The sequence below is a fragment of the Dyella terrae genome, assembly GCF_022394535.1.
GTDB lineage: Bacteria > Pseudomonadota > Gammaproteobacteria > Xanthomonadales > Rhodanobacteraceae > Dyella.
Map to the genome: position 1 here is coordinate 2,530,984 of NZ_CP089414.1, position 57,671 is coordinate 2,588,654.

A 57,671-nucleotide genomic window follows, 5' to 3' on the forward strand; every position below is an offset into this window, starting at 1 on the left:
GCGCCCGGCAGGGCGATCAGGGTGAACGGCGTATAGGTGCCCGCGATAAGCAGGAAAATGGCGATGTGGTCCAGCGTGCGCAATACACGCTTGGCCATCACACCAGGAATGGAGTGATAGAGCGTGGAGGCCGTGTAGCAGAGGATCAACGTGGTGCCGAACACCGCACTCGCCACCACGGCGCGCGCATCGCCATAAAGCGATGCATCAGGACACCAGCGTGACGAGACCGGCGATGCTCAGCAGGATGCCGATGCCGTGAATGACGCTACTGGCGACCTCGTCGCCGAAGGCATAGCGGGGGAGAGCCGTGCCAGAGCTGGCGGACATGGGGAAGATCCTTGAACCGAACGTACCGGGGGTACGGCTCCGCCACCTTAGCGACCCCGCGTCCGAATGCAAGGCCGCGCGGCGTATGAAACGCCGCGCCCGCCTGCGTCACTCGATGATGAAAGCACCGAACGCGACGCCCAGGTCCCAGCCCTTGCCCGTGCCGCTGAGCGCCAGGGACACATTGCCCTTGGTCATCACGCGTGCACCGGCGGATTTCGACGCGCCAGCGTGTACGCCGGCATCGGCGTAGTGCCCCTTGATCTCGCTCATGCTGCCGACGCCAGAGAACTTGCCGACGCCGTTATCGATCTGGCTTTTGCCGAAGGTCAGCCCACCGCCTTTGACGCGGATGTGCACGCTCATGCTCTGGCCGTTACTGCAACGGACGGTGCCGCTGCCGGTAGCCGTTTGATAGAACACCGACCAGCCCGCAAGACGAAAACTCATCTTGCACTCCAGGTCACCGGCATGTGCCGGCGCCGAGCCCACCCAGCCGGCCAAGACCAGCGTTGCCGCCACTACCCACTTCCCCATACCCATGGCATGTCTCCCTTGAAAACGTATCCGCCATCGCGGCAAGCCAGCGATTCTGGCGAGCGCTCACCTTCTACGGCGTGAATACAGCATTCACTCCAGATGTACGCCAAAACAAGCCGCACCGCGAAAAAATGGCACAACCGGGCGTCCCCTCTCTCTCCCCCGACGCCTGGCCTTGCCGCCCCGCCATCCTGTGCGGGGCTTTTTTTGTCCCGCGTTCGCCGCCGCGACAACACGCGCTACACGCTCACTGATGGCAGGCTCTATGCTGGGTACGGACCGGGAATCGGGAGAGCCGCCATGTCAGCGATCGATCTGCTGTTGCATCTGGACCATCTAGACCTCGACGTTGCCGCCCCTCGTGCCGCCCTGGCCCTGGCGCAACGACTGGGTGCACGACTCGATGCACTCTACGTTGCCGACCTTCCCGCCACTGCCTTCAGCCTACCGGAAGCGGTGCCCGTACAACTGGAAGAAACCCAGCGCCGGGTTGCCGAAGCCCGGACCCATGCCGACCAGTGGCAACAGGCACTCAGCCCTCGTTCGCTGACGGGTCGCTGGCGAGTCACCCAAGGCGACACGGTTCAGACACTAAGCCTGGCCGCGTCCGGCTACGACATGCTGGTGATGGAACGCAGCCAGCGGCGCAGCGATGCCCCGGTGGGCTTCGGCTCGGTCTCCCGCTGCGTGTTCGCCAGCGGCCGGCCGGTGCTAGTGGTACCCGACACCGCCCCGGTTCCCAGCCTGGGCGCCAAGGTGCTGGTGGCCTGGAACGGCAGTCGGGAATCCGCCCTCGCCCTCGCCGCCGCCATACCGCTGCTGCAGAAGGCAGATGAGGTGCGCGTGCTCGACGGCAGCGAAATGAACTCGGACATGTTGCCGGTGCTGCCCCCACCCGGCCTGGGCGACTGGCTGCAGCGCCACGGCATTGAGGCCCGGATCGACACGCTGGATATCGGCCCCAGTCACGCGGCGGGCCCCGCCGTGCTGGACGCGGCGCATGCCCAAGGTGCCGACCTGATTGTCATGGGCGCCTGGAGCCGTTCGCGCCTTGCGCAGATGGTGCTGGGTGGCACCACGCGCCACCTGTTCATGCGCGGCGACGTGCCCATGCTGGTGGCGCACTGAAAAATCCCTTTCCGGGAGTTTCGGGGCAATCACCCTAGAATAGCCTTCCATACGGCTACTTGTGCAAGTCCCATCAGTGGGCCTAGGGTGAAATTGCACCCGCGCGATCCCCACTGCGTCCCCTGCAGCGTGTCGGGTGCGACAACCCAACATCGATACGTCAGGAGGTCGCTTATGTCGTCCGCAAGCCTGGCTTTACCCCGTCACGCCCATCCGGACAGCGTCCGCATCGCCGCGCTGAGTGCTGCCATCGCTCTAAACCTGGCCGCGCTCATGGTCGTCATGCGGCCGATGGCTCCGCAGTGGGCCGCGCAGGTGCAACGCATCACCACCACGCCGATCAGCTGGATCACCCCGGAGAAAGAGCTTCCACCGCCACCGCCCGTCGACATACAAAAGCTGGTGCAGCCGAAAGCCGTGCCGCGTACCCAGGTCGTACCGCAGCCATTACCGGTCAACCCACCCGTGACCACGACGGACGAGGGCAGCATCCCCGCACCACCGGTGGTGCCGACACTGGCGCCGTCGACCGACGCTCCGACGACAGGCGCGCCCATGGAAGCCACGCTCGCCTACCGGGCGACGCCGCTGAAATATCCGCCGCAAGCCCTGCGTTCGCACATGGAAGGACAGGTGATCCTCAAAGTACTGGTCGACGAGAACGGCGTGCCACAGGACGTAACGGTCGAGAAGAGCAGCGGCCAGCAGGTACTCGATCGCAGCGCAAGCGAGCAGGTATTGAAGGGCTGGCGATTCGAGCCCGCCACCGTGAACGGCCACGCCGTACGCGCATGGGCGCGCGTGCCCGTGACATTCAGCCTGAACGAGCTGTAGGCGCGCCCGTCGCCCACCGGCGCGACACAAAAAGGAAGGCCCGGCCTGCGTCCAGTGGCAGGTCGGGCCCTTCCTCGGCAAACGAAAACATCAGCGGGCGCTGGCAGTCACCGGCTGCGCGTGACCGCGTGACCCGCGCACGATGGCCCATACCACGGCCGCCACCACGATCACGGGCAGGCACACGGGCAACAGGGCAAGCGCCACGATGGGCGCCACGATCAACAGCGCGATACCACCGAAAAAAGCACCGAGTAGCGCGCCGACCACGCTGAAAAGACCGCCGATCAAGGTGAAGATGAGCTTGAACACCAGGCCTATCGCCACCGCACCCAGCCAGATTCCCAACACCACCATCAAGAGCACGCTCATTGCAATCATGACGCTTCTCCTCCCGGCATCGCCGGCGACCATGCGCATCGACGTTTTGAGGCGATCGATGCCGTTTTCAAGGCCTTCTTGAGTAGCATCGTGCGCTTTTGCGGTGCCTCGCGCATGTCGCGAAAGTCATGCCGGCCCGCTCCTATTCCGCCCCCTCGGGTTACGGGACTTTAACGACCCACATGCTCCACTGCGCGCCGGTTTCCATCGAGTAACATCGCATGGCCAAACACATGCAACACCTCAAGGCGCTGCGTGAGATCGCGTTTGACTATGGTGTGGGTGAGCATCCCGATCTAGCCACGATGTCCCGGGAGCTGAGCCGCGCGGTTTATCAGAACAGGCACGCGCTGGACGCGGATCTCGCCGATCTGCGCTTGCGCGACAAGGGCTTCGAGCGCTGGATCGTCGCGCAGCGCAGCAAGCCGGACATCAGCGTCCTGGTGATGGCATGGCCGGCAAACTACAGCTCGCCCATCCATGACCACGACGGGCTGTGGGGCCTGGAGATGGCCCTGCATGGTGCCCTGGAAGTGGAGTCATGGGACCGCGATGAAAACGGCAAGGTCCTGCGAATGACCGGCCGCGACTGGCTGGGCCCCGGGGACGTCAGCTGGTTCGACGCCGACGACCGCTACGCACACCGCTGCCGCAACCTCTCCCGGCAGGAAACGGCGCTGACGCTTCACGTCTACGGTGGCGATCTGGCACAGTACTTCACATACCAAGAAGCCGGCGAAGCCGGCCAGTGGACCAAGAGCCCGCAGCGCAGCAGCATCGCTGGTCGCCTGTACGCCTGAGCCACGCAGGTTCCAAACGCTTTGATTTAAGGGAGTGGCATGTATCGACGGGTCGCCATCATCGGCGGCGGTGCTGCAGCGGCAGCGCTGCTGAGCGAGCTGCTGGAACGCCAGCTGCCGCAGCCGTTGCATCTGGACTGGTACACCGGTGGCGCTAGTTCGCCACGCGGTGTCGCGTATGGCACGCGGTCCGACAAGCATCTGCTGAATGTTCGTGCCGCCTCGATGAGCATGTTTGCCGCCAGGCCGCACGGGTTCCTTGATTTCGCCCAGCGCGGCGACGGCACCATCGCCGGCACGGATTTCCTGCCGCGTCGCCTCTATGGCGACTATCTGGAGGCGGAAGTCGAACGCGCGCTCGAACGCGCCCGCGCGGCCGGCCACGACGTACGCGTACTGCCGTTCGCGGTGGACGCCATCGTGCCAGAGAGCGCCGGCGTCACCGTCGTCCACGGTGAGGAAAACACACGCGTCGATGCCGCCGTGCTGGCCATCGGCTCGCTACCTCCCCTGCCCTTGGGCGGCGTCGCCGATGCGGCTCTCGCCAGCGGCGGGTACGTCACCGAACCCTGGGGTTTCCTCGCCCAGGCCAAGCCGGATACGCGCCCGCTCAAAGTGGTGCTGATCGGATTGGGTCTGACTGCGGTCGACGTACTGCTGGAATTGTCGGCGCTATGGCCCAACGCCAGCTTCGAAGCCATTTCACGCCACGGCCTGTTGCCGGAACCGCATCTGCACCAAGCCTCCGCGCCGGCCGATGACGGCAGCGAGCTGATCGAATCCATGCGCGAGGCGCCTTACATCCGCAACTGGATTCGCCTGCTGCGCGAATCCGTCGCACAGAGCGCCGACTGGCGCACGGTGATCGACAGCCTGCGCCCGCATACACCGTCGCTCTGGGCGATGCTTCCCGAAGTGGAACGCTCGCGCTTCCTGCGACATGCACGCTGGGCGTGGGAACGCGTGCGCCACCGCATGCCGCCGCAAGTGATGGCATCCATGGCAGCACTCGAAGATGCCGGCCGTCTGCACCGTCGCCGTGGCCGCCTGCAGGCCGTGGACGTGGCGGGCGACAAGCTGCATCTGGACATCCGCTTGCCACACGGCAAGGGCGTGGAGACGATGGACGCTGACCTGGTGATCCAGACGGTGGGCCTGAATACCGACGTGCGCCGCACACAGCACGCCTTGGTTCGCCAGCTATCGACCAACGGCCATGTAACGGCCGACCCGCTGGGTCTCGGCGTGGTCGCCACTACCGAAGGCCGCGTAAAGCACGGCACGCAAACGTGGCAGCACTTCTACGCCATCGGCACCCTACTCCGAGGCGCATTGTGGGAATCGACGGCCATGCCGGAAATCCGGCAACAGGCACGCAACCTCGCGGATCGCCTGATGAAGAGCGAGTAAGGAAAAGGGAGCGCCAGGCGCTCCCTTTTTCATGTAGGCCATTCATCACCAAGCCGAACGTCGTTGCCGAGGGTTCTGTCATCGCCACCCTCTACGTCTGCATGACTTGAAAGTTCGGGACGCCTCGGCGAATTCAGCCTCCACGCAACCGTAGAACCAGATGTAACGTGGACTCTTTCTGGATGTTGTAATCACTCACCGCCCTACCATCTTCAAGCTGCTTACCGGCGAAGATAAGTCGCTGTTGATCAGGGGGAATGCCTTCTTTGTCTTGAATCATAGCCTTGAGGTTTTCGATCGAATCGGACGGCTGGGCATCGAGGGTAATCGTCTTACCCGTGAGGGTTTTGATGAACAACTGCATCGCCATGACAGACGGCGCAAAGGTCATGAAACCGCAGGCAAGAAAAACGAGAAGTCCCACGCTTAAACGGCTTTTTCGTGTAGAAGTGTTCATGGATATTTTCCCTATGTGTTGGTGCACCTCATCGCCGATCGATCGTGATCGGCAACGTGTGCGCATGGCGCTTAGGTCATCCGCGTATTCATTGATGGCGTGCGCGTCCAGCTACTGGGCTAGCGTCAGTCCGCTCGGATCGCTACCCAGCGCGCCTTGATTGGCATTACCAAAATCGCTGAGCGTTTGAACCTGGTACGTCGACGGATTCACTGTCAGCAAAGCGCCATTTCCTTCGGGCCCGCCATCCGCATCAGTTACACCAAGCAACCCCGACGACGACAACCAAGTAATGCCGTTCGGTGCGATGGCGGTTTGCGCAGTCGAGCCCGTGCCAAAATCAGTGAGCAGGGTTCGAAAACCGTTCGTTGGATTCACCTGCACCACGGCGCCACCACCGCCCGAACTCAGTTCCTGCACCAGCACATAGATGGCGCCTGACGGACTGATCGTCACGCTCATCGGCGTGGACTCAGGGTTCGTGTCGACCCAACCTTGAGCGCTGTTGCCAAAATCGCTCAATACATTGCGTGCGCCCGTGCCCGGGTCGACGGTAAACAGTTCACCTTGGCCATTCGTGCCAGCGCTGCCATCGGCCACCAGAATGGTGCTGCCCAATAATCCGAGGAGCCCAGGCCAATACACCATGCTATCGGGATAGACGCCTTGATTCGTGCCAACGCCAAAATCCGTCAGCAGCGCACGACTGCCTGAACTGCTCACCGAAAAGATTGCACCCTGGCCATTCGTTCCGGCCATCGGATCGACCACCAGGATCTGCGCAGTCAATCCCAACAAACCCGGCACGACCAATACGCCGGATGGATCCTGCCCCACATCACCCTGCACGCTGTTGCCGAAATCACTAAGTTGGGCTCGATAGCCCGTCACCGGATCGACTTCGAAAAGTGCACCTTGTCCGTTCGTTCCCGCGCTGCTGTCGGTGACGATGGCCTCGGCCGAACCGAGCAGCCCAAGCAAGCCCGCTGGCATCCAACCCACGCCACTAGGATCGACACCCGTATCCCCTTGTGTGCTACTCCCGAAATCGCTGAACAACGTTCGGTTACCGCTGCTTTGATCAACGATGAATAGCGCACCTTGTTGATTGGTGCCTGCGCTTTGATCGACCGCGAGTAGATTGCCCGTGGCAATCGACGACGCAGCCGCAACACCCATGCATCCGACTGATAACGCCAAAACCATTAGCTTACGTTTCATGATTGTCCCCCGCTTGTGGATGGGCCATACATGTGCGTTTGAATGGCACATGCGTACCTGACGAAGGCGCGGTGGCGCCTGCGTACCTCGCTTTTCAACAAGAGAAAACCACCAACAAAACCGCCGTTACCCCAGCAGACGCCGGGCTACGGTGCCTTCCTTGCATGCCACGACGCTGCATTCCAGCATTCGCTGGAAAGATGATTTGAGCTTGCCCCAGATGTTGTTAGCGACTCTAAATCGCTCAATGCGGCCGTCATGCACAGCAAGGCGCACCGATCCATCGAATTGCCGATACCTCTTCTGCTTATCCGCGTACTACAACGCTGCAGAACGATGACTATGCCAAAGACGGTACCAACTGTCGGCACCCAGAAATGCCAGATCGCTTTCGTCGCTGAACCCGGATTTCCGGGTCGCGAAGCTAGCGCATGCACAGTTATCGCCTTGTGATCGACGCATGCATCGCCATTCACGGGCACGATGCACGCACAGCGACTGCACATAGACGTCACCACTTCTGCTGCGCCACGCAGCAAGCGATGCTTGCCAATGGAACGGTGTTGTTGTTGCGCAAGATCGAGGGAAACAGCCATTTGCGGACGGTTGGCAAACTGCGCGACATCCCCCGCTCACACCACGAAATAGTTGGCATGAAGATGTCCTGCGTGGCCTGTTCTTTGGTGTCGCTTCTTTTTCTCGTAGGCAACGCGCCGGCGCTGGGCAGTGACAATCACCAACTGCCATAGGGGATGCCGTGCTCTTGCACATATTGGCGCGCGGGCTCGTGCATGGGTCGATATTTCCCACCCGACTTGCCCTCGTACGGCCCCAACGGCTCCACCTCCGCCTGCCCGCGCATCACTTCCACCGCAGGCATCCCGATGCCGTTGATCCACACCACGGTGCGCCCCCCCTTGGCGCTACGCCGATGCTGATCATGTGACGGCAACTGGTTTCGGTATGGCCCTGCCACGTGATCGCTTCTTGCTTGACCAACGCCTGCCGCATGCTGTTCGGCACAGTGAATTGCCATCGGTAGGTTTGCGGCTCGGCCAGCGACTGCCAGCGCACGAACACTTCCATGGGTGCTCCCGCACTGTCGATGGAAGCGCCACCCGTACCACCTCGGCCACTCCAGCCCTCGGTTTGTCCAAATTCCGTCGCCATGCCCTGTGGTATCTCGACGGTTCGCCCTCGGTCATCCGTCACTTGCAGTGCTTCAACCCATGCTTCCATGTAGCTAGGCGTGTAGACACCCAACGACCAATGGTGGCAATTCTGGCGTGCCTCGCGCCGGATACGCGCGTCGCTGTACTCCTCGCTGGCACAGGCCGGCAGCAATAGCGCGCTGAGCAGTACCAGCCACAAGCATGAAGCTGCCTTATGTCGTTTGTTCATCCGTGCCCCCCGCGTTTGGACGTCCGCGAGATGCCCGCGAGGATCGACGGGGCTCACCAGCTTCCATAGGGAATTCCGTGCTCTTGGATGTACTGCTTGGCCGGGCCCGATAACGGATAGGCGTATTCCTTACCCCGCCCCTGCCATGGCCCCAACGGCTCCACCTCCGCCTGCCCGCGCATCACTTCCACCGCAGGCATCCCGATGCCGTTGATCCACACTACGGTGCGCCCTCCTGGAGCGACGCCGATGCTGATGTTCTGTCGGCAACTGGTCTCGGCACGACCCCGCCACGTAATCGCCTCTTGCTTGACCAACGCCTGCCGCACGCTGGCCGGCACAGTGAATTGCCAGCGGTAGGTTTGCGGCTCGGCCAGTGACTGCCAGCGCACGAACACTTGCATTGGTGCACCCGCGCTGTCGATCGTGGTTCCCCCCCGCGCCACCCAAACCATCCCAACCCACGGTCTGCCCCAAACTGCCAGCCATACCTTGCGGTATCACAACCGTTCGTCCCCGATCATCCGTGACTTCCAACGTTTCGACCCATGCCTCCATGAAACGGGGAGCGCCCACCATCATCGACCAATGCCGACAGTTTTGCGTTGCCTCTCGCCGGATACGCGCGTCGCTGTATTCCTCGCCGGCGCATGCCGGCAGCAATAGGGTGCCAAGCAGCATCAGCAACAGGCATGAAATAGCCTTGTGTTGCTTGCTCATTCGTGCCCCTGCTTTTGGATGTCGGTGGGATGCCTGCGAGGGTCGACGGGGCTCACCAACTGCCATAGGGAATGCCGTGCTCTTCCACATACTGCTTAGCTTGGTCCGAAAAGCGTACGTAACGCCCGCCATGTTGCCCTTGGTCCGGCCCCAACGGTTCCACCTCCTCTTGCCCGCGCATCACCTCCACCGCCGGCATCCCGATGCCGTTGATCCACACTACGGTGCGCCCTCCTGGAGCGACGCCGATGCTGATGTTCTGTCGGCAACTGGTCTCGGCACGACCCCGCCACGTAATCGCCTCTTGCTTGACCAACGCCTGCCGCACGCTGGCCGGCACAGTGAATTGCCAGCGGTAGGTTTGCGGCTCAGCCAGTGACTGCCAGCGCACGAACACTTGCATTGGTGCACCCGCGCTGTCGATCGTGGTTCCTCCCGCGCCACCCAAACCATCCCAACCCACGGTCTGCCCCAAACTGCCAGCCATACCTTGCGGTATCACAACCGTTCGTCCCCGATCATCCGTGACTTCCAACGTTTCGACCCATGCCTCCATGAAACGGGGAGCGCCCACCATCATCGACCAATGCCGACAGTTTTGCGTCGCCTCTCGCCGGATACGCGCGTCGCTGTATTCCTCGCTGGCGCATGCAGGCAGCAACAAAGCGCTGAGCAACACCAACAGCAGGCGTGAAATTGCCTTGTGCCACCTGTTCATTAGTGTCCCTTCTTCTGCAAGTAAGTAAGACGATCGCGCTCATCGGCAGGACGCATAGGAAACAACACACCGAGGTCCGCGCCCCACGCTGTCGGCAATGTGGCGACCACCGTGTTCGGTTTGGTCTTGTCGTCGTAGGTCGGCGGCCAATCACCTGGGTTCCAGTTTGCCGACTGGTGCAGGTAGCGGCGGCTAAGCCACTGCTCTTCCTGGCGGATCAGCGGGATCTCGCCCTTACCGTCATTGAGCGCGTAGGCAAGCAATTTGTCCTTGATGGAAATCAGTTCATCGGGCAGCGTCAACGCCGGCACGTCATCGGGGGACTGCGCGAATGGCACCCCTGCCCGCACCGCCAACGCATGCATGATGCGCAAGGTGATCAACTGATAGTCGCCACGCACCTGCCGCAGCGCGACCAGCGCGGCGGCCACTTGCAGCTTGACCTCACTGACGGGCCCCCTGAAGGTTTGCCGGCGGCCCGCGACCACCTTGGTCCAGGTCTGGATCTTCCAGGTGTGAGAATTCGGCGGTGGATTCAGCTCCGGATCGATCAGCCAGTCCTTGTCCAGCTTGTCCGCCTCGCGAAGCTGGTCCAGGGTGCGTTTGACGGCGGTGCTCTCCGTGGCCACCTTATCGAGATAGACCTTCAGCATCTCTTTCAACTCGCGAGACGTAGCGAAGTCGTATTTCTCTTGATCCAAGTTCTCCAAGCTGATCTCCGGCCGCGTCAGTACGCTTTGTTCCCACCCGAGCATGGAATAGCCGCCACCGAGATCCGAGTGCACGCCCGGCAGGGAAATTTCGATATACCGGCTCAGCTTGACGCGATTGAGGCAGAAGTTTTCGCGGCATTCGTCCCTTGCTGTCAGGTGCACCACCTGGTCGGCGCAATCGTCGGACAGGTGGAGTTTGACCGGGTCGTTGTTGCCGTTGTCGGGGATGCCGATGGCTGCGACGCTTTCGTACAGGCCCACGAAGCGGATACGTAGATCGCTTTTGTTGCCGCCGCTCCAACCGTCTTTGAGGGGCAGGCCCGCCTCTCGCAGTTGGCGCGCCATGACGCCTTGATCCCCGCCGTGCAGAATCAGCGAAACCACATGGCGCGATGACGCCGCGCCGCGACTGAAGCCGAACAGGTCGAACTCGATGGCGTCGATAATGATGTTGGTGTTTCCAAGGAAGAACGCCTTGATCTCCGCCACGGCCGCTTCCACGGCTTTCTCGGCACAGGCAATCACCCCGGTGGGACCAAAGCCCGTGCCAAAGGTAAAGATGCTGTCCTTGTGATCGGCCCGCGTGCCGATGCCTTCGATATAGGCGCGACGGTAGACATAGAGTCGGCCATCCTCGCCGGTTTCTGCATCGACGAGTCGGTGCGTTTCGCGGTACAGGGTGTACAGCCGATGCACATTCGTCTCACCCCCCGCATAGCTCACATCATTCATGTTGTTCTGCTTGCGGCACGCCGCCATCAATTGATCGATGATCGCGGGATGCTTGTCGAGGCCGGCAGCCTGAGGCGAGCATTTTTCGATGGCCGCCTTGCTGTTGGGGTAGTTGTTGCCGGTGCCGTCGTCGCATAGGGCAATGCGTATCACCACGTGCACCGGATCCTCGGCGGGCGGGCGAGTAACCGCGAACGCGGCGGAGGAAACGCCGGTACCGGCGGGTGGCGCTGATATCGGCGCGGTGTTGGTGGATTCACTCAGTGCCGGTGCGCTCCGTTGGTTAGTGGCGGCATCGGCTTCGTCGTCCAAGGTTTCGCGGTTTTGCGAGGCTATCAAACGCGCGCCGCAGGTGGTGCGCATGCCTTCCACTGCCGGGGCGTAGCCAAACAGCGACGGCACACCGCCCTCAATGGGGAAAATGCCGTTGCATTGCGGGCAGAACACCATGTGTCCCTTGCCGGCCACGCGATGCCCGTTATCAAGTCGCATCAGTGCGTAACCTTCCAGCACACGACCACCATGATCGGTGGTATCGCAACAGCCAATGATGTTTTTCTCGGCCATGGAATCGCTCTTCTTGATAGACAAGAAGACGATCGGCTAACGAGCATCACGTTGTCAGTGGCACAACGCCGCTGTTTCTTGTCAGGGGACTGCACCAACCGTTAGCCCGCGCAGGCAGCGTTTGCACGTCATGCATGCATGCATGTTTACTGTGTGCTTGCTGGGCGTTGTTGTGGATGTAGTCCTTCGTGCCGTAACACCGTACAGACGCGCTGTAGGCGTTCACCTTGTTTACGTCGAGCCATCGCCCGACATGCGTTTTTTTCGGTGCTGGCGTGAGCGGGTATGTCACTCGCACCGTCTGTTCTGGTCTTTTTCGTGGCTACGCGAGTGACCACGGCAGTTGATGCCGTGACCCGCGAGGCGCCGGTGTAACGAGCACCGATGACTCGCTAACCATAACCAACTGTTGAAGAGTTGATGATGGCCAACAGCGATCATAAGACAGGGCGACGCCCGTCTTCACCCCCGAACGGCAACCAAGCCGTTTCACCGCACGCCCTGGGTATCCCCAGCTCTGCCCCTGCGGTTATTCCCGAGTTCGATCCCGATGCCGTTGCGAGATGGCTCATGCGGCTGCATGAGCCCCTTCAGAAACGGGACTGGGTCGTTATCCCGTGGAATGCGCGGGATCCGCAGAGTGCCCGCGTGCTCACCGGTGAAGTGAGGATGATTCTTGAGGCAGCCGTGCTCTGCCTCGGGCAAATCAACCATCGGCGAATGCGGTCGCCGACTGCCGACGCTTAAACCCCGTCCGATGATCGGCCCCGTGGCGCATCGGCTCACGCGTCGATGCGCCACACCTTCGGGCGATCACGGACGGGGCACACGGCATTCCCTGACACGGATCACACGCTGATCCATGGTGCTGCAAACGGAATTTGATATGGAGCGCGAGCAACGCAAGCACGAACCCCGCGGGCTCGGTGTGCTGTGAACCCACGAACCAGCGCGATCAACACGACGGCGCCTTAGCGCGCCGCCGGTCGATGTGCCTTCTGCATGTTGTCGGTGCTATGAAAAGACCTGGCGATTCACCATCCACTCAACACGACTTTCCCAATCGTGCTTGCGCTCTCCACTTGCGCATGCGCGCGGCGCAGGTTCGCCGCGCCGATGGTGCCGAGGTTGTCACGCAGCGTCGTACGTAGCACGCCCGCATCGACCAAATCAGCCGCCTCGTTGAGCAGCTGGTGCTGGGCTTGCATGTCCTCGGTGTGAAACAGCGAACGGGTATACATGAACTCCCAGTGCAGCGACAGGCTCTTTTGCTTGAGCAGACGGATATCCAGCGGTGTCGCCGGGTCGTCGATCAAGGCAAGTTTGCCCTGGGGCTTGAGCAGTTCAACCAGCGAGGCATAGTGCTGTTCGGTGTGCGTGAGGCTGAGTACGTAATCCACGCCCTGCGGTGCTACTGCCTTCACCGCAGCCACCAGATCGCCGTGATGATTGACCACGTGATGCGCGCCCATATCCGTCGCCCAAGTTTGCGTGTCCGGCCGCGAGGCCGTGGCGACGACAGTGAAATTGGTCAGGCGGCGAATCAATTGGATGGCCATCGATCCCACACCGCCGGCACCGCCAACAACGAGAATCACGCCACTACGTGGCGTGCTGCCGCGCGGCACACCCAGGCGATCGAACAGCATTTCCCACGCGGTGATGGTGGTGAGCGGCAAGGCGGCGGCCTGCGCAAAGTCGAGCGTGGAGGGCTTGCGCCCCACGATGCGTTCGTCGACCAATTGAAATTGGGCGTTGCTGCCGGAGCGGTCGATGGCGCCCGCGTAGTACACGTCGTCACCGGGCTTGAACAACGTGACGTCGGCGCCCACAGCCACCACGGTACCCGCTGCGTCCCACCCCAACACTTTGTCGGCGCCTGCGGGATCGACGCGCTGCCGTATCTTGGTATCCACGGGATTGACCGACACGGCCTCAACCCGCACCAACAGGTCGCGTCCTTGCGGCGCGGGCTGCGGAAGCTCGACGTCGATAAGGCTCTGCGCATCGGTAATGGGCAGCATCTGCTGGTAGGCAACGGCTTTCATGCAAGGTTCCTCAAGCAAAAGGGGATAACTTAGGGATGCTCTGATCTATTCAACGCGGGTGGCATGATGCCCAGAACGCTCGCAGGCTGTGGGGCGTGACGCGGCCCAGGCTGGTTGCCTGGGCAAGTTGCGCACCGCAGCCTGCGAGCGTTCTGGACATCACCCGCAGGGCCGGCCCTGTTTGCCTGCCACTGCGCGCCGCACTGTCTCGACAGGCCACCAGCCTGCCTTCACCAGTGCGGCGCGCAGTGGCAGGCAAACAGAACCGGTGACACCCACGTCGAATAGATCAGAGCATCCCTGAGATGATTCTGCGCCGACGAAAGTCGTCAAACAGTCGCGTAAACATCGCCTTGGTTTCGACATGTTCGTGGAAGCCGAAGCGACGCGCCTTGGAGCCGTCGCCGAACATGTCGTAATCCCACGAGAACACGAAGTCCGCGAAACGCCAGGACGATACCTCGGACCAGTCGTGCGACGCCAAGCCTTGGCGTTCGCCCATGGCTCGCCACAGGGGCGCTTTGTCCGCCATCACGGTGTCCAGCGATAGCGGCAGGGACGGCGCTACTTCTAGACCAAAATAGTCCGCGATGAAGGGCCACATCTCGTTCCAGCGAAACAGGTCGCCATTGGTGATGTTGAACGCCTGGTTGGCGCAACGCGGCTCGGTGGCTGCCCACACGGTGGCACGCGCGAGCAGGCCGGCGTCGGTCATTTCGAGCAGACGGTCGTAAGCGCCCGGCTTGCCGGGGAAGCGCAGCGGCAAGCCGAGTTCTTTGCTGATCGACGCGTAGACGGCGATCGCCAGCGCCAGGTTCATCGGATTGCCTGAGCGCGAATCCTCCAACCACGGCAGGGCGGATGGCCGACCAGTTCCACGCCCTGCCCTGCTGGCGCGCTTCGAGAAAGCGCTGCTGGTCGTGCATGAATTCCGGCGGCATAAAGGCCGCGTCGGTTTCTCGCGCGGGCGTCTTGAACGGTCCAAGGTGACCGCCGTAGACCTTGTAGCCCTGCATCAGGCTGATGTGTTGCAGGCTCTTGGCCACGGGCTCGATAGCGTCGACCACGTTCACCAGCATCGCGAGATTTGGCGGCACCAGTTCCGCCCAGGTGGGGCGATCCTGATAGGCGGTGTAGAACACGTGCGTCACGTCGGAAAGCGCGCCGAGTTTCTTTCGCGTGTCGTCGGCATCGAGAAGATCGACGGCGATGTGGCGCACGCGGCCCTGACTTGTACCGTCGCGGCGCGAGAGGCCGATCACCTGCCAATCGTCCAATGTCGACAGATGATCGATAAGGTTGCGACCAATCACGCCCTGCGCGCCGACGACGAGGGCTACCTTGTGCTGCGATGTCATGACGTTCCTTCGTTCAATGGAGCAAGTGCAGGAATCAGGCGCACGCGACTACGGTGGCGCCGCGGCGACGTTCGAGTGCGGCGCTGATCAGCGTGACCAACAGGCCGAGCAAAGCCACCACCGCACCCGCGATGCTCACCGAAGGTAGGCCAAGGTTCATACCGATCATCGAGCCACCGATGAAGGCACCGATGGCGTTGCCCAGATTGAACGCGGCGATATTGAGCGTGGAGGCAAGGTGCGGGCCTTCACTCGCTTGCTGCACCACACGCATCTGCAACGGCGGTACCGTGGCGAAAGCCGCAATGCCCCACACGAATACGGTGACGATGGCGGCGATGGTGTTGTGCATGGTCCAGGCGAAGGCAAACATGATCACTGCCAGCAGTACCAGCACGCTGGCCAATGACGGCATCAAGCGCCAGTCCGCCAGGCGGCCGCCCAGCATGTTGCCGATGGTGGTACCCACGCCGAACAGGATCAGCACCCAACCGGTAGCGCCCACGCTGACATGCGATACCTGCTGCAGGATCGGCGCGATGTAAGTGAACACGGTGAACACACCACCGAAACCCAGCACCGTCATCAGCAGCGCCAGCAGCACCTGCGGCTGTCGCAGCACGCGGAGCTCGCGCTTCATGTGTGGCGACGGCAGATCCGGCAAGGCCGGCACCAAACGCCATACCGCAATGGCTGCCACGATGCCCAGGCCGGTCACGGCGGCAAAGGTGGAGCGCCAGCCAGCCCACTGACCAAGGAAGGTGCCGAACGGCACGCCCAGTACGTTGGCCAGGGTCAGGCCGGTGAACATCAGCGCGATGGCGCGGGCTGCCTGCCCACGCGGCACGACGTGCGAGGCCACCACCGCACCGATACCGAAGAACGAGCCATGACAGAACGCGGCCACCACGCGAGCCACCATCAGCACGCCGTAGTTAGGCGCCACGGCGCACAGGGCGTTGCCCAGGATAAACAGGCCGAGCAGCAGCAACAGCGCGTTGCGCCGTTCCATGCGCGCGGTGAGGGCCGCCAGCAGCGGCGCACCCGCGGCCACGCCCAGCGCGTAGCCGGAGACCAGCAGGCCCGCGGAGGGAATGCTGACGTGCAGGTCCGATGCCACCTCGGGCAACAGGCCCATGATCACGAATTCGGTGGTACCGATGGCAAAAGCCGCCACGGACAGGGCCAGCAAGGCCAGCCGGGACGGGTCAGACGCCGAGGCGCCGGACGTTGGAAGGGAATCTTGTGCGTTCATGGGAGGGATCCCTGACGGAAACGGCCACCACTTTGCGCCTTGTCGTTTCCTGTGAGAATCGAGCAAACTAGAGAGGCATCTTTTCCCATAAGTTAAAGATCTCCTCTTTTCAGGGTCTGGGGTTCCATGGTCGATTTCGACGACATGCGCCTGTTTGTCCGCGCCGTCACCGAAGGCAGCCTGTCGGCGGCCGGCCGGGAGCTGGGCCTATCGCCAGCGGCCGCCAGCAAGCGGCTGACCCGCTTGGAGACCACGCTGGGCGTGCGGCTGCTGCAGCGCAGTTCGCGCCGACTGGTGCTTACTGAAGAGGGCACCATCTATTTCGAGCGGTGCCAGGCCATCATCGCTGACGTGGACGATGCCAATTCGGCGGTCGGGTTGCGCCAGTTGGAGGTGCGGGGGCAGCTGCACATCTCCGCGTCGGTGGATATGGGTCGGCAATACATCGGCCCCATTGCAGCGGATTTCGCCGGGCAGCACCCGCAGCTTCACCTGCGCCTGACCAATTCCGACACCATGCTCGACCTGTTCGAGTACGGGGTGGATGTGGCCGTGCGCGGCGGCAGCATGGCCGACTCGCGGCTGGTGTCGCGCTTGCTGACTAGCAACTTCCGCGTGCTCTGCGCCTCACCGGACTATCTGGAACGCCACGGACACCCCGACAGCGTGGAGGCCCTGCGGCACCACCGCTGCCTGATGCTGCACCGCCCCGGCCACAGCGTGTTGCCCTGGATCATGCAGACACCCGAGGGGCCACGCCCCCTGCGCGTGGATGCGGCGATCACCTGCGACAACGGCGACCTGATGCGCACGCTGGCGCTCGCCGGCCACGGCATCGCCTTCAAATCCGCCTGGGATATCGCCGAGGACGTGCGCGCAGGCCGACTGGTACCGCTCAAGAGCGAGGTAATCTTGCCGGACGCCCACATCTACGCCATCTACCCAAGCCGCGCCTACCTGCCTGCACGCATCCGCCTGTTCGTGGATCATCTGCAACAGGAACTCAAAGCGCGCGAGCAAGATGTGCTCGATACCGTACGCGCAGCCATGCGTTGAGGACATAGACCTTGCTGACCACCATTGTCGGTGCCCTGCTGCTTACCCTGCACATCGCCGGCGTGCTGGCCGCGATGCATGCAGTGATGAATACGCGCACGCCACAAGGCGCGTTTGCCTGGGCGCTGGGCCTGGTGCTTCTGCCCTACATCACGTTGGTGCCATACCTATATCTCGGGCGCAGCCGTTTCCACGGCTACGTGGACCTGCACCGTGCGCGACGCGGCCAGATCCAGGCCCTCGCCGACGAGCAGCTCGCGAACGAGGACGCTCCGCCCGTGGTCACCGAGCGCTACGGCGAAATCGCGCGCATGCTCGGCGCACGCTTCCACGAGGGCCAGCGCCTGCGCCTACTGGTGAATGGCGACGCCACGTTTGAGGCCATCCTCAGCGCTATCAGCGGGGCGCAGCGGTGTGTGCTGGTGCAGTTCTTCATCATCCACGACGACATGCTCGGCAAGCGCATGCAGCAGGTGTTGATCGATCGCGTGCGCGCCGGTGTAGACGTTTGTGTGCTGTACGACGGCATCGGCAGCCACGCGCTGCCTCATGCGTACGTGGAAACGCTGCGCGAAGCGGGCGTGAGTATTCATCCGTTCGCTACTCAGCGGCGCAGCAATCGCTTCCAGTTGAATTTCCGTAACCATCGCAAGATTGTCGTAGTCGACGGCATGCGCGGTTACGTCGGCGGGCTCAACGTGGGCGATGAGTATCTCGGCCTCAAGCCGCCGCTCGCTCCGTGGCGCGATACGCATCTGGAAATCGAAGGCCCTGCGGTGGCGGATCTGCAACGCAGTTTTGCGGAAGACTGGCACTGGGTAACGGGCGCCCTGCCCCCGCTGCTCAAGCCGCTGCTGGGCGAAGGCACGGCGCATACGCTGATTGCCGCCACGGGGCCGGCAGATCGCCAGGAAACATGCTCGCTGTTCTTTGTTGCGCTGATCCACGCGGCACGTCGCCGCCTGTGGATTACCACGCCCTATTTCGTGCCTGACCAGGCCGTGATGTCGGCGCTGCGGCTGGCCGTGTTCCGTGGCGTGGATGTCCGCGTGCTCATTCCGTCACGACCAGACCATCACACAGTATTCCTCGCCTCGACGTTGTACGCGCACGACGCCATCCGTGCGGGTATCCGCGTGTTCCGCTATCAGCCCGGTTTCATCCACGAAAAGGTACTGCTGGTGGACGACGATACGGCCTCGGTCGGCAGCATGAATCTCGACAACCGTTCGTTCCGTCTGAACTTTGAGATCGGCGCACTCAACGTGGACCGCGATTTCGCCACCCAGGTGGAAGCGATGCTGGGCAACGATTTTGCGCATGCCCATGAAGTCACCGAAGCGGAGTACGAGAAGGCGCCGTATCTGCGGCGGCTAGCGATGCATGTCGCCCGCTTGTTCGATCCGGTGCTCTGACGCCTGCCAGTTTCCTTGATCAGCCCTCGGCCTTGGTGCCGTAGACCACGAACAGGCCGCCCGTCAGCAACGCCGCGGCCAGCGACATGGCCGCCGCCACCACGAACATCGGTGCATAGCGCCCGCCGGAAGCAATCCAGCCGCCCAGCGGGCCAGTGACACCCAGCGCTACGTCGATGAACACGGAATACGCGGCGAGCGCTGCGCCGCGATTGCTCGCACTCACGCGCTCCACCGCCACCACGCCCAACGCGGGAAAGATCAGCGAGAAGCCGACGCCGCTCAACGCGGCACCCAGCATCGCCACACCGGCATGGTTGGCCGTGGCCAGCACGACCAGGCCGACACACTCCACCAGCAGAGAGACCAGCGCGGTGCGATAACCGCCGAAGTGCGCGATGGTCCAGCCCAGCACCAGACGCACACCGACGAAACACACACCGAAAATGCTGAGCGTCGGCGCGGCGCCGGACCAGCCCTCGCTCGCGTAGTACAAGGTGATGAAGGTGGCGATGACGCCAAAGCCGACCGAGCCCAGCGCAAGCCCCATGCCGTAGGGCGCGACGCGGCCGAACACGTGGTGCATCGGCATGCGCTCGCCGGCTTCGCTCCGCACCGCGGGGCGGCGCCATGCCAGCAACAGGCCAACCACCATCAGCAACAGACTCGCGACGCCGATGCTGGCGAAACCCAGCGCACCGGTCAGCACTACGCCCAGCGGCGCGCCCACCGCCAGCGCACCGTAGGTGGCAATGCCATTCCAGGAGATCACCTTGGCCGTGTGCTGGGCGCCGACGCTGCGAATGCCCCACATGATGCAACCCGTGGCCACGCAGCTTTCACCCATGCCGAGTGCAAGACGGGCCACCAGCATCACGGCGACCGACGCCATCGGCCAGCCGCGCAACAGGGCCGCGACAATCATCAGCACGCCGCTGGCGGCGCATGCCGTCAGGCCGATCAACGCGGCACGCTTGGGACCGGCCGTATCCGAGGTGCGCCCGGCGAAGCCACGGCTGAGCAACGTGGCTACGTACTGGGTGCTGATGACCAACCCCGCCAGCACCGCGCCAAAACCAAGATCGTTATGCACGAACGGCGGCAGCACCGCCAGTTGCATGCCGATCACCAGGTACGCCAGGAACGTGAAAAGGACGATCTGGACAATGCGCAGGGTCAGCGGCGATCCGCTTGCGCCCGGTTCAACGTGAGCATTCATGGGTACTACTTTGGGACAAGAAAAAAATAGCCTCGATGAGCGTCGACCGCGTCAGTCGGACTGGCGCCGCCGGCGGCTGGCCACCAGCCAGCCCAGATAGACGCCGATGCACACCCCGATGAACTCGGCCACCACACGGCCGCCAAGGTTGTCCGGGTCGTGTACTTCGGCCAGGCGCACGCGGAGCAGTTGCAGCGACTGCACGCGCCCGTAATTGAAATAGACGAGGTTCCACAGATCGTTGCCGCTAGCCAGCACCATGGCGATCAGGGTGGCCCAGCCGATCTCGACGGCTTGGCTCCATCCCTGGGTACGCCCAAAGAGGTGCAGCACGGTGTAGACCAGCAAGGCGATGACCAGCGCGATGGCGCCAGCCTCCAGCGAGCCGACGTACCCGTACCCCATCCAGGATTGATCGAAGAACATGCCCCTGTTTCCCATCGGCTGCCGTGGGATCAATTATGCCTGCGACAGCCGCCTGACCGCGCAATTGGCGAGGTCACTTTAGAAGGTTTTCGACCCTGAACGTTTTGCATCGACGCGGAATCCCGCGTCGAGCGCATCACACCTCACCAGCGCCAGGCTCGCTAGACTTTCCAACGCAACCTTTTGCGAGACCTGACGCGACCATGAAACCGCCCATCAGCAGCCGCGCCGCCCTTATCCTGGTCGACGTACAACCGGACTTCATGCCCGGTGGCGCGCTCGCCTGCCACGAGGGTGACACCATCGTGCCGGGCATCGATCAGCTGTTGAAACGCGACATTTTCAGGCACGTCGTGGCCACCCAGGACTGGCACCCGCCCGGCCACGTGTCGTTTGCCACGTCACACCCTGGGCGCGAGCCCTTCGACCGCATTCCGCTCTACGGCCACGCCCAGACGCTTTGGCCGCCGCACTGCGTGCAGCACACGCCCGGTGCGGAGCTGCACCCCTCCATCGACTGGTCGCACCTGGATACGGTGATCCGTAAGGGCGACGACCCTCGTGTGGATTCGTACAGCGGTTTCCGCGAGAACCACGGGCCGCATGGCAAGCGCCCCTCCACGCCGCTGCATGGCTGGCTACGCGAACAAGGCGTGGACGAGGTTTATCTATGTGGACTGGCGCGCGATGTCTGCGTGCTGTGGACGGCGCAGGACGCAGTGGAACTGGGCTACCGCACGCACGTGCTATGGGACCTTACGCGCCCCGTATCGCCAGACACCGATCTCTCCACGCGCGTGCGCTTCGACAACATGGGCGTGGGCGTGGTCGATTCGTCCGAGCTGGCCTGAGGCCAGTCCCTCAGGCGTCATCCTCGGAGCCGACGCTGACCTGCGGCTCACCGTCCTCGTCGATGCTTACGCTGACATCGATGGGTCGGCAGCAGACCTGGCAATCCTCGAAGTAGCGCTGGCTGCTGGCGGAGCCATCGACGAGGATCTCGATGGCTTCGCCGCAGTAAGGACAATGGATGAGGACGGCTTCGAGCATGTCGCTCACGTTACTTGTCCGGGTCGACGCGTCGTTCAGCGCTTGGCGAGCGACAGCGATGAGCCCCACTTGTTGACCTCGATGGTCGCGCTCTCGCCCGCCGCCAGCGTGGTATCCACGTGTGCATCGCTGCTCACCTTGTGGCATGCGCCGGAGTTGCGCAGCGACACGGTGTGCGCGCCACTGGGCACATAAAGCGTCGCCTGCTCGCCCGTCTCCAGCTGCGCGGCGAACTTATCGTCAATCACCACCTGGCTGGAGCAGCCGCCGCCAAAATAGCCATTGGCGCGCACGATCTGCAGCGTGGCGTTGCCATCGCCCGGCGCCTGGTAGAGGAACTGGCGATTGGACACCACGTCCTTGATGACCTTGTCGTGGTCGTTGGTCACGCCGCAACCGGTCAGCGCCACCATGGCCACCAACACCGCCGCACCTACCGCGCTCTGCATGATCTTCATCACCACACTCCACTTGATCCGAAAGTTAGCTGTCCGAGCATCGCGAAGACGCGATCAACCTGTTGTGAATCGTACGCTTACGGTGGGGGGCTGGTTCCCATGCCGAAGGGCACAGGATGCGGAACCAGCCCTCACGCGCCGTCCGGCGGGCCAACTGCAGCAAGGCTTTGTCCTTGCTGAGCAGGCATTGCGCGCCCGCCCCCAGTGCCAGTTCGAGGAATTTCTGGTCGTCCGGGTCCGCGCAGCGCGGCAATTTCACCGCCGGTGGCGGCACCAGGGCGGACGCGGGCAGCAGGACCACCCAGCGGTCGAATGCCGCTACGGCGTCGCCGCGCGCGGCGTCCGTTAGCCCGAAGGCGGGATATTCCAGCACCGCCAGCCATTCCTCGCGGCACGGTTCGTCCACCACAGCGACCACGGTGCCCTCCCGCAACGCATCCATCAGGCGGTCGCAGGCGGGGTCGCGGAACACGAACAGGTCGAGGGCAACGTTGGTGTCGAGGACGAGCCGGGGAACGGAAACAGGCATGGCGCGCATGGTGGCACACCCGGCCGGTTAAAATGATCGCCCCACCCCTGCGGACTACCGACATGACCGAACGCTTTTTCGACCACTATGCGGTTCGCGCCACGGCCATCGCCGAGGGCTCGCGCTACAGCGCCTGCGTGGTGGTGTCGCCGCTCGGATGTGCTGGCTTCCCCGTGTATTTCGCGGTCTGCGAGAACCGTAGTTTCCGCGACAGGGACCTTGCTGAAGCAGCGGCGGCCAAGGCGCTGGACGCCATCGAGTCACTGGAAGACGACGGTACGCCGGTGTTCCCCGAGGGCTACACCGGCTTTGATGACGAGCCACCGGCACCGTGACCGCATTGAAGTACCTGGGCGGTTACCCGCCGGCCTTGCTCGATAAGGTGCGCCAGCAGATCGACCGCGGTGAGCTGGGCGAGTACCTGCAGAAACGCCACCCCGGCCGCCACGAAGTGCAGAGCGACAAGGCGCTCTATGCCTACACCAATGCGCTACGCCAGGAGCACCTGCGCAACGCACCCGGCATCGACCGCGTGTGGTACGACAGCAAGCTCGACGTGATCAACAAGGCGCTGGGCATGCACACGGCTATCTCCCATGTGCACGGCAGCCGCATGAAGGCGCGCAAGGAGATCCGTATTGCCGCCCTGTTCCGGGATACGCCGCCGGAGTTCCTCAAGATGATCGTGGTGCACGAGCTGGCGCACCTGAAGGAAGCCGAGCACAACAAGGCGTTCTATCAGCTGTGCGAGTACATGCAGCCGGATTACCACCAGCAGGAATTCGACCTTCGTCTGTACCTCACCTGGCGTGATGTGCAGGCCGCCGCCCTGCTTGAGGCCAAGGCGCCGCGATAGAATGGGGGTGCCCCTCCCGATCGGTATCGCCCATGCCCGCTTGGTTCCATCAGTGGCTTAATCGTCCCCGCACCATCCAGATCGGCGGACGACCGTTCGTCAGCGAAGGGCTGACGCAACGCATTTGGGACGACATCTACCATTCTGCGCTCACCATCCGCTGGCCGACGTTCTTCGGGCTGGCCGCGGCCGTGTTCCTGGTGCTGAATGCGTTGTTCGGCCTGCTTTACCAGCTGGGCGACCACGCCATCGCCAACCAGTTTCCCTCCAACTTCGCCGGCGCATTCTTCTTCAGCGTGGAAACGCTGGCGACCGTCGGCTATGGCGACATGCACCCGCAGACGCTGTACGGCCATCTGGTGGCGACGGTAGAGATCTTTTTCGGCATGCTGAGCATCGCCCTGGTGACCGGCCTGGTGTTCGCCCGCTTCTCGCGGCCGCGGGCCAAGATGATGTTTGCCGATCATCCGGTGATCCGCCTCGTGCACGGCAAGCGCACGCTGATGATCCGCGCGGCCAACGCGCGCCAGAACGTGATCGCCGCAGCCTCTGCGAAGCTGCATCTGCTGCTGCGCGAAACCTCACCAGAAGGTTTTCGCCTGCGCCGCATCCACGACCTCACGCTGTTGCGCGACCGCCACCCGGTGTTCACGCTGAGCTGGAGCCTGATGCACGTCATCGACGAAGGCAGCCCACTGCATGGCATGAGCGCGGAGGATCTGGCGGCCTCCGAAGCCACCTTGATGCTAAGCATCGAAGGCATCGACGAAACCACTTCGCAGTCGATGCTCGCCCGCCGCCAGTGGAGTTATCGCGAGTGGCGCTGGAACCATCGCTACGTCGATCTGGTGCACGACGACGAACTGGGCATCAGCCACATCGACTACGGCGTCTTCCACCAGGTGCTGCCGGTGGAACAGGATGAGGACAGCGATCGCTTCTGAGCGCGCTACAGCGTCAACAGTACTTTCCCGATGGCGGCACGGCTTTCCAGATACTCGTGCGCACGAGCGCCATCCCGCAGCAGAAAACGCGCGGCAATGTGCGGCTTCACTGCACCCTGCCGAATCTGCTCGAACAGCATCGCCGCCCGTTCGCGCCGCACTTCCGGCCCGGTCAGCACGTTCCACAGGTCGCCGCCCGTCAGGGTGAGCGAGCGGTCCATCAGCAGGCGCGGATCGACTGGATCGGGATCGCCCGCCGCCATGCCATAGAACACCACGGTGCCACCAATACGTGCCGCCGCCAGGCTGTCCGCGAGCGTGCGCCCCACCGAGTCGTATACAACATTGGCGCCATGACCGCCGGTCAACGAACGCGCGGCCTGTACCCACTCCCCGTACCCCACGGCCGCATCGGCGCCCGCAGTGATGACCGCGTCGCGCTTGGCTTCATTTGAGGCGATGCCCAGCACCACCGCCCCCAACGACTTGAGCATCTGCACCAGCAGCAGGCCCACGCCGCCTGCGGCGGCATGCACTACAGCGACGTCGCCCGCCCGCGCAGCGAAGCTGTCGGTGACGAGGTACTGCGCCGTCAGCCCCTGCAGCAGAACGGCAGCCGCTGTGTCGTCGTCGATGTCATCAGGCAGGGGAATCAGGCGGTCGCGGTCCACCACAACCAGTTCCGCGTTGGCGTGCGGCATGTCGGCAAAGCCGACGCGAGTACCGACAGGAAAGCGCGCGTCCCCATCCACCGCTATCTCCACCACGCCCGCCCCTTCGTAGCCCAGCACCCAAGGTGCCGCTCCACTGAGGTGATAGTTGCCATTACGCCGGTAAACATCGGCAAAGTTGAGCCCAACGCTCTTCATCCGCACCAGAACTTGGCCGGGGCCGGGCACCGGGTCTGGACGCTCGGTCCAGCGCAGCACGCCGGCAGGGCCAAAGTGGTCAAACGTCAGTGCGTGCATCGGGTCATCCGAACGGGACTAAGGACGACAGGTTAATCAGGGAGCTCACTGCCGCCAACAGATCAGGATCAAAAGTGACAGCGGCGTCGTCTTTTCCTTACGGGAACCTGTACTCTGCGTCAACGTAACGCAAAATCGCGCGTTATTGAGGTCCATTGACCGCACGGGTGCGGTCATCGTTCAGGAGACAGCGCCATGCGGCGTACCTTTGTCGTGGGTTGCCCGCGTTCCGGTACCACTATTGTCCAGGCGCTGCTGGCGCGACACCCTGCGGTCTATACGCTGCCGGAAACCGCGTTCTTCGAACAATTGCATGGGGACCTGACGATGCGTTGGGGCGATGCGCGCATGCATATCCGCCGCCTGCGTCGCTGGCGCCAGACCCTCGGGCTTACTCGCCGCCATGCGCGCGAAACCTATGCCGCGCTACATGTGCAACTGACCGGTAAGCGGCCGGCCATGCTGCCGACCTATCACCACCAGAGTCTTTCCCAGCGTTTCCTCGCCGTGCTGGACCGCTCCGCCGCCTCAGCCGAACGCTCCATGTGGCTGGAGAAGACCCCGAACCATCTCCTCTACATCCCCGAGATCGAAGCTGCTGCGCCTGATGCCCGCTTCGTCCACGTGGTGCGGCGGGGCATGGACGTGCTGGCATCGCTGGCCGACGTCTACCTGCGCTTTGAGAACGACGATGCCTTCGGCGGCGGTACCGTGCACTGGGCGCGCCGCTGGAATCGCGCGATGGAGATCCATGGTCAGCACGTCGGGCGTACCCAGCATCACTTCGTCTTTCTGGAGGATCTGGTGCGCCAGCCGGACAACGAATGGGCGCGTCTTTGCGCCTTCCTCGAGCTGCCGCCGGATGCACCACTGGAAAATGCCAACCACCAGCCCATCGCCAATCTGAAAGACGAACCCTGGAAGCTCTCGGCCATTGGCGGCCAGGTGCGCGAGGCCGACCGAAAGGTCGACAGCCTGTTCGGTCCCAAGCTGCAGCGTTGGCTGCACGGCCGCCTAGTCTCCTACGAGGATCTGCACGCGCAATGCCAAGCCACTCGCGCGACTCTCGTATCCCGGACGCCCAAAACCGCCGGGATACTCGTAGCCAACGTCGGCTGAGCTACCTCACCCGGTTCAGCCGCTCGGAACCGGGACTTCGCTGGCGCGATTGAAGTCACCGATGGCCTCGACCAGATCGGTGACAGCGAGACGCTCGGCCTCGGTAAGGTCGGGGTTCCAGCTATCCAGGATCACCACCACGCGGGTGCGATCGCTACGGTTCCAGGCCTCGTGCTCGAAAGTGTCGTCGAAGCTGACGCACCGGCCTTCTTTCCACTCGTGCAGCTCACCACCAACGTTGATCGCGCACTCGGGCGGTACGATCAAGGGCAGGTGCGTCACCAGACGCGTGTTGGTCACGCCACGGTGCGGCAGGATGTGGGTTCCCGGGCGCAGCACCGAGAACAACGTTTCGGGCGCGTGGTCGCGGATGCGCACCAACGGAACCTGATCCAGCAGGGCCGAGGTGCGCGGGCACCGCACATGGTGCTCGTCAAACCGATCGCCATGGCGATAGAAGAAGTAGGCATCCCATTGCGCCGGTTGCGCGCCCGATGAACGCAAGTGCCCCTTGAGCTCGTCCGCGCTCTGGTTACCCAGGAACGGCAGCAACGGCTGCTGCTCAGCCAGTACGGCGAGCAGTTCTTCGCGGATGACCTCGGTGGCTGCCTCCAAATCGGCCTGCCAGGGGAAACGCTCGCGGCCGTAGTAGGGCTGGCTCGGAATATCAGGGAAGTAGAGGAATTTGGGCTTCTGGCGGGCGTCCGGGATGTTGGCCGGCTTTTCGCCCAGATAGATGGCTAGGCAATGCTCCACGCGTGCCAGTTCGCCCTGACCGTAACGCTGCCGCAGGGGCTCGAGCACGGCATCGAACGTGCTGCGCCGTCCGACGTCGATCATGCGCATGGCATGGTGCACGGAATCGCGCAGCCCCGGTGCCGTCGTCGCATCGCTCATCCATCGACCGTGTGCCTGCGCGCCGTTGACGGCACCGAAATAGGCGAGCACTGCGCCGTGCTGGTCACCCACTTGCTCGAGCGCCATGCCCAGGCGCAGGCGGGCCACAAACAGTCCCGGCGCCACGTCCAGGCATCGGCGCAGTGTGTCGATCGCCCCACTGAAATGGCCGGCCGCCATTTCCGCCGCACCCATCTGATGAAGAATGTCCGGGTTCTGCGGCTGCACCTTCACCGCCCGCTGGAGCAAAGCCACGGCGCCCAGCGCATCCCCCCTCATCAGGCGGTTGGCGGCCAGGAACTGCAGCGCCTCGACATCATCCGGCACCCGCTCCAACAACCGCGCAAACGACTGTTCGGCAGCTGCCACATCCCCCGTGCGCAGACCGTGCAACGCCGACTCGCGCAGCGCGGCTACTCCCCCTTCAACACCGTTGCTCATTGTTACCCCGCGCTCAAAGGCATTGCTGCCATCCATCCCCGAAACGCTGCAGTCTTTGCTGCCGTGCGTACATGCATAATAAGCATGTTTTGACGAGCCGCATGCACCTTTGGCGTCGCAGGAAGATGCGCGGCGTAGACATCATTCTCGACCGGGCTATTGATGAATCCGCGACTGCAGGGGCTGGGACCCAACGCGACCCAACAAGTGATGATCGCCGCCCAGGCACTGGATGCCGGCCGCGTGGACGATGCCGAGAGGCAATTGGCACGCGTGATCGCGGCCTACCCCGATCACCCCGAAGTTCTGCGTATGCAGGCCGGCATCCACAGCATGCGTGGAAAGCACGAGCTGGCCGTCGGCACGATGCGGCGCGCGATCGCTCTGCGCCCGCAAGACCCGATGTATCACAACACCCTGGGCTCCCTACTGGGCAACGCCGGGGAGTACGAGGCGGCCATCGCCGCTTTGCGCCACACCTGCCAGCTTCAGCCCGACCTCGCCATGGCGTGGTTCAACCTGGGCGTGATGCTGACTAAGAGCGTGCGCAACGAAGAGGCCGCCGAGGCCCTCCAGCGAGCGATATCGCTCGCTCCAGGCCATCTTTCCGCTCGGGCACTGCTGGCCGACATCCTGCGCACCCGCGGGCGGGTGGACGAGGCTGCCACGGAGTACCGCCGGATCATCGCCGCACAGCCGACCGCCGGCTTGGCCTGGTGGGGATTGGCCGATCTGCGCACGCAGCACTTCAGCGATGACGACATTGCACAGATGCGCGCGGCCCAGGCCAGGCCTGAGGCCAGTGAGCAGGATCGCGTGACCATCGGTTTTGCCTTGGCGAAGGCCCTGGATGAGCATGGCCGTTACGCAGAATCACTCGACGCGCTCGCCACGGCGAATGCGGTGGCGCAGCGTAGCCATCCATGGAATGCCGCGGCGTTCTCCGCCAGCGTGGCATCGATCACCGATGCATTCGACCCGCCGCGCGCGACCTCAGCCGAACCGCTGGGACACGAAGTCATCTTCATCGCGAGTCTGCCTCGCTCGGGCTCCACCTTGGTGGAACAGATCCTTGCCACGCACTCGTCGGTGGAAGGCGCTGGCGAGCTGCCGGACCTGCCCTATGTGCTGGGCGAAGAGTCGCGCCGTCGCGGCAAGCCCTTCCCGCTCTGGGTCAGCGACATGCAGCCGGAAGACTGGCAGCGTCTGGGCCGCCACTACCTGGAACGCACGGCTCACTGGCGCCGCGAGCGACCGGTGTTTACCGACAAGTTGCCCAACAATTGGATCTACATCGGCGCCATCCGCGCGATGCTGCCGGAAGCGCGTGTGGTGGTGTGTCGCCGCGATCCGCTGGAAACCTGCTTCTCCTGCTATCGCCAGCCGCTGGATGCCAACAACGGTTACACGCGCACCTTCGACGATCTGGCGATGTTCTGGCGCGATTTCGATCGCAGCGTCACGCGCAGCACAAGCCTGCATCCAGATGCCGTGCGAGAACACCACTACGAAGCGATGATCGACGATCCGGAAACGCAGATTCGCGAGCTGCTCGCCTTCAGTCGACTGCCGTTCGAAGAAGCCTGCCTTCGATTCCACGAAAACCGCCGCGACGTCCGCTCGCCTAGCGCCACGCAGGTGCGCCAGCCGTTGCGCCGCGACACAGCGCGCAGCGCGCAGTACGGCGCCCTGCTCGACCCGCTGCGCAAGGCACTTGGCTTGCCGATCCTCGGTGCATGAACGCGTCGATGCCTCCGGCGGATGCACCGGAAGCGGAGTGGCTGGCGAGGGGACGCGCCCTGACCTTGCAGGGCCATGTGCAAACCGCGCTCGCGATCTATGAGCAGGCGAGCGAACACTTTCCGGCATCTTCCGATATTCGCATCGGGCTCGCTGGATTGTGCTGGCAGGCGGGCCAGCAGGAACGCGCGGAGTCACTCCTGCGTGCGTGGCTGACGGATCATCACAACGACGACGCGTCGACCTTCCTGCTGGTGGATTTGTTGCGTGAACAAGGGCGTCTCGGCGATGCCGCCGACGCGATGCGCACCCTCTTCACCCATGGGCCGCAGAGCGTGGATACCGTTATTCGTGCCATCGAGACGTTGGACGACTATGGTCGCCAGCAGGACGCCGCAGCGATTGGCGAGGCCGCCATCGCCAACGGCGCGAATGATCCACGCTTGCATGCCTACGCGGGCATGCTCGCCATCCAGCTCAGGACAGTTCGAGCGTACGCGGCAGCACTACGACATCGCCATGGCGATGACTCCGGATGCCGTCGAGTGGAATATTCCGCTTGGGCTCGCTGGCCTGCAGCGTTACCGCGACGCGCAACATCCCGATTTCGCCTTCTTCCGAGAACTACTGCGGCGTTCCACGCTCAGTGATGCGGCGCGCAGCGGCACGTTGTTTGCGCCAGGCAAGGCCTACGACGATGTGGACGACGTCGAGCAAGCGGTACAGGTGCTACGGCAAGCCAACGCGCTGATGCAAAGCAGTCACCCCTGGTCGCGCAAGCTGTGGAAGCGCAGCATTGAGGCACGCCTAGGCGCGCCCTCGTATGGGCCCCCGCTAGCGCCCGTCGACGACTGGATACCTGTCTTCATTGTCGGCGTTCCGCGTTCCGGCACGACGCTACTCGCTGAACGATTGGCTCGCCACCCGCAGGTGTGCACGCGTGGCGAGCTGGGCTGGCTGCAGGTCGCGGCGCAGCGCGTTGCGCAGGCGGCTACCGTCCAGCGGTCAGTACTGGAAGATGCTGCTGCACTTTATGCGACGCACGCGCGACAGGGTGAGCACAACGCGCGCTGGATCATCGACAAGCAGCCACTCAACCTGCTGCACGTCGATCTCATCCTTTCGCTGTGGCCGCACGCGCGCATCATCCATTGCGAGCGCAACGCGCGCGACACCGCGCTGTCTTTGTGGATGCAGTCCTTCCACGATCGCGCGCACGACTATGCCTACGATTTCGATGACATCGGCGCGGTGATCCATGGCTGCCGGCGACTGATGGCGCACTGGACGAAACGCTACGGTGACTCCATCCGCACGGTGCACTACGAAACATTTGTCGCCGCACCGGACGAAGAATTCGCTGCGCTCGAAGCGTGGCTGCAGCTGCCCTCAGTCCCGCCGGTGCCAGCTGCACCGACGCCCTCGCCTATCAGCACGGCGAGTGCATGGCAGGCACGCCAGCCGGTGTACACACGCTCGGTGGGACGCTGGCAGCGCTATGCGGCCTACCTGCCCGAGTTGCGGACGTTGCCTGAGCACTGACGCAGGCAACAGCAACGCCGTCACTCGTCGACTGAGTAACCCCAGTGGCGCAGCATGGGTTCAAGCGTAGGCAACACCGGCTCCAGGTACTGACGGTACTTCTGCCAACGCCCCATGCCCTTGCGATTCACCGGCTCGATCACCTGCGAATAGCTGGGCGTACCGATGAAGCTCTTGTTGCGCGCGTGTTGGTCGAAAGCCAACATCGGCGACGCGTCCTCAAGCCCAATGAAGGAAGCGAGGCGTTCAACCTGCCGCGGGAAATCCGTCACCAGATCTTCATAGCGAGAAACCATCACGTTAGGCCGGAGGACTTCCACCTGCTCCAGCCATGTGGTCATAGCTTCAACGTAAGCGTGAGCCAGACGATCCAGAGTGCTGCACGCCGCCGCCAGGACGCTGGCACGGAAGTTCTGCATGTAGCAACTGAGCACAACATCGCATGGGTGGCGCACGGCCAAGATGAGCTTGGCCTCCGGAAACAGCCGGTGGATCATCGGCAGCCACTGCATGTTCAACGGATTCTTGTCGACCAGTTGAGCATCCCAACGACGGTTGATGCGCTCCATCACCATCGTGTTGTACCGCTTGCGCAACTCATCGCAGTCGTACTGTCGAAGCACGCTCAGATCGTCGAGTATCCGCTGGTCGTGCTGTCGAAGTATCAACGACAAGCGGCTAAAGAACGGGTTTTCGTCCATGGACTGCAGGGCGCTATGGGCGTCCAGCATCTGTTCCAGCAACGTGGTCCCCGAACGCGGAAAACCCACGACAAACAGGGGTGAATCGTGTGCGTCAGGTGCGATATGTTGCGGCCATTGCGCATACTGTTCGGCCGTCACGCTCGGTGCGTCGCTGGGCAATGCCTTCGCACCAGGCGCGTAATGTTCGGGTGACTCGTGCTGCCTGATGCGGGTGTTGACGCTGTGCGCTTCCTTGAGCGCACGCATCGCAGCGTCGACGTCACCTAGCTTGTCGCACGAGGCTGCCAGCTGGAAATAGTGCTGGTCATCCTCGGGCCCGTTCGGACCGCACTTCTCCAGCAACTGCCGCGCGCTGGCATGGTCACCGCGACGCTGAGCGAGTGTGGCGAGTATGTATTCGGCCTCAATGAGGAGTTCGCCCCCGGTCCGGTTGGCGAGATCAAGCACCGGACGTACTGCCGCTTCCGCATCGTCCAGTCGATTGAGGCGTTCGTACAAGCTCGCCAACAGCAGACGCACTTCGGGCGCCATCGGCTGTCGCGTCAACAGATCCTCGAGCAATGCAGCCGCATCCAGCAGGTCATTACGCAGCGTCAGCACCTGTGCAAGATCCATCTGAAGAGCGTCGTCTTGCAATGGGATCCAGCTACGCCATGGCTTGAGCAGGTCACCTGCGCCGTCGAAATCCTGGCATCCACAGCAGGCGCGTGCCGCGCGTATGCGAATCCAAGGCGATTCCCGATCAAGCGCGTATGCGTCGAGCAGTATCTCGCGTGCGGCCGGGTATTGGTGGCGCTCCACCAGCATCAGGCCAAGCTGAGCCTTGGGAACCGCGTTGTTTGGATCAAGCTCCACGGCCTTCTGATACGCCACGAAAGCCTCGTCGCGGCGCCCCACCTCCGCCAGCTGCGTGGCGTAGTTGTTCCAGTGCAGGCTGGACAACGGATAGTACCGAACCAGGTCTGCGTAGACAGCCAATGCCTCGCCAGGACGACCCTGATATTGCAGGCTCAAAGCCAAAAGTATCAGGACGTTTTCTTCTCGCGGATTCAACTGCACGGCATCGCGGCCAAGCTTTTCCGCCAGCGCGAACTGACCGGCCTGCAGCGCACCCATGATGGATGGAATGGTTTCGGAATTCATGGCCCACACAAAAAAAGAGGCCGCGTGAAATATTCACGCGGCCCATCAAGGTTAACGCTTAAGTCGAGCGCTTAGAACTTGACCGTGACGCGAGCCCAGTAGTAGCGGCCCATCAGGTCGAAGTCGCTCGGGTCGGTGTTGGCGTTGAGCACGTTGTTCGCGTACAGCATAGGCGGCTGCTTGTCGAACAGGTTGTTCACGCCGAAGTCGAGACGGGTGTTGATCGGAGCGATGTTGTAGCCGATCGACACGTCGTTGTAGACCGTTGCACCGTACTTGAGCACCAGACCCGAGGTGAGCGGACCGCCCGGCGAGGTGTCTTCCGGCGAACCGGCGGCACCACCGTTCTGGAAGCGACCGATGTAGCGCATACGCCACTCGGCACTCCAACCACCGGCCATCCAATCCACGAAGCCCTGTGCGCGCCAGCGCGGGAACAAGCACACGCCCGAACCGCCCGGGCATGCCGACTCGGCAGCAGAGCCGTACGGCAGGAAGTGACCTGCGTTGCTGTACGTGATGTTGCCCGGCAGGCCCGGAGCCGTCTCGAGGTTGTAGTACTTCAGGTACGTGGCGTTCAGGCCGACGTTGAACTGGCCGATGGTGTCGAACTTGGGCAGCTTGTAGTTAGCCGACCAGTCGATACCGCTGGTGTTCAACGAACCCAGGTTGCCGATCGGTTCAATCGAGCTCGGCAGCAGCTGGCCCGCATTGGCGGAACCCGCCGGTGCACGCTGGATGAACTGGCAGAAATTCGTCACACCCGAAGCGCAGAGGTCCATCACGCCCTGCAGACTTACCGCAGTGATGGTGTCGTTGAGGTTCACGCGCCAGAAGTCGACGGTGGTGGACAGACCCGGCACATAGGACGGGCTGTACACGAAGCCGAAGTCATACGACTTGCCATGTTCCGGCTTCACCGAGAGGCCAGCCACGCGAGAACCCTGGATGACCGCGTTGGTCTGGGTCTGCGACTGCGCCGCCGAGTTCACGAACGTGCCATTGGTCGGCACGTTCTGGCAGGCCAGGGCCAGCGGCGAACCCGCCGGGGCACCGGTGTAGCCGTTACACGGGTCGGTCTTCACGTACGGAGCGTCGGTAGCACCGGTGTACAGCTCGCCCAGGTTCGGCGTACGGAACACGTCTTCCATGGTGCCGCGGAGCAGCAGGTCATCGAAGGGCTTGTATTCCAGCGCGAACTTGAAGTTGTTCGTGCTGCCGAAGCTGGAGATGCGCGAATAACGGTCGCCGATGGTCAGGTTCAGCGACTGCACGCCCGGCAGGCCAGCCAGGACCGGGATAAACGCTTCCGCGTAAAGGTCCTTGGTGGTGTAACCACCCTGCGCCTGCACCAAGCACTGGCTACCCAGGTTACAGGTACCGGTGGTCGGGTTGATGATGAGCTGGGTCGCGGGGACCTGATGCTCATAATCCTTGCGGTCTTCATAGCCGACAGCCAGCTGCACGGCACCCGCCGGCAAGCTGAACAGCTCGCCGCTCAGACCTGCGTGCCAGGTCTTCTGGATTTCATAGAAGTTGCTCGGCACGGTCACTTCGGCCGCCTTAATGGCAGCCGCGGAACCCGGCGAGTTGATATCGAACGGGTTGAACTGGCAGGCGGCAACGCTCGGGCAGCCGGAAGCCGGACCGGTGTACAGCTGGGTCTGGTCGACCAGGCCGGAGGTCGTCGTCACGATGCTCTCGTGGCCGTAGTTGTAGCCGACGTCCCAGTTCCAGTTCTTGTCAAAAACGGTGAAGTCACCCTTGAAGCCCGTGTTGATCTGGGCGTCTTCGCGACCGACGAACGCTTCACGCACGCCAACCGAAGTCAGGCGCGACTTGAAGGAGTTACCGGTGGTGGCGTTGTAGGTCACGCCGAACTGGTTGTTCGGGTTGGTAGACGACACCGTGGCGCCGGTATCGGTGCCATACACGCCCGGGGCCAGCTGGAAGTTCGACGAGGTCTTCTGGTAGATCGCGTCTACATAGGCGGTGACATGGTCGGTGAGGTGATATTCACCATTCAAGAACGCGCCCGTGTGCTCCTGAGGCGTCATGTCCAGGTTGATCGCGGCGTAGTTGTACTTATCCGCGGAGGTGTAGCAGTGATAGTTGGCCGGGTTAACAGCCTGGCTATTGCCACCCGCGTTCAGCGAGACAAAGCCGCCATTGCCGGCGCAACCGCCCGGGAACGCGCCCGCGGTGCTCGGCGAAAGCTGGATACGACCCACCGGGGTGTACGACGAACCACCAATGATGACCTTGCCATTGGTGAGCGTCAGCGCGTTCTTGGAGAACGCACGGTTGGCAGCCAACACGCCATCCTGCTGGCTGTAGTTGATGCCGGCCATGATGCTGCCCTTATCGGACGTCTGGCCAAAGGTGAACGTGTAGCCGCTCGAGTCACCGTCGTTGCGGTCGGACTCGCCGACGTTCGCAGTGAAGGTGGCACCCTGGTAGTTCTTACGCAGGATGAAGTTCACAACGCCGCCGATGGCGTCCGAACCGTAGGTAGCCGATGCGCCGCTCGGCAGCACTTCGATGCGCTCGATGGCATCAGCCGGGATCGCGTTCGGATCCTTGCTGAGCAGGCGCTGGCCGTCGACCAGGATCAGGGTACGCTGCGAGCCAAGGCCGCGCAGGTTGATGGACGAGGTACCGGTACCGCCACCGTTGTTGGTCTGCGGGTTGACGTTACCGCCGGTCATGGCCGGCAGCTGCTGCACCAGGTCGCCTAGGGTCAGCTTACCGGTCGCCTGAATGGCGGCGCGGTCAATGGTCACGACCGGACTGGCCGTCTCGACGTCCACACGACGAATCAGCGAACCGGTCACGGTGACCGTTTCGAGCGTCTTGCTCTTGGACTGATCAGCCGGTGCCGGCGTGTTGGACTGCGACTGCGCGTCCTGCGCGAAAGCGGTAGTGCCGTAGGCGCTCGCTGCGAGCATACCCAGCGACAGAGCCAGGCGAACCGACGTGCACAGTTTATTTTCCCCGAACTTCATGAGAACACCCTCCCGTTATTTATATTGACTGGGTTTGAAAGATTTCCCCGCCTCAAACCCGCGCCCGATTCACCCAAACAATTTAGGTGTGGACCGACCGAATGGCAGCCCACAGCGCTTGGCATTTATCACGCTTTACTTACAGATAGTCAATAAAATCTATACAGCAAGAAGTTACTATGTCGCGACAGATATCGTATTAACTTGCGAATTATCTGGCTCGGAAATAAGAACCCCTCTGGCGTCCCCGCGTCCGCTGCGGCGCAGCGACCTTCGTTGGAATGGGGTGAAGCCACGGTGAAAGCGGCCTGACGCGATATTTCGTATCACGCCAGACCACTGATTTCCGTGAGATTCAGTCGGCGATGCCGTCGTTCTCGAAACGCAGGTGTTTTACGCTGCGTCCCCGGCGCCGAACCAGCTTCAAGGCTTCAATACCAATGCGTATGTGGCGTTCAACAAATTGCGTCGTCACGCTCCGGTCGCTTAATTCCGTCTTAACGCCCTCGGGGATCATGGGCTGATCGGAGACCAGGAGCAGCGCTCCACACGGAATCTTGTTGGCGAAGCCCGCCGCGAAGATGGTGGCGGTTTCCATGTCGATAGCCATGCAGCGGGTGCGCCGCAGATATTCCTTGAAGGTTTCGTCGTGCTCCCAGACACGGCGGTTGGTGGTGTACACCGTGCCCGTCCAGTAGTCGTAGCCCAGGTCGCGGATCATGGTGGATACGCCGCGCTGCAACTGGAAGGCCGGCAGCGCCGGAACCTCCGGGGGTAGATAGTCGTTGGAGGTGCCTTCGCCGCGGATGGCGGCGATCGGCAACACCAGGTCGCCGATGGCGTTCTTCTTCTTGAGCCCCCCCCGCATTTACCCAGGAAGACTGCAGCCTTGGGATGGATGGCGCTCAGCAGATCCATCACGGTCGCCGCATTGGGGCTGCCCATGCCGAAATTGATCAGGGTGATGCCGTCGGCGGTGGCGTTGGGCATGGGACGGTCCCGCCCCTGCACTTCCACCCCATGCCATTCGGCGAAGAGGTCCACGTAGTGTCCGAAATTCGTCAGCAGAATATGCTGGCCGAACTGCTCCACAGGCGTGCCGGTATAGCGCGGCAGCCAGTTGGAGACGATCTCCTGCTTGTCCTTCATTGAGACCCCATGAGGTCAGCGCAACAAAAGGCTTTGTTGCGCGTTACCGGCGACGCCACGCCGGCACGATGCCAGATATGTCTTCCCATAATAGCGGGTGAGCGACTTGTTCTGGATGGGTTTGACGACAAATTCCGGATCGGGACCGGTCATGCACCACCGTGACCCACGTCTACCGCCATCCCTTCGGGCCGGTGCGCCAACGACATGGACAACAACGAAGTCATCCGCGAGTACGAGCCACACCTTACTTATATGTCTATCCATATGGACTGCTGTTTGCGAGGTCATTGGTTGCATCGGTAACTGCCTGGGGGGTCTCGCATCAAGCGCAAAGCCACCCCGTCGAACCAACCAACGTTTGCCGGAGAGAGCCAAGGTGCCCAATAAGATCCGTCGACCCGCGCGAGGCGGTGCCCCTTCTAAACCACGGAAGCACATCTCTGGCGGCACCTCCCCAGCCCAATCGCGATTTCCATGGCGCGGCGAAACCCATGGCATCATGAGCCAAGGGGTGGGGTCGGCACGTGCAGGGGTGCGTGTTATGTTGCCCTTGCTCGTTACCGGACTGGGGAGTCTTCAATATGCGGATGGGTCTGGCCATCGATGCAGCCTGTGATTTGCCACAGGCATTCCTGCAAGAACACAACATCGCGGTGATGCCCATCACCATCCATGTCGACGACGAAGTCTTCATGGACAACCGCAACCAGGTCGAGCTGCACCGCTTCCTGGATCGCAACCTTGGTAACCGGAGCCATTCGGCCGAGACCATCCCCTGCTCCGTCGAAGACGTGCAAAAGCTATTCCTTGAGAAACTGGTGCTCGAGCAGGATTGTGTGTTCTGCCTCACCATCACCGCCACGCGCAGCGCCATCAATGAGCATGTGATCAAGGCGAGCTTTGCGGTACTCAAGCACTACCGAGAAGTGCGCGAGAAGAACAACCTCTCGGGTCCGTTCCTGATGCGCGTCATCGATACCCGCACACTCTTTGCGGGTTCAGGGCCGGCTATCGTCGAAGCCACGCGCCTGATCCAGGCGGGCGAACAACCCGCAGCCATCCGCGAACGCCTCACCTATGTAGCCAACAACTCGTACGGCTACATGCTGCCGCGTGACCTCTACTACCTGCGTGCCCGCGCCAAGAAGAAAGGCGACCGCAGCGTGGGCCTGCTCAGCGCCATGCTTGGCTCAGCGCTGGACATCAAGCCGTTGCTGCGCGGCTATCGCGGCGAAACAGGCCCGGTCGGTAAGGTGCGTGGCTTCGAGCACGGTGCGGAAACACTCTTCAACTACGCCGCGCAACGCGTCCACGCCGGCCTGTTGGTGCCCGCGGTATGCGTGAGCTACGGCGGCGATCTGGCTGAACTGGCCAAGCTGCCCGGTTATGCAGAATTGCGCACGGCGTGCGAAGAGTGCGGCGTGGATTTGATGGAAGCGCCGATGAGTATCACCGGCATGGTCAATGTGGGCGAAGGTGCGGTGACGCTCGGCTTCGCCGCTGAAGAACACGTCGCCGAGTTCTGAGACTGCCGGGAGGATAGGCATGATCCGCCTGTGCTTTCTCGCTTCGCTCCTGCTGCTGAGCCTGCCCGCGGTCGCGGGCACGGCCTACCAATGCACTGACGCCAGCGGCAAGGTGTCGTTCCAGGACAAGCCCTGCCAAAGTCAGCAGCGCCAACAAGTGCTGCAACTAAACGACACCCCAGCCTACACGCCCGCCCGGCCCGAGACCGTCCCTGCGCCCGAAACCGACATGGCACCTCCGCCACCACTACCGCCACCGCCGATCGAGTCGTCGTTGCCCGTTCTATATGCATGTGTACGCGCAACCGACGGCAAGACGTATACCAGCGAGAATGGTGATCCCCAGCCCTATCAGGTGCCCTACGGCATTCTCGGCGCCGCGCAACTGCCTCTTTCGCAGGCCTATGGTGGACCAGGCGCCGCCGGCGCATCCGCTCCCGAGCTCAACCGCGGACGCGTTACGCCCGGACTCATCGCCAACTACTACGTCTGGGTACAGGACCAGTGCCGCCCATTGACGCGAGCCGAAACCTGCCGCTCCCTACGTGATGCGTACGACGACATCGAGAGCAAGCTCAGGCGCGCATTCAAGAGTGATCAGCCTCCGTTGGAGCAGCGCGAGCAGGAGTTGCGCGGGCAACTTCGCGGCTGTTGATTCACGACTGCTCACTTTTTGCGCAATGTCATGCAAGTCTATGCTGCACAAGGCCAATGACGGCTTGTCCACAGGCTTGCCACCAGGGTTTCCCCAAACGCTGTGGAAAACGCAGTCACACGAGCTGCTGCAGATCTGCGCATGATGATGAAAGCTTTGCTACGACATGGACTTGCATCGCCTATCCACAGGCTTACCCAGGTCCCATCCACATTTACTGTGGAAAAGGCCGCGCCAAGCCTGGCGCAAAAATGCGCACGAAGATGAAAATCTCGTACCGGCGCGCACTTACGTCAACTGTCCACAGGCTTGCCCATAGGCCATCCACACAAGCTGTGGAAATCCACGCGTCAGCACTGCTGCAAAAGTACGCACGATGGTAAAAATCTCGCGCTGTCACGCACTTGCGTCGACTATCCACAGGCTTGCCAAGAGGCCATCCACATTCGTTGTGGAAAACCATCGGCCGCTGTCGATCTTTTGCGCATGATGATGAAACTTCAACCGTGGCGTGCACTTGCGCGGTCTATCCACAGGCTCGCCATGAGCCCATCCACATTCGCTGTGGAAAACGCGCGATCAGCGCCAGATTGTCTCGCCTTTTCGCCGCGTGACTAAGCCCACGCGGACGGCGAGTCAGAACCCGTAGTTGAGAAAACCCCCATCCACCGCCAGCACCTGGCCGGTGACATAGCTCGCCGCGGGCAGACAGAGAAAAGCGATGGCTGCGGCTACTTCCTCCGGCTCGCCAATGCGGCGCAGCGGCGTGCGGTCGAGTACTTCATCGAGGTACTCGTCGTCGGCAAGCGCCGGCTCGGAACGCTGCGTGCGGATATACCAGGGCGCTACCGCGTTGACACGGATGCCATCGGCCGCCCATTCCACCGCCAGATTGCGGGTGAGCTGATGGAGGGCGGCCTTGGTCATGCCATAGGGCGATCCCGTGCGCACATGCGTCACGCCTGAGACGGAACCCACATTCACGATGGCTGCGTTGGCGTGCTGCACGAGCTGCGGGTGCGCCAACCGGCACATCTCGAAGGCCGAGAACAGATTCTGCTCGAAGATCGCCCGGTACTCGTCCTCGTGATACGCCAGCGTCGGCGCGGGACGGTTGCCACCAGCGTTGTTCACCAGCAGGGAAAGCGGCGCACCGAGATCGGCGACCCAGTCGAACACGGCGAGGCGATCTTCCTGTTGTCCCAGGTCTGCACCGAACGCCAACACCTCGATGCCGGGGAAGTCGTCCAGCAACTCCACACGCACCTGTTCCAGGTAATCAGCATCGCGTGCCACCAGCAGCAGGTTGGCGCCGAGGCCGGCCAGCTCACGGGCAGTGGCGTAACCGATGCCCTTGCTGGCACCGGTGATCAGGGCGGTGTGTCCTTGCAGCTGCCAGGCATCGATGCGTGCGTTCATGCGTCGAGCTTAGAGCCTGTACACGTTCTGCGCCAAGCATGGCCCGCTACCATGCAGGTGTGACCTTCCACCGGAGAGGCCTTTCATGAAACGACTAGTCCCCCCTGCTTTGCCTGCTCTCCCTGACCGCCTGCTCCGGCAAAGCGCCCGCACCGGAGTCCGCTCCTGCCGCCGCCAGTACCGCGCGCGTCGCGACGCCGTGGGACGACATGAAGAAGGACGAGCAACGCGCGGCGGATGTGCAGAAGACCGTGGACGAACAGGCGAAGAAGCAGCAGCAACAGATAGAGGCAGCACAGCAGTAAATGTTCGGCACTTGGCAAATGGACGTCTGGACGTGCATCGTGTCCGGCATGAACGCCCATCACGACGAACTTGCCAACGCGCCACTGCTTGACATCGACGATGCCAGCGTGATGCGCGGTGACCGATTGATCCTCGATCGCTTCAGCCTACGCATTGGCGCTGGCCAGCACACCGCCATCCTCGGTGCCAACGGCGCGGGGAAGTCCACGCTGGTGCGCTTGATCACGCGCGAGCTGTACCCGCTCGCGCGGGAAGACGGCCGCGCTCCGGTGCGTGTATTCGGCCGCGATCGTTGGCATGTTTCCGATCTACGCGGGCTGCTCGGTATTGTGTCGCCCTCCCTGCAACACGACTGCACCACCGACGCGACGCTCGAAGTCTCCGAAGCCGTGCTGTCCAGCTTCTTCGCCGCGCAACGGCTGGGGCTCGACCATTACGTCACGCGGACCATGCGCGAGCGAGCGAACGAAGCACTGCATCAAGCCGGCGCCACGCATCTACTTGGGCGCACCATGGCCAGCCTGTCCACCGGTGAGGCGAGGCGTGTGCTCATTGCTCGCGCACTGGTGCATCAACCACGCGCCTTGCTGCTCGACGAACCCTGCGCGGGCCTGGACATGGCGAGCCGCCGGCGTTTCCTGGAGAACCTGCGCGGCCTTGCGCGTCAGGGCACCACGCTGCTGCTGGTGACGCACCACGTAGAAGAGATTCTCCCCGAGATCCAGCAGGTCGCCCTGCTCCGTGACGGACGCCTGCACAAACAAGGTGCCAAGCACGACGTGCTCACCGGCGCTCTGCTTTCCGAAACTTTTGGCATGCCCGTGTGTGTGGAACGCCACGGCGACTATTACAGCGCAGCGATCGCATAGGGCCGTCTGGCCGTCCAATCCCCCGCGGAAATCGCTTGACGCGCCCTGGCGCGCGGGCGTACTTTTGCGCCGTTGGTGGTTTTCATCCTTTCATCGCGATGAAAGGATGAAATTAAAAGGGAAGCCGGTGCGGCCCGTAAGGGCCAATTCCGGCGCTGCCCCGCAGCGGTGTGTGGAAACGACCTTCGCCATAAGCACTGGCCCTTGGGGCCGGGAAGCGGCGAACAGTAGGCGAAGCATTGATCTGCTTCATGTCCACGAGCCCGAAGACCTGCCCCGGCCAGAAGGCTCGCCCTTCTGTCAGACCTGGAGCTTCCGAGGGGAAGCGGCCGGATGTCGCGCCGTGGCCCGCGCCCACGGCGTGCGCCTCCGTGCCCGCCCGCGGCTGTTCCGGTTCGCCCGAGGGGGCGAAGGTCGCTGGCGTGGAAGTCGATGCTGTCCGCATCGCTTTGGCGCAGTTCCTTCGTTCCTCATTCATCACGAATCGAGGACACGCAAACATGACTACCGTTACCAACCTGGGCTTCCCCCGCATTGGCCCGCGGCGCGAGCTCAAGCATGCACTGGAGTCCTACTGGCGCGGCGAAACCACGTCGCAGCAGTTGGAAGAAGCTGCTTCGGCACTCAGGCAAAAGCACTGGACATTGCAGCGGGACGCCGGCGCCGACGTCGTTCCCTGCAACGACTTCTCGCTGTACGACCACGTGCTCGACACTGCCTTCCTGCTCGATGCCATTCCCGAGCGCTATCGCTCCCTGGTCGAGCGCGATGCGCACGCCGGCTACTTCGCGCTCGCGCGAGGATGGCAGCGCGACGGCATCGACCTGCATGCGCTGGAAATGACCAAATGGTTCGACACCAATTATCACTATCTGGTGCCGGAGCTCCACGCGGAACAGAGCTTCCGCCTTCGCGGCGATAAGCCAGTCGCGGAGTATCTGGAAGCCCGCGCGCAAGGCCTGGATGCTCGCCCCGTCCTGCTGGGACCGGTGAGCTTCCTGCTGCTCTCCAAGGCCGTGGATGGCAGCGATCGCCTTGCACTGCTGGAGCGCTTGCTGCCTGTCTATGCGGAACTGTTGGCGAAGCTCAAGCAGGCCGGCGCCGAATGGGTACAGATCGACGAGCCCTGCCTGGTGCTGGATCAGGATGGCGACGATCACGCGGCCTACCGTTCGGCGTACCACGCCCTGGCCACCGTGGAGCGCCCGAAATTACTGCTGGCGACGTACTTCGGTCCGCTCGGCGAGAATCTGCCTCTGGCTGCAGAGCTGCCGGTCGACGGCCTGCATATCGATCTCGTTCGCGCACCCGAGCAGCTCGATGCCGTGCTCGACGCACTGGGCGAGGAAAAGATCATCTCGCTCGGCCTCGTCGACGGACGCAACGTGTGGCGCGCCGACCTGGATCGCGCACTCCGCACATTCCGCCGTGCTCACGACCGCTTCGGTAAACGCGTGCAGATTGCACCGTCGTGTTCACTGCTACACGTACCGGTTGATGCCTCCGTTGAAAACGCGCTGCCCGCGGACCTCAAGTCATGGCTTGCCTTCGCGACGCAGAAGATCGGCGAACTTCGAGTACTGGCCGATGCTGTGAAGGGGCTAGTGCGCGCCTACACCACGCTGGACACCGCCCGCGAGCAACAGCTGGCCCGCCAGCAGTCCGAACGCGTGCATCGCGCCGCCGTGGCGGAGCGTGTGGCGGCCATCGACGCGGCCGACTTGTCGCGTCGTTCTCCGCATGCCGCGCGCAAGGCAGCGCAACAGCAGCACCTGCATCTCCCGCTGTTCCCCACCACGACCATCGGCTCGTTCCCGCAGACGCATGAGGTGCGCGAAGCCCGCGCTCAATTCAAGTCCCGCAAGCTTTCCATCGAGGAATACGAGGCCTTCCTCGAAGCCGAAACCGAGCGCTGCGTACGTTTCCAGGAAGACATCGGCCTGGACGTGCTCGTGCACGGCGAGTTCGAACGCAATGACATGGTGGAGTACTTCGGCGAGCAACTGGACGGCTTTGCCTTCACCAAGCTCGGCTGGGTGCAGAGCTACGGCTCACGCTGCGTAAAGCCGCCGATCATCTACGGCGACGTGCAACGACCAGCACCGATGACTGTCCGCTGGTCGCGCTATGCACAGTCGCTCACCAAGCGTGCAATGAAGGGCATGCTCACTGGCCCAGTGACGGTGCTGCAATGGTCATTCGTGCGCGATGACCAGCCGCGCTCCACCACCTGCCGCCAGATTGCCCTCGCGCTGCGCGACGAAGTACTCGACCTCGAGGCCGCCGGTATCCACGTCATCCAGATCGACGAACCGGCACTGCGCGAAGGCCTGCCCCTGCGCCGCAAGGATTGGAGTGAGTACCTCGCCTGGGCAGTGGAAAGCTTCCGCCTTACCGCATCAGGCGTGGAGGATGCCACGCAGATCCATACCCACATGTGCTACTCCGAGTTCAACGACATCATCGAAGCCGTGGCCGCCATGGACGCCGACGTGATCTCCATCGAGACATCGCGCTCGCGCATGGAGCTGCTCGATGCCTTCGTGCGGTTCCGTTATCCCAACGACATCGGCCCGGGCGTCTACGACATCCATTCGCCGCGAGTACCGAATGTCGAAGAAATGACTGAGCTCTTGCAGAAGGCCGCCGACGTGCTCAAGCCGGAACAGCTATGGGTGAACCCGGACTGCGGACTGAAAACCCGCGGCTGGACCGAAGTGCGTGCCGCCCTGGTCGCCATGGTGGCGTCGGCACGGCGCATGCGTGAACTGGCCGCTGTCGAGGCATAAAAAATCCGCCGCTGGAAACCAGCGGCGGCTCGATGTATCCGAATCTCGTCGCGCGGTAGCGCGACGAGATTCAACGGCTCAACGTGGCGAGCAGAAGCAGTAGGCGTAAACGTTCGGGCGCCCCGCCTGTGCGGTGCGCAACAGCTTCAGTTCCGGCGCCATCGTGTTGATGTGGGCAACCCACGACGGCAACTGCACGCCGTACGACTGCGCCATCTGCACCATCGCATCGTTGTTGAGGCCGATCAGGAACTGTGCGAAGCCACCCATCGGCTCTTCCACGTAACGCACCGGTGCGTCCTTACCAAGCTTGGCGCGCTGCGAAGCGTCGGCAATGGCTTCACCGATACCACCAAGCTGATCGACGAGACCGCGATCCAGCGCCTGCTGGCCGGTCCACACGCGCCCCTGCGCAATGGCATCAATGGCGTCGTACGGCTTGCCGCGTGCCTTGGCTACGTTGCCGACGAAATCGCGATAGCCCTTCTCGATGGTGGCCTGGATCACGGTGCCCACCTTGGGATCGAGCGGACGCGTGATATCGAACGCACCCGCCAGCGGGCTGGTGCCCACGCCGTCGCTCTTCACGCCCAGCTTATCCAGCGTGCCGGGCACCGTCATAATCATGCCGAAGATGCCGATGGAGCCGGTGATGGTGTTGGGCTCGGCGTAGATGCGATCGGCGTTCATCGAGATCCAGTAGCCGCCGCTGGCCGCAACGTTACCCATCGACACCACAACCGGAATGCCGGCCTCGCGGGTCAGCGCCACTTCGCGGCGGATCTGCTCGGCGGCATACACCTCGCCACCCGGCGAGTTCACGCGCAGCACCAATGCTTTGGTGCGTTTGTCTTCGCGCGCGGCGCGGATCAGCTCGGCCGTAGAATCGCCACCCACCGTGCCCTGCGGCTGCTTGCCACCGGTGATTTCGCCTTCGGCCACCACCACGGAAACGCCCGGTGTCTGCGTGGCGTCTTCGGAAATCGTGCCTTCATATTGCGACAGCGATACCTGGCGGAAGCCCTCGCCCTTCTTGCCGGCAGGCACGCCTTCCTTGCGCATCATGGCGTTCACTTCGGCCGGCGTCGCCACACCATCGACCAGGTGCTGCTCCAGCGAGAGCTGGCCGAGATCACCCTTGGCGTTGGCGATCGTCTCCGGCAGCGTGTCGATATCCGTACGCAGCGTGGCCGGATCCAGCTTGCGCAGCTTGGCCACCTCGTTGATATAGCTATCCCACAGGCCGCCCATCCAGAAACTGTCGGCCTCTTTAGCTTCGGACGAGGCGTGGTCGAGGATGTACGGCTCAGCGGCGCTCTTGAACTGGCCGACGCGGAACAGGTGCACGTCCACACCGAGCTTGTCGAGCAGATCCTTGTAGAACAAGCGGTAGTTGGCCAGGCCCGTAATCATCACCCCGCCCTGCGGATCGACCAGCACACGGTCGGCATGCGCGGCGAGGTAGTACTGGCCCTGGTCAAGGCTCGGCGCCCACACGACCACCGGCTTGCCGGCAGCGCGGAAGCGGTCGAGTGCTGCACCCACTTCGCGCAATGCGGCAAAGCCGCCACCCTGCAACTCGCCCGGCTCCAGCAGGATGCGCGTAATGCGCGCGTCCTTGGCCGCGCCATCGATGGCGCCGACTAGGTCACGCAGTTGGATCTGCTTGGGCGGGTTGCCCGACAGACTGGCCAGCGCGCGCTGCATCGGGTCGATGCTGTACTGCTCGACCAGATCGCCCTTGGGCTTGATGACCAGCACACTGTCGCTCTGAATGACGTGCTCAGCGCGAGTGCCGGCAAAGCCGACAATCAGCACCAGCAGGAACAGAAACAGGAAGGCGAAGAAGATCAGGTTGAGAAGGGTCAACCTGACGATGTTGATACCGCGTCCAAGAACGCAGAGAAAGGCCCAAAAGCCGTTCGTACGGGGCTCCGCCATGCGAGGTTCCTCAGGATGTCCACAACAGCGTAGCTGTTCGTGTGGTGAAGGTCATGTGGTACGAACCGCACATACCCGTCATCTTTACCCGTTCCCGCGTTGGGATTGGACGTAAGGCACCGAACAACCTTAGGGGGTACGGCGCCAGCGTTCGCGGGACGTGTTGCGGTACAAGCGGGTAAACAGCAGGATGGCCGCCATGGTCAGGCCGGCGATCAGGCCGATCCACATGCCCCGCGCGCCCATGTCATGGCGGAACGCCAGCCACCAGCCCACCGGCATACCGACGCCCCAGTAGGCGAACAGGGTGATCACCATCGGCACCCGCGTGTCCTTGAGGCCGCGCAGTGCACCGTTGGAGGTGACCTGGATGCCGTCCGAAAACTGGAACAACCCGGCCAGCACCATCAGCTGCGCAGCCAGCGCGATCACCCCGGCATCATGTGTGTACGCACTCGCCAGCACGTGCGGCAGGGTCAGCATGACCGTTGAGGAAACGGTCTGCACGCACAGCGCCAGCCCGACGCCACACAGGCCGGCATAACGCACGCCCTGGGCATCGCCACGGCCGACCGCGTTGCCCACCCGCACGGTGATCGCCATCGACAACCCCAGCGGCACCATGAAAGCAATGGTCGCCACGCTCAGCGCCACCTGATGGCTCGCCACCACCGTCTCGCCCAGCGTCGCGATGGCCAGCGCCACCGCCACGAACAGTCCACCCTCGGCCAGCAGCGTCACGGCCATCGGGCCGCCGATTTTTACCAGCTCGAGAATCATCTTCGGCTTGGGCCAGGCCATGCCGCCGCGCAGGTTGGCGTCGCGATAGGCCGGGTGCTTGATGACGAACCACAGGAACGCCAACATCTCCAGCCACAACACCGTCGCGGTGGCGATGCCGCTGCCCAGCGAGCCCAGCGCGGGCAGGCCAAACTTGCCGTACATCAGCACGTAGCCCAGCGGCGCCAGCACCAACAGGCCACCAAAGCCGAAGTACATCGACGGACGCGTCATCGACAGGCCTTCGGACAGGCCGCGGATGGCGAAGTAACTCGTCATCGCTGGCGCCGCCCAACTGATGGCGTGCAGGAAGTGCATGACGTCGGTGCGCAGCGTCGGCACCACGCCAATCCAATCGAGCAACGGCGTGGCATGGCGTACCAGGAACCACAACACGATGCCCATGCCCCAGGCCAGCCACAACGCCTGCACGAACACGGCACCCGCTTCGTGACGGCGCCCCGCGCCGTCCAACTGGGCGACCGAGGGCGGCACCGCCATCATCATGCCCAGGCCGCTGACTAGCGCCAGCGCCCAAATACTGACCGCTGTGGTCACCGCCGCCTGCACGTGCGCACTCAGGTGCCCGGCGAGCACGGCATCGACGAAGTTCGGACCCACCGCGGCGAGCTGCGCGGCGATCAGGGGAAGGGCAAGGCGCACTGTGGCGCCGACCTCGTGCGCCACCTTGGCGCGATCGGGGCGGAAAGACAGCATAGAAGGACTCCTAGGCTGACAGTCTAACCCAGTCCTGTCGTCATCCTTACCGACAGCGCTTTCAGAAACGCCCCACGACTGCTGTCTACGCAAGCCGCTTGTGCCAAGATCCGCGGCTGATCATCCCGGGGGGAGAGGGCATGAAGAAAGAAATCGTTTCGTTCGAAGGCGTGCACTGCGCCAACTGCAGCGCGCCCATGCAGGGCGAGTTCTGCCACGAGTGTGGGCAGTCCATCCACACCGTGCTGCGCCCTATGCATCACATGGTGGAAGACACCCTCGACATGGTGTTGCACGTGGACGGCCGCGTCATCCACACGCTGCCACCACTGTTCCTCAAGCCCGGCTTCCTCACCCTGGAATGCTTCTCGGGCCGCCGCCAGCGTTACGTGGCGCCGTTCCGCCTGATGTTCGTGCTGGCCCTGCTGGCCTTCTTCGTATCTCACTTGGTCATGGGGAGCTCCGGTTTATTGGAGTTCGGCTCCAAAGCGAGTGTCGGCACCGGTGAGTTCGCCAAAGACACGACCCCTGACGCCGTGCGGGCGCATTTTGAGCAAATGCGCCAGGACATCGAGAAGTCCAAGGGACAAAGCGACCAGAAGGCGAAGCATTACAACCGTCTGGTCAACGTGGAGCGCGACCACGCCAACCATCGATTGGCCGAGCTTCATGCCCCAGCGATGCCCAATGTCACCGTCGAAGACATGGACTTCACCTCGTTCGCGATCGACATCCCGTGGCTCCCCGCAGCTATCAACCACAGCCTCAATCGCTCCAGAGCGCGGGCCGTGTCCAACATACGAGAGATGTCGAACGGCGGTGAGCAGGCGGCTGAGGCAGAGGAGCGCGTCGTAGCCTCTGTGTTCCATGCACTGCCGCAGACCATGTTTGTGCTGATGCCCCTGTTTGCCCTGCTGTTGAAGTTCACCTACTTCTTCAAGCGCCGGCTTTATATGGAACACCTGATCGTGGCGCTGCACAGCCACGCCTTCCTGTTCCTGTCCCTGTTACTGAGCATGATGCTGTACGCCCTGCAGGCCTGGCTGACACCCCATGCGGCTTGGGTGGGCACACCGCTACGCCTGCTGCAGTGGGCCCTGTGGGTCTGGACGCTGGTCTATTTGCTGATCATGCAAAAGAAGGTCTATCGGCAGGGTTGGTTCATGACGATCGTGAAGTACCTGTTCGTCGGCTGGTGCTACACGATCCTGGCTTCGGTAGCGCTCGCGTTTGCAGCGATTCTGGGCGTAACGAACTGACCCCGGCCACCGGCTACTTTCTGTGACACAAATCACACACAAACCGGGCACCTACGCAATTTCGGCAAGCCCGTAAAGCGCTTCAAACGGGGGTTTTGCACAGCGTCACATGGCTGTCAAGGCAAGACCCATGCCTATGGCAATTGTATGAACCCTAGCCAAGCAAAAAACTCAACTCAATGTATTTATTGATGTTTTTTTGGTGGCTAAAACTTGAACAGCGCGTACGGAAGGACGCTTTCATGCGCCCCAGAGGCCTCCCTCAACGGGCCATCCACAGAGTTATCCACAGAGGTTGTGGATAACATGAAAAGCCCCCTGCCGTTAGTCACTTAGCTGTCCTTTCTAGATGACAGGGCAGCAAGCATGCGCAAGCCATCGCCAGGCAGCCAAACGGTGGATCCGTGCGTTTCACCCGGCTGGAATTCCGTCCAGTGCAACGGGCCGGTTACACTGGTTCTCCAAGAGGTATTCATGCCCGCCGTCCTTCGCGTTGCCCTGCCGGTGCCCCTGCCAACCCTGTTCGACTACCTGCCGCCGGCCACCGGCGAGGCGGTCGCGGGCAGCCGGGTGCTGGTGCCGTTCGGCAAGGGCAAAGCGGTCGGCGTCGTAGTCGAGGCCGGGGTGGAATCCGCGGTAGGCAACGCCCGGCTCAAGCGAGTGCTCCGCGTCCTGGACGATGCCCCCCCTGCTCGACGCCGAGTTGATGGCCACCCTCGCCCGTGCCGCGGATTATTGGCTGGGGGCACCCGGCGAGGCATACGCCAACGCCCTGCCCCTGGCCCTGCGCGAAGACCGCCCGCTTCCCGAGCTGCACGAAGAGGCCTGGGCACTGACCGCCGCCGGGCGCAGTGCCCTCGACGCAGGCAGCCGGCGCGGCGGCAGTCGCGCCTTGCTCGAAGCACTGGCACGCGGCCCGCAGACCGCCGAACTACTGCACGAGATGCTGCCCGGCTGGCGCGACGCCGCACGCCGGCTCGACGAGGCAGGCCTGATCGAACGCACACGTACCCAAACGGCCGGGCCGATGGCGGTCACGACTGCGCCATCGCTGAGTGACGAGCAGCAACAGGCCGTGGACGCCATCGGCGAATCGCTGGGCACCTTCCAATCCTTTCTGCTCGACGGCGTCACCGGCAGCGGCAAGACCGAGGTCTATCTCGCGCTGATCGAAAAAGTCATCGCGCAAGGCAAGCAGGCCTTATTGCTGGTGCCGGAGATCGGCCTCGCGCCGCAGACCGTGCGCCGCCTTCGCGACCGTCTCGGTGTCGCAGTACAGGTCCTGCATTCCAACCTGGCCGAAGGTGATCGCGCGCGCGCCTGGCTGCGCGCGCGTTCCGGCGAGGCCAAGGTGATCCTCGGCACGCGCTCGGCCATCTTCACCCCACTGCCCAACGCCGGCCTGATCGTGGTCGACGAGGAACACGACAGCGCCTACAAGCAGCAGGAAGGCTTCCGTTACCACGCGCGCGACCTCGCCATCCTGCGCGGGCGCGCGCTCAACGTGCCGGTCGTGCTCGGCTCGGCCACGCCATCGCTGGAATCGCTGGCGAACGTGCAGGCAGGCCGCTATCGCACCTTGCACCTGCGCGCACGCCCGGGAGCAATCCGCGCGCCACAAGTGCAGATCGTGGACATGCGCGCGCAACGATTGGATCACGGCCTCTCACCCGCCCTGCTTGCCGCTGTCACCGATACGGTGGCGCGCGGTGAACAAGCATTGGTGTTCCGCAATCGCCGTGGTTATGCACCGGTGCTGCTCTGCTACAGCTGCGGCTGGCATGCGGAATGTCCACGCTGCGAACACCCGATGACACTGCATGCGGCACGCCGCACACTGATCTGTCATCACTGCGACTACAACACACGCATGCCCGGGCAATGCCCGTCCTGTTTCTCGCCCGAACTCAAGCCACAGGGCCAGGGCACCGAGCGCCTGGAAGAAGCGCTGACCGCGCACTTCCCAGAGGTGCCGGTCATGCGCATCGACCGCGAAACCACGCGCCGGCGTGATGCCTTCGAACAACTATTGGAAGGCCTCCACGAGGATCGCCCCGCCATCCTTGTCGGCACGCAAATGCTGGCCAAGGGCCACGACCTGCCCAATCTCACGCTGGTCGCCATCGTCGGCGTCGACGAAGGGCTGCATAGCGTGGATTTCCGCGCGAGCGAACGGCTTGCGCAACTGGTCGTGCAGGTGGCCGGTCGCGCGGGTCGTGCGCAGAAACCCGGGCGCGTGTTGCTGCAAACACATCACCCCGAACATCCGCTCTTGCGCCAACTGCTCGCGCAAGGCTATGCGGCAGCTGCCGCAACGCTGCTGGAAGAACGCCGCAGTGTGCAACTGCCGCCGTTTGGTCATCAGGTCTTGCTGCGCGCCGACGCGCACCAGCGCGAACACGTCGATGCCTTTCTCAGCGAAGCGGCAAACGCATTGACCGGTACGCCACTGCAACTGGCTGGCCCCATGCCCGCGCCCATGCCGTTACGTGCAGGCCGCCATCGGGGCCAACTGTTGATCGAAGCCGAAACACGGGGCGCGCTGCACGTTGCACTCAGACCTTGGTATCCATCGCTGTCGAGGCTGCCTTCGGCGCGTCGCGTGCGGTGGTCGCTCGATGTCGATCCCATCGATCTCTACTGAACACGGGACGACACGGCGGAACCTCCGATGATTCTTTTAACTTCGAAAGAGGCATCACATGGAAGGCAATGCATCGTCCAACGCTCGTCCTCATGTCGTCATCCTCGGCGGCGGCTTCGGTGGTCTCGCTGTGGCGCGCGAATTGGCTGACACCAACGCGCGCATCACACTGATCGACCGGCGCAACCATCACCTGTTCCAGCCGCTGCTGTATCAGGTGGCTACCGCGGGGCTATCCGCGCCATCCATCGCCGCACCGCTGCGACAAATCCTCAGGAAACAAGCCAACGTCACCGTACTGATGGACGACGCGCGGGACGTCGATCTCGATTGCCAAGTCGTAAAACTTGCGCGCGGTGATATGCCATACGACGCGCTGATCGTCGCTACCGGCGCCACGCACGCCTACTTCGGCCACGACGAATGGGAGCGTCACGCGCCAGGCCTGAAAACACTCGAAGACGCGTTCGCTATCCGCCGTCGCGTGCTGGTCGCCTTCGAGCGCGCCGAACTCGAGGAAGACCCGGCACTACGACAGGCGTGGCTCAATTTTGTCATCGTCGGCGGCGGCGCGACCGGCGTAGAGCTCGCCGGCACCGTGGCAGAAATTGCTCGCCACACCCTGCCACGCGAATTTCGTCGCGCAGACCCGCGCCACGCCAACGTACTACTGGTGGAAGCTGGCCCCCGACTGCTACCAGCGTTCGACGAAGATCTGTCGGACAAGGCACGGCGACAGCTCGAGAAGCTCGGCGTACAAGTGCGCCTTGGCACGTCCGTCACCGCCATTGATGAGGAAGGCGTGATGCTGGACGGAGCACCGTATGCAGCGCGTACCGTGCTATGGGCAGCCGGCGTAGCCGCCTCGCCGCTCGGTCGCAAGCTGGGCGCCCCGTTAGATCGCGCGGGCCGCGTACTGGTCGAGCCCGATCTCAGCCTGCCCAACCATCCGAACGTCTTCGTCATCGGCGACCTTGCCGCCGTCACCCAGGCCAATGGCAAGCCGGTTCCCGGCGTCGCGCCCGCGGCCAAACAGATGGGGCATTACGTCGCCACGTTGCTCAAGGCGCGCTGGCGCGGGGAAAAGGCCGCAAAGCCTTTTGCGTACCGCGACGATGGCGCACTCGCCACCATCGGCCGCATGGCTGCGGTGGCGCAGTTTGGACGGCTGAAGCTGTCCGGGATACTCGCCTGGTGGGTCTGGTTGATCGCCCACATCGCCTTCCTGATCGGCTTCCGCAACCGTCTCGTGGTGATGCTGGACTGGGCCTGGGCGTACTGGACCTACCAGCGCCACGCCCGCATCGTCACCGGTATCGATGAACGGGCCGACACACAAACGTCTTTGCCCAAAGACGCTTAGGGTGGAGAATCATGCTTTTCCATGCCGGATAACGCCGTGTCTTCCCAACTCGAACAGCTGCGCCAGTACACCACCGTCGTCGCCGATACCGGCGACATCGACGCCATTGCCCGCTGGCGCCCGGTAGACGCCACGACCAACCCGTCACTGCTGCTCAAGGCCATCGAGAACCCCAAGTTCGCGCCGATCATCGAGGAGTCCGTGGCGTGGGCCAAGGGCAAGAGCAACTCGCGCGAGCAACAGTTGGTGGACGCGAGCGATCACCTCGCCGTGGCTGTCGGCCGCAAGATCGTCGAACTGGTACCAGGTCGCGTGTCCACCGAAGTGGACGCGCGCCTTTCTTTCGACGTAGATGCATCCATCGCCAAGGCCGAACGCCTCGTGCAGTTGTATGCCGATGCCGGCGTGACCCGTGACCGCATCCTGATCAAACTGGCCTCGACGTGGGAAGGCATCCGCGCCGCAGAACAGCTGGAAAAGCGCGGCATCAACTGCAACCTCACCCTGCTGTTCTCGTTCGAACAGGCCGTGGCCTGCGCCGAAGCCGGCGTGTTCCTGATCTCGCCATTCGTCGGCCGCATCATGGATTGGTACGTCGCCAACACCGACACCAAGAGCTACGCACCGGAAGAAGATCCGGGCGTGAAGTCCGTGCGTCGCATCTACGACTGGTACAAGGAACACGGCTTCCAGACCGTGGTGATGGGCGCCAGCTTCCGCAACATCGGCCAGATCCAGGCCCTCGCCGGCTGCGACCGCCTCACCATTAGCCCAGACCTGCTGGAAAAGCTGGACCAAGACACCTCGCCGCTACCGCGTGCGTTGAATGACACCGGCGCAACCAAGGCCAAGCCCAAGCCGATCACGGAGGCAGAATTCCGCTGGGGCCATAACGAAGACGCTATGGCGACGGACAAGTTGGCGGATGGTATCCGGAAGTTTGCGGTGGATCAGCGCAAGATGGAAAAGCTGCTGACGGAAAAGTTGTAAGAAGGAAATGGGGCCGCTTGCGAAAGCGGCCTCTTGGCATAGTGTGAAGGTGCTGACTCGCGCACTTCCGCGGGGCTATTCACTCACTAGGTTTGCTTGTGGCGTATTTGGTCCTCGTGCCAACTAGCCGCCTCGGTTCTGCTCCCTCTCCCCGCCGGGGAGAGGGTTGGGGTGAGGGGTCAACCTAGCCTCATCGTCTCATCTGCGCCGTCATCCCGGCGTACCCCACAAAAGGGGGCAAGGGCCGGGATCCAGTGACGGTATCGCTTGGTTATCGCGTTACTGCGATCTGGCCGCTTGCGCAGCGGGCGTTTCGATCATCTGCCGGTGCTCGAGTCACTTTTCTTTGTTGGCCCAAAGAAAAGTAACCCGAAGAAATGGCCTGACAGGCCAACGCCCGCAGCATTACGTAGGGATAAGCTCGAGCGGGTGAGGAACGTCGTTGCTTGGCAACCTTCGCCCCTACACAGCGGGTACTTCGGCGCGCTTCGCAACGCGCCATGGCGACGAGGACTTAAGGCAGGCTTCGCTACGCCTCCCGACCGCTGTGGGGAACTTGCCACGAAATGGCGGCGTCCATCTTCTTTGGCTTGGTGCTCTAGAGCAGGAGCGACGCGATGTGCAGCTCCGCTGCACGAGCCGTGTGCTTTCGCCTTTGACCGTCGGGCCCCCTGTGCGGCGGTGAGGGGTGGACGATCAGGCCCGTAGGGGGGATCGGCAAGGATGCCGATCCCTTTTCGCCGGGGCAGGAGCCCCGTCGAAAAGCCCGGCCGCCCCTCACGTACTGTCTGGGCTTTAGCCCAGACAGCGCCAAGTGGGGGTGCCCTTTCTTTGGGTTACTTTTCTTTGGGCAAGCAAAGAAAAGTGACTCGGCCTCCGGTAGGAGGGCGAAAGCCCGCCGCAGGCGAGCCAGTTCGCGGTAGCGCTAAAACCAAAGGCCAACGTCACTGGATCCCTGCCTTCGCAGGGATGACGGTTTCATCGAAACCATAAGGCGAGCACCCGCCCCTCACCCCAACCCTCTCCCCAAAGGGTAGAGGGAGTAAAGCAGGAGCGCGCTCCACCGTGCCTCACTTCATCCCATGCGCCTGCGCATCCTGAGCCAACTGCTTCACCGCAATATCACCACCCTGCCACCCGCCACCCAACGCCCGCACCAACTGCACACTCGCCCGCAGCTGATTCGTCTGCAGCGACAGCAGCCCCAGATGCGCGTTAAGCGAATCCACCTGCGCCGTCACCACATCGAGATAGCTGTTGGCGCCCTGCTTATACAGCGCCGTCGACAGCTTCAACGTGCGATCCGCCGCCGTGGTGGCATCCTGCTGATCCACCAAGGCGTTGCCGTAGTTCTTCAGCAGTGACTGGTTGTCTTCGACCTGCTGAAACGCCGCGAGTGCCGTGCTCCGGTAGTGCGCGCTGGCTTCGTCGAAAGCTGCATGGGCTGATGCCACCTGCGCTCGGCGGCGACCGCCATCAAACACGTTCAGCAACAGATTGGGACCCAAGGCCCACAGCGTGCTTGGTGCATTCAACAAGTTGCCCCAGGCGCCGCTGGTATATCCACCGCCTGCGCTTAGCGTAAGAGAGGGAAAGAACGCCGAGCGGGCAACGCCGATCTGCGCATTCGCTTCCGCCGTACGACGCTCTGCAGCGGCAATGTCAGGGCGACGCTCCAGCAGGGTGGAAGGCAGACCCACTGGAATCACCGGCAAGCCCGGCAGGTCGGTCTTCGCGCCTAACGTAAAGTCCGACGCAGGCTGGCCCACCAGCGATGCAATCGCGTGCAGCAGTACCTCGCGCTGCGCCTTGGTCTGCGACAACTGCGAACGCGTCGAGGCTAGCTGCGTCTGTGCGCGATCCACATCGAGGCCGGAGACCGCGCCACCTTCGTGCAACGTCGTGGTCAACTGCAAGGCGCGTTGATAGGCGTCAACCGTTCCCTGCAGCAGATCAATCTGGCGATCCACGCCAACCAATTGCACGTAGCTGTCCGCCAGCGACGCTTCCAGGCTCAAGCGCACCGATGCAAGATCAGCCGCCGATGCCTGCATCGAGGCACGGCCCGCCGCGACGTTGTCGTGCACGCGGCCCCACAGGTCCACTTCGTACGAGGCCTGTGCCGTCGCCGAATAGAGGTCGTAGTACTCCGGCGACGTGGCACCGTGCAGCGGCGAATTCAACGACGCGCGATTGCGCTGCGCGCCAGCGCCCGCCGACACCTGCGGAAACAGGTCCGCGCGTACTTGCGCGAGGTAGTCACGCGATTGCTGGTAGCTGGCGAAGGCCGCGGCAAGATCCGGGTTGTGATCGATCAGTTGCTGTTCGAGATTGTTGAGGCGGTCGTCGCCATACAGCGTCCACCAGCCCTCGCGCGGCAACTGATCCGACGGCTGCGCCGTGGTCCACGGGCCAGCCGGCTGGTAGTGCTCGGCAACCGGCGCCTCGGGCGGCTTATAGGTGGGCGCCATCGAGCACGCGCCCAGTGCCAGCGTGGCCGCGATGGTTGCCGCAAGGCTCTCAGGCTTTTTCATGGGGCTTGCCCGCCTGCGGGTTCTTGGCAATGCGCACCTCGTCGCCATCGGCGAGGCCATCCGGCGGATTGATGATCACGCGATCGCTCGGCGCCAGGCCGGAGCCAACTTCAATGGTCTTGCCGTAGTCACGGCGGATCGACACCGTCTTGAAGTGCACGTGGTCGCTGGCATCCAGCGTGGCGACATGCAGGCCCTTGTCGTCGAAGATCAGCGCTTCAGCAGGCACGCGAAGACCGAGTTCACCGGAGCCCAGCTTGAAGCTCACACTGGCATAGCTGCTAGGCAGCAGCTTGCCGTCCGGGTTGTCGACCATCAGCTGCACCAGCGTAGTACCCGAGGTCGGCGTGATCGCACGCGCATCCGCCTCGACCTTCGCGGTAAACGACTTACCGGGATACTCAGGCACGGTGAGCGTGGCTTCGTCACCCTTATGGATGGCCGGTGCATACACCTGCGGCACGCGCACATAGACGCGCAGCTTGCTTGTGTCGGACACCGTAAAGAGCGGCGTGCCCGAGCCACTGCTGTCAGCAGTGATCAACGCGCCTACGTCGGTGTTGCGCGCGGTCACGCGGCCGTCGAAGGGCGCGACCAGCTTG

Annotated in this window: 46 protein-coding genes, 4 pseudogenes and 1 riboswitch (2 of these 51 only partly in view); of the genes and pseudogenes, 22 read left to right on the forward strand and 28 right to left on the reverse strand. The window is 63.0% G+C overall.

Annotated elements, in window-relative coordinates:
• Together trhA and DYST_RS10940 are read right to left on the reverse strand one after the other, a co-directional pair.
• A pseudogene (trhA, locus tag DYST_RS10935) lies at positions 1-330 on the reverse strand (PAQR family membrane homeostasis protein TrhA); it reaches 341 nt to the left of the window's first position.
• Between the two features lie 108 nt (positions 331-438).
• Positions 439-867 (reverse strand): hypothetical protein, encoded by a 429-nt coding sequence (locus DYST_RS10940; RefSeq protein WP_233202325.1) that lies wholly within the window; start codon positions 865-867, stop codon positions 439-441.
• A 303-nt stretch (positions 868-1,170) separates the two neighbouring features.
• On the opposite strand from DYST_RS10940, the gene DYST_RS10945 reads away from it, so the two are divergent.
• The gene (locus tag DYST_RS10945; RefSeq protein ID WP_239951839.1) at positions 1,171-1,998 is read left to right on the forward strand and encodes a universal stress protein; all 828 of its coding nucleotides are present in this window, start codon (positions 1,171-1,173) and stop codon (positions 1,996-1,998) included.
• A 174-nt stretch (positions 1,999-2,172) separates the two neighbouring features.
• Positions 2,173-2,832 carry an energy transducer TonB gene (locus DYST_RS10950; RefSeq protein WP_239951841.1) on the forward strand — a complete coding sequence of 220 codons (660 nt, stop codon included), beginning with the start codon at positions 2,173-2,175 and terminating at the stop codon, positions 2,830-2,832.
• Positions 2,833-2,922: 90 nt separating this feature from the next.
• Here DYST_RS10950 and DYST_RS10955 read toward each other — a convergent pair whose 3' ends face one another.
• The gene (locus DYST_RS10955) at positions 2,923-3,213 is read right to left on the reverse strand and encodes a hypothetical protein (RefSeq protein WP_102301958.1); all 291 of its coding nucleotides are present in this window, start codon (positions 3,211-3,213) and stop codon (positions 2,923-2,925) included.
• A gap of 221 nt (positions 3,214-3,434) precedes the next feature.
• On the opposite strand from DYST_RS10955, the gene DYST_RS10960 reads away from it, so the two are divergent.
• Together DYST_RS10960 and DYST_RS10965 are read left to right on the forward strand one after the other, a co-directional pair.
• On the forward strand, positions 3,435-4,013 hold the full coding sequence (locus DYST_RS10960; protein ID WP_102301957.1) for a cysteine dioxygenase: 579 nt from the start codon (positions 3,435-3,437) through the stop codon (positions 4,011-4,013).
• 39 nt (positions 4,014-4,052) lie between these two features.
• Complete coding sequence (locus tag DYST_RS10965; protein ID WP_239951843.1) at positions 4,053-5,423, forward strand: FAD/NAD(P)-binding protein; 1,371 nt, start codon at positions 4,053-4,055, stop codon at positions 5,421-5,423.
• A 133-nt stretch (positions 5,424-5,556) separates the two neighbouring features.
• On the opposite strand, the gene DYST_RS10970 is transcribed toward DYST_RS10965, so the two are convergent.
• The 10 genes and pseudogenes from DYST_RS10970 to DYST_RS11015 all read right to left on the reverse strand — a co-directional run bounded on the left by DYST_RS10970 (position 5,557) and on the right by DYST_RS11015 (position 16,613).
• Positions 5,557-5,880, reverse strand: coding sequence for a ubiquitin family protein (locus DYST_RS10970; protein ID WP_239951845.1), 324 nt, complete (start codon positions 5,878-5,880; stop codon positions 5,557-5,559).
• A gap of 111 nt (positions 5,881-5,991) precedes the next feature.
• Positions 5,992-7,101, reverse strand: a complete 1,110-nt coding sequence (locus tag DYST_RS10975; RefSeq protein ID WP_239951847.1) for a hypothetical protein — start codon at positions 7,099-7,101, stop codon at positions 5,992-5,994.
• Between the two features lie 861 nt (positions 7,102-7,962).
• Entirely contained in the window at positions 7,963-8,502 is a 540-nt protein-coding gene (locus tag DYST_RS10980; RefSeq protein ID WP_239951849.1) for a DUF2931 family protein, read from the reverse strand.
• A gap of 53 nt (positions 8,503-8,555) precedes the next feature.
• Positions 8,556-8,957, reverse strand: coding sequence for a DUF2931 family protein (locus tag DYST_RS10985; RefSeq protein ID WP_275666962.1), 402 nt, complete (start codon positions 8,955-8,957; stop codon positions 8,556-8,558).
• 317 nt (positions 8,958-9,274) lie between these two features.
• Positions 9,275-9,940 carry a DUF2931 family protein gene (locus DYST_RS10990; RefSeq protein WP_239951852.1) on the reverse strand — a complete coding sequence of 222 codons (666 nt, stop codon included), beginning with the start codon at positions 9,938-9,940 and terminating at the stop codon, positions 9,275-9,277.
• Entirely contained in the window at positions 9,940-11,952 is a 2,013-nt protein-coding gene (locus DYST_RS10995; protein ID WP_239951854.1) for a PAAR domain-containing protein, read from the reverse strand. Before DYST_RS10995 ends, DYST_RS10990 begins: the two co-directional genes overlap by 1 nt.
• Before the next feature lie 1,034 nt (positions 11,953-12,986).
• Positions 12,987-14,000, reverse strand: a complete 1,014-nt coding sequence (locus DYST_RS11000) for a zinc-binding alcohol dehydrogenase family protein (RefSeq protein ID WP_239951856.1) — start codon at positions 13,998-14,000, stop codon at positions 12,987-12,989.
• Positions 14,001-14,289: 289 nt separating this feature from the next.
• Entirely contained in the window at positions 14,290-14,820 is a 531-nt protein-coding gene (locus DYST_RS11005; protein ID WP_239951858.1) for a hypothetical protein, read from the reverse strand.
• Between the two features lie 73 nt (positions 14,821-14,893).
• Positions 14,894-15,358 (reverse strand): annotated as a pseudogene (locus DYST_RS24325) (NAD-dependent epimerase/dehydratase family protein); the annotation flags it as partial.
• Positions 15,359-15,392: 34 nt separating this feature from the next.
• Positions 15,393-16,613 carry an MFS transporter gene (locus DYST_RS11015; RefSeq protein WP_102301952.1) on the reverse strand — a complete coding sequence of 407 codons (1,221 nt, stop codon included), beginning with the start codon at positions 16,611-16,613 and terminating at the stop codon, positions 15,393-15,395.
• A gap of 126 nt (positions 16,614-16,739) precedes the next feature.
• Here DYST_RS11015 and DYST_RS11020 point away from each other — a divergent pair, with 126 nt between their 5' ends.
• Both DYST_RS11020 and cls read left to right on the forward strand, forming a co-directional pair.
• Positions 16,740-17,669 carry a LysR family transcriptional regulator gene (locus tag DYST_RS11020; protein WP_102301951.1) on the forward strand — a complete coding sequence of 310 codons (930 nt, stop codon included), beginning with the start codon at positions 16,740-16,742 and terminating at the stop codon, positions 17,667-17,669.
• Positions 17,670-17,680: 11 nt separating this feature from the next.
• On the forward strand, positions 17,681-19,084 hold the full coding sequence (gene cls / locus DYST_RS11025) for a cardiolipin synthase (RefSeq protein WP_239951862.1): 1,404 nt from the start codon (positions 17,681-17,683) through the stop codon (positions 19,082-19,084).
• 19 nt (positions 19,085-19,103) lie between these two features.
• Here the strand turns inward: cls and DYST_RS11030 are convergent, their stop codons facing one another.
• A complete protein-coding gene (locus tag DYST_RS11030; RefSeq protein ID WP_239951863.1) occupies positions 19,104-20,303 on the reverse strand; it encodes an MFS transporter in 1,200 nt (399 codons plus the stop codon).
• A gap of 51 nt (positions 20,304-20,354) precedes the next feature.
• Positions 20,355-20,729, reverse strand: a complete 375-nt coding sequence (locus DYST_RS11035; RefSeq protein WP_239951865.1) for a hypothetical protein — start codon at positions 20,727-20,729, stop codon at positions 20,355-20,357.
• 203 nt (positions 20,730-20,932) lie between these two features.
• Between DYST_RS11035 and pncA the strand changes: the two genes are divergently transcribed.
• Entirely contained in the window at positions 20,933-21,580 is a 648-nt protein-coding gene (gene pncA, locus DYST_RS11040) for a bifunctional nicotinamidase/pyrazinamidase (protein ID WP_239951867.1), read from the forward strand.
• A 10-nt stretch (positions 21,581-21,590) separates the two neighbouring features.
• On the opposite strand, the gene DYST_RS11045 is transcribed toward pncA, so the two are convergent.
• Genes DYST_RS11045 through DYST_RS11055 form a run of 3 tightly spaced genes read right to left on the reverse strand, consistent with a single transcriptional unit; the run spans position 21,591 to position 22,775 of the window.
• Positions 21,591-21,779 (reverse strand): CPXCG motif-containing cysteine-rich protein, encoded by a 189-nt coding sequence (locus DYST_RS11045; protein WP_239952103.1) that lies wholly within the window; start codon positions 21,777-21,779, stop codon positions 21,591-21,593.
• Between the two features lie 35 nt (positions 21,780-21,814).
• Complete coding sequence (locus DYST_RS11050; RefSeq protein ID WP_239951869.1) at positions 21,815-22,237, reverse strand: hypothetical protein; 423 nt, start codon at positions 22,235-22,237, stop codon at positions 21,815-21,817.
• A 25-nt stretch (positions 22,238-22,262) separates the two neighbouring features.
• Positions 22,263-22,775, reverse strand: coding sequence for a putative toxin-antitoxin system toxin component, PIN family (locus DYST_RS11055; protein WP_239951871.1), 513 nt, complete (start codon positions 22,773-22,775; stop codon positions 22,263-22,265).
• 53 nt (positions 22,776-22,828) lie between these two features.
• On the opposite strand from DYST_RS11055, the gene DYST_RS11060 reads away from it, so the two are divergent.
• Genes DYST_RS11060 through DYST_RS11070 form a run of 3 tightly spaced genes read left to right on the forward strand, consistent with a single transcriptional unit; the run spans position 22,829 to position 24,566 of the window.
• On the forward strand, positions 22,829-23,101 hold the full coding sequence (locus DYST_RS11060; RefSeq protein ID WP_239951873.1) for a hypothetical protein: 273 nt from the start codon (positions 22,829-22,831) through the stop codon (positions 23,099-23,101).
• Positions 23,098-23,622, forward strand: a complete 525-nt coding sequence (locus tag DYST_RS11065) for a M48 metallopeptidase family protein (RefSeq protein WP_239951875.1) — start codon at positions 23,098-23,100, stop codon at positions 23,620-23,622. Before DYST_RS11060 ends, DYST_RS11065 begins: the two co-directional genes overlap by 4 nt.
• 32 nt (positions 23,623-23,654) lie before the next feature.
• Positions 23,655-24,566 carry an ion channel gene (locus DYST_RS11070; protein ID WP_239951877.1) on the forward strand — a complete coding sequence of 304 codons (912 nt, stop codon included), beginning with the start codon at positions 23,655-23,657 and terminating at the stop codon, positions 24,564-24,566.
• Between the two features lie 5 nt (positions 24,567-24,571).
• Here DYST_RS11070 and DYST_RS11075 read toward each other — a convergent pair whose 3' ends face one another.
• Positions 24,572-25,534, reverse strand: coding sequence for a quinone oxidoreductase family protein (locus DYST_RS11075; RefSeq protein WP_239951879.1), 963 nt, complete (start codon positions 25,532-25,534; stop codon positions 24,572-24,574).
• A 195-nt stretch (positions 25,535-25,729) separates the two neighbouring features.
• On the opposite strand from DYST_RS11075, the gene DYST_RS11080 reads away from it, so the two are divergent.
• On the forward strand, positions 25,730-26,653 hold the full coding sequence (locus DYST_RS11080) for a sulfotransferase family protein (protein ID WP_239951881.1): 924 nt from the start codon (positions 25,730-25,732) through the stop codon (positions 26,651-26,653).
• Positions 26,654-26,668: 15 nt separating this feature from the next.
• Here DYST_RS11080 and DYST_RS11085 read toward each other — a convergent pair whose 3' ends face one another.
• A complete protein-coding gene (locus tag DYST_RS11085) occupies positions 26,669-27,991 on the reverse strand; it encodes an aspartyl/asparaginyl beta-hydroxylase domain-containing protein (protein ID WP_239951882.1) in 1,323 nt (440 codons plus the stop codon).
• A gap of 162 nt (positions 27,992-28,153) precedes the next feature.
• On the opposite strand from DYST_RS11085, the gene DYST_RS11090 reads away from it, so the two are divergent.
• The 3 genes from DYST_RS11090 to DYST_RS11100 all read left to right on the forward strand — a co-directional run bounded on the left by DYST_RS11090 (position 28,154) and on the right by DYST_RS11100 (position 31,273).
• On the forward strand, positions 28,154-29,731 hold the full coding sequence (locus tag DYST_RS11090) for a tetratricopeptide repeat-containing sulfotransferase family protein (protein ID WP_239951884.1): 1,578 nt from the start codon (positions 28,154-28,156) through the stop codon (positions 29,729-29,731).
• Positions 29,728-30,381, forward strand: a complete 654-nt coding sequence (locus tag DYST_RS11095; protein ID WP_239951885.1) for a tetratricopeptide repeat protein — start codon at positions 29,728-29,730, stop codon at positions 30,379-30,381. The genes DYST_RS11090 and DYST_RS11095 overlap by 4 nt, the downstream gene beginning before the upstream one ends.
• Before the next feature lie 100 nt (positions 30,382-30,481).
• On the forward strand, positions 30,482-31,273 hold the full coding sequence (locus DYST_RS11100) for a sulfotransferase family protein (protein WP_239952104.1): 792 nt from the start codon (positions 30,482-30,484) through the stop codon (positions 31,271-31,273).
• 20 nt (positions 31,274-31,293) lie between these two features.
• On the opposite strand, the gene DYST_RS11105 is transcribed toward DYST_RS11100, so the two are convergent.
• The 3 genes and pseudogenes from DYST_RS11105 to DYST_RS11115 form a co-directional block, all read right to left on the reverse strand.
• Positions 31,294-33,120, reverse strand: coding sequence for a tetratricopeptide repeat-containing sulfotransferase family protein (locus DYST_RS11105; protein WP_239951887.1), 1,827 nt, complete (start codon positions 33,118-33,120; stop codon positions 31,294-31,296).
• Positions 33,121-33,191: 71 nt separating this feature from the next.
• Positions 33,192-36,125 (reverse strand): TonB-dependent receptor domain-containing protein, encoded by a 2,934-nt coding sequence (locus tag DYST_RS11110; protein ID WP_239951889.1) that lies wholly within the window; start codon positions 36,123-36,125, stop codon positions 33,192-33,194.
• Between the two features lie 355 nt (positions 36,126-36,480).
• A pseudogene (locus tag DYST_RS11115) lies at positions 36,481-37,274 on the reverse strand (AMP nucleosidase).
• 584 nt (positions 37,275-37,858) lie between these two features.
• Between DYST_RS11115 and DYST_RS11120 the strand changes: the two are divergent.
• Together DYST_RS11120 and DYST_RS11125 are read left to right on the forward strand one after the other, a co-directional pair.
• On the forward strand, positions 37,859-38,803 hold the full coding sequence (locus DYST_RS11120) for a DegV family protein (protein WP_199178902.1): 945 nt from the start codon (positions 37,859-37,861) through the stop codon (positions 38,801-38,803).
• Positions 38,804-38,822: 19 nt separating this feature from the next.
• On the forward strand, positions 38,823-39,458 hold the full coding sequence (locus DYST_RS11125; protein ID WP_239951891.1) for a DUF4124 domain-containing protein: 636 nt from the start codon (positions 38,823-38,825) through the stop codon (positions 39,456-39,458).
• 636 nt (positions 39,459-40,094) lie between these two features.
• Here the strand turns inward: DYST_RS11125 and DYST_RS11130 are convergent.
• Positions 40,095-40,877, reverse strand: a complete 783-nt coding sequence (locus DYST_RS11130; protein WP_102301932.1) for an SDR family oxidoreductase — start codon at positions 40,875-40,877, stop codon at positions 40,095-40,097.
• 353 nt (positions 40,878-41,230) lie between these two features.
• Between DYST_RS11130 and DYST_RS11135 the strand changes: the two genes are divergently transcribed.
• Positions 41,231-42,052 carry an ABC transporter ATP-binding protein gene (locus DYST_RS11135; RefSeq protein WP_102302155.1) on the forward strand — a complete coding sequence of 274 codons (822 nt, stop codon included), beginning with the start codon at positions 41,231-41,233 and terminating at the stop codon, positions 42,050-42,052.
• 59 nt (positions 42,053-42,111) lie between these two features.
• Positions 42,112-42,345: riboswitch (cobalamin riboswitch) on the forward strand.
• Positions 42,346-42,552: 207 nt separating this feature from the next.
• A complete protein-coding gene (gene metE / locus DYST_RS11140) occupies positions 42,553-44,841 on the forward strand; it encodes a 5-methyltetrahydropteroyltriglutamate--homocysteine S-methyltransferase (RefSeq protein WP_239951893.1) in 2,289 nt (762 codons plus the stop codon).
• Between the two features lie 78 nt (positions 44,842-44,919).
• On the opposite strand, the gene sppA is transcribed toward metE, so the two are convergent.
• Both sppA and DYST_RS11150 read right to left on the reverse strand, forming a co-directional pair.
• On the reverse strand, positions 44,920-46,782 hold the full coding sequence (gene sppA / locus DYST_RS11145; protein WP_239951895.1) for a signal peptide peptidase SppA: 1,863 nt from the start codon (positions 46,780-46,782) through the stop codon (positions 44,920-44,922).
• 129 nt (positions 46,783-46,911) lie between these two features.
• Positions 46,912-48,279 (reverse strand): MATE family efflux transporter, encoded by a 1,368-nt coding sequence (locus DYST_RS11150; protein WP_239951897.1) that lies wholly within the window; start codon positions 48,277-48,279, stop codon positions 46,912-46,914.
• 140 nt (positions 48,280-48,419) lie between these two features.
• Between DYST_RS11150 and DYST_RS11155 the strand changes: the two genes are divergently transcribed.
• From DYST_RS11155 to tal, 4 genes and pseudogenes are all read left to right on the forward strand, one after another.
• Positions 48,420-49,538 (forward strand): DUF3667 domain-containing protein, encoded by a 1,119-nt coding sequence (locus DYST_RS11155; protein WP_239951899.1) that lies wholly within the window; start codon positions 48,420-48,422, stop codon positions 49,536-49,538.
• Between the two features lie 474 nt (positions 49,539-50,012).
• Positions 50,013-52,182 (forward strand): annotated as a pseudogene (locus DYST_RS11160) (primosomal protein N').
• Between the two features lie 58 nt (positions 52,183-52,240).
• On the forward strand, positions 52,241-53,545 hold the full coding sequence (locus DYST_RS11165) for an NAD(P)/FAD-dependent oxidoreductase (RefSeq protein WP_239951900.1): 1,305 nt from the start codon (positions 52,241-52,243) through the stop codon (positions 53,543-53,545).
• A gap of 21 nt (positions 53,546-53,566) precedes the next feature.
• Positions 53,567-54,535 (forward strand): transaldolase, encoded by a 969-nt coding sequence (tal, locus tag DYST_RS11170; protein WP_343214870.1) that lies wholly within the window; start codon positions 53,567-53,569, stop codon positions 54,533-54,535.
• 1,070 nt (positions 54,536-55,605) lie between these two features.
• On the opposite strand, the gene DYST_RS11175 is transcribed toward tal, so the two are convergent.
• Both DYST_RS11175 and DYST_RS11180 read right to left on the reverse strand, forming a co-directional pair.
• The gene (locus tag DYST_RS11175; RefSeq protein WP_239951905.1) at positions 55,606-57,069 is read right to left on the reverse strand and encodes an efflux transporter outer membrane subunit; all 1,464 of its coding nucleotides are present in this window, start codon (positions 57,067-57,069) and stop codon (positions 55,606-55,608) included.
• Positions 57,056-57,671 carry the 3' portion of an efflux RND transporter periplasmic adaptor subunit gene (locus DYST_RS11180; protein ID WP_239951907.1) on the reverse strand. 581 nt of this gene lie beyond the right edge of the window, so the window shows 616 of its 1,197 coding nt (coding positions 582-1,197); its start codon lies off the right edge, out of view; its stop codon occupies positions 57,056-57,058. The genes DYST_RS11175 and DYST_RS11180 overlap by 14 nt, the downstream gene beginning before the upstream one ends.

What these genes read in the sequence shown, in the direction of transcription:
- DYST_RS10980 (WP_239951849.1), bottom strand. Translation starts at nt 8,502, where the DNA reads ATGAACAAACGACATAAGGCAGCTTCATGCTTGTGGCTGGTACTGCTC.
- DYST_RS10965 (WP_239951843.1), top strand. Translation starts at nt 4,053, where the DNA reads ATGTATCGACGGGTCGCCATCATCGGCGGCGGTGCTGCAGCGGCAGCG.
- DYST_RS11110 (WP_239951889.1), bottom strand. Translation starts at nt 36,125, where the DNA reads ATGAAGTTCGGGGAAAATAAACTGTGCACGTCGGTTCGCCTGGCTCTG.
- DYST_RS10945 (WP_239951839.1), top strand. Translation starts at nt 1,171, where the DNA reads ATGTCAGCGATCGATCTGCTGTTGCATCTGGACCATCTAGACCTCGAC.
- DYST_RS11090 (WP_239951884.1), top strand. Translation starts at nt 28,154, where the DNA reads ATGAATCCGCGACTGCAGGGGCTGGGACCCAACGCGACCCAACAAGTG.
- DYST_RS11060 (WP_239951873.1), top strand. Translation starts at nt 22,829, where the DNA reads ATGACCGAACGCTTTTTCGACCACTATGCGGTTCGCGCCACGGCCATC.
- tal (WP_343214870.1), top strand. Translation starts at nt 53,567, where the DNA reads ATGCCGGATAACGCCGTGTCTTCCCAACTCGAACAGCTGCGCCAGTAC.
- DYST_RS11075 (WP_239951879.1), bottom strand. Translation starts at nt 25,534, where the DNA reads ATGCACGCACTGACGTTTGACCACTTTGGCCCTGCCGGCGTGCTGCGC.
- DYST_RS11085 (WP_239951882.1), bottom strand. Translation starts at nt 27,991, where the DNA reads ATGAGCAACGGTGTTGAAGGGGGAGTAGCCGCGCTGCGCGAGTCGGCG.
- DYST_RS10990 (WP_239951852.1), bottom strand. Translation starts at nt 9,940, where the DNA reads ATGAACAGGTGGCACAAGGCAATTTCACGCCTGCTGTTGGTGTTGCTC.
- DYST_RS10960 (WP_102301957.1), top strand. Translation starts at nt 3,435, where the DNA reads ATGGCCAAACACATGCAACACCTCAAGGCGCTGCGTGAGATCGCGTTT.
- DYST_RS11135 (WP_102302155.1), top strand. Translation starts at nt 41,231, where the DNA reads ATGAACGCCCATCACGACGAACTTGCCAACGCGCCACTGCTTGACATC.
- DYST_RS11000 (WP_239951856.1), bottom strand. Translation starts at nt 14,000, where the DNA reads ATGAAAGCCGTTGCCTACCAGCAGATGCTGCCCATTACCGATGCGCAG.
- DYST_RS10950 (WP_239951841.1), top strand. Translation starts at nt 2,173, where the DNA reads ATGTCGTCCGCAAGCCTGGCTTTACCCCGTCACGCCCATCCGGACAGC.
- DYST_RS11080 (WP_239951881.1), top strand. Translation starts at nt 25,730, where the DNA reads ATGCGGCGTACCTTTGTCGTGGGTTGCCCGCGTTCCGGTACCACTATT.
- DYST_RS11100 (WP_239952104.1), top strand. Translation starts at nt 30,482, where the DNA reads ATGCAAAGCAGTCACCCCTGGTCGCGCAAGCTGTGGAAGCGCAGCATT.
- DYST_RS11155 (WP_239951899.1), top strand. Translation starts at nt 48,420, where the DNA reads ATGAAGAAAGAAATCGTTTCGTTCGAAGGCGTGCACTGCGCCAACTGC.
- pncA (WP_239951867.1), top strand. Translation starts at nt 20,933, where the DNA reads ATGAAACCGCCCATCAGCAGCCGCGCCGCCCTTATCCTGGTCGACGTA.
- DYST_RS10970 (WP_239951845.1), bottom strand. Translation starts at nt 5,880, where the DNA reads ATGAACACTTCTACACGAAAAAGCCGTTTAAGCGTGGGACTTCTCGTT.
- DYST_RS11095 (WP_239951885.1), top strand. Translation starts at nt 29,728, where the DNA reads ATGAACGCGTCGATGCCTCCGGCGGATGCACCGGAAGCGGAGTGGCTG.
- DYST_RS11175 (WP_239951905.1), bottom strand. Translation starts at nt 57,069, where the DNA reads ATGAAAAAGCCTGAGAGCCTTGCGGCAACCATCGCGGCCACGCTGGCA.
- DYST_RS11050 (WP_239951869.1), bottom strand. Translation starts at nt 22,237, where the DNA reads ATGAAGATCATGCAGAGCGCGGTAGGTGCGGCGGTGTTGGTGGCCATG.
- DYST_RS11020 (WP_102301951.1), top strand. Translation starts at nt 16,740, where the DNA reads ATGGTCGATTTCGACGACATGCGCCTGTTTGTCCGCGCCGTCACCGAA.
- DYST_RS11120 (WP_199178902.1), top strand. Translation starts at nt 37,859, where the DNA reads ATGCGGATGGGTCTGGCCATCGATGCAGCCTGTGATTTGCCACAGGCA.
- DYST_RS10995 (WP_239951854.1), bottom strand. Translation starts at nt 11,952, where the DNA reads ATGGCCGAGAAAAACATCATTGGCTGTTGCGATACCACCGATCATGGT.
- DYST_RS11150 (WP_239951897.1), bottom strand. Translation starts at nt 48,279, where the DNA reads ATGCTGTCTTTCCGCCCCGATCGCGCCAAGGTGGCGCACGAGGTCGGC.
- DYST_RS11005 (WP_239951858.1), bottom strand. Translation starts at nt 14,820, where the DNA reads ATGAACCTGGCGCTGGCGATCGCCGTCTACGCGTCGATCAGCAAAGAA.
- DYST_RS11015 (WP_102301952.1), bottom strand. Translation starts at nt 16,613, where the DNA reads ATGAACGCACAAGATTCCCTTCCAACGTCCGGCGCCTCGGCGTCTGAC.
- sppA (WP_239951895.1), bottom strand. Translation starts at nt 46,782, where the DNA reads ATGGCGGAGCCCCGTACGAACGGCTTTTGGGCCTTTCTCTGCGTTCTT.
- DYST_RS11165 (WP_239951900.1), top strand. Translation starts at nt 52,241, where the DNA reads ATGGAAGGCAATGCATCGTCCAACGCTCGTCCTCATGTCGTCATCCTC.
- DYST_RS11105 (WP_239951887.1), bottom strand. Translation starts at nt 33,120, where the DNA reads ATGAATTCCGAAACCATTCCATCCATCATGGGTGCGCTGCAGGCCGGT.
- DYST_RS10955 (WP_102301958.1), bottom strand. Translation starts at nt 3,213, where the DNA reads ATGATTGCAATGAGCGTGCTCTTGATGGTGGTGTTGGGAATCTGGCTG.
- DYST_RS10940 (WP_233202325.1), bottom strand. Translation starts at nt 867, where the DNA reads ATGGGGAAGTGGGTAGTGGCGGCAACGCTGGTCTTGGCCGGCTGGGTG.
- DYST_RS11055 (WP_239951871.1), bottom strand. Translation starts at nt 22,775, where the DNA reads ATGCGCGCCATGCCTGTTTCCGTTCCCCGGCTCGTCCTCGACACCAAC.
- DYST_RS11035 (WP_239951865.1), bottom strand. Translation starts at nt 20,729, where the DNA reads ATGTTCTTCGATCAATCCTGGATGGGGTACGGGTACGTCGGCTCGCTG.
- DYST_RS11070 (WP_239951877.1), top strand. Translation starts at nt 23,655, where the DNA reads ATGCCCGCTTGGTTCCATCAGTGGCTTAATCGTCCCCGCACCATCCAG.
- DYST_RS10975 (WP_239951847.1), bottom strand. Translation starts at nt 7,101, where the DNA reads ATGAAACGTAAGCTAATGGTTTTGGCGTTATCAGTCGGATGCATGGGT.
- DYST_RS11030 (WP_239951863.1), bottom strand. Translation starts at nt 20,303, where the DNA reads ATGAATGCTCACGTTGAACCGGGCGCAAGCGGATCGCCGCTGACCCTG.
- DYST_RS11045 (WP_239952103.1), bottom strand. Translation starts at nt 21,779, where the DNA reads ATGCTCGAAGCCGTCCTCATCCATTGTCCTTACTGCGGCGAAGCCATC.
- DYST_RS10985 (WP_275666962.1), bottom strand. Translation starts at nt 8,957, where the DNA reads ATGGTTTGGGTGGCGCGGGGGGGAACCACGATCGACAGCGCGGGTGCA.
- DYST_RS11130 (WP_102301932.1), bottom strand. Translation starts at nt 40,877, where the DNA reads ATGAACGCACGCATCGATGCCTGGCAGCTGCAAGGACACACCGCCCTG.
- DYST_RS11125 (WP_239951891.1), top strand. Translation starts at nt 38,823, where the DNA reads ATGATCCGCCTGTGCTTTCTCGCTTCGCTCCTGCTGCTGAGCCTGCCC.
- metE (WP_239951893.1), top strand. Translation starts at nt 42,553, where the DNA reads ATGACTACCGTTACCAACCTGGGCTTCCCCCGCATTGGCCCGCGGCGC.